This window comes from Streptomyces sp. JLSY215 (assembly GCF_059682825.1).
The window spans coordinates 5611569-5667936 of record NZ_CM185022.1 but is presented as its reverse complement, the minus strand read 5'-3'; the positions used below and the strand labels follow the sequence as shown (position 1 = coordinate 5667936).

Here is a 56368-nt window from a genome sequence, read left to right as displayed (position 1 = left end):
GCTGCGCGCGATACGGGAGAGCAGCGCGCTGGTGCCGTCCCTGCTGCCGGTGGGCGACGGCCTGCTCTGCGCGGTCAAGCGCGGCTGACCGGCCTGCGGGCGGGCGTCGGCGGCAACGAAACGGCCCCGGCAGGCGGCGCGCCGTAGCTGCGCGCCGCCTGCCGGGGCCGGGGTACTCGGCTGGGGGTACCGGGGTCAGCCCCGGGAAAACCGCAGCGGTTGTTCCGCCCTTGTCAGACGGTGACCTTCTCCAGCGCCTCACCCAGGGCCTTGGCCTCGTCCGGGGTCAGCTCCACGACGAGTCGCCCGCCGCCTTCGAGCGGAACGCGCATGACGATGCCCCGCCCCTCCTTGGTCACCTCGAGCGGGCCGTCACCCGTCCGCGGCTTCATGGCCGCCATGCTCGTTCCCCTTCCTGAAACCAGCTCATCGTCAGCCGACGGCCTCAATAGGCGCGTGTCACCGGCATCGAACACATTGCTTCCAGGCCATTATCCCGCATCGAACGACCCGATGACCAACATCGGGGAGCATCCCTTCTGCAACGCGCTCTGCCAAAACCACCCAATTCGGGGAGGGGGCTGCGATACTGCGCCACTTGCCGACGCCCGACGCGCCCGAGTTGTTTGATGTACGTCACATGCCGACGGCCGATGATCTCCGGCATTCTGAGCGCTGGGCTGCCACTGCCGGGCAGTCCGAGCCGCGACGGAGGGGACCCCCACTATGGCCGACACCGTGCTCTACGACGTGACCGACGGACTCGCGACGATCACCCTCAACCGCCCCGACGCGATGAACGCGATGAACACGGAGGCGAAGGTCGCGCTGCGGGACGCCCTCCAGGAGGCCGCCGCCGACCCGGCCGTCCGGGCCGTGCTGCTGACCGCCACGGGGCGCGCCTTCTGCGTCGGGCAGGACCTCAAGGAACACATCGGGCTGCTGGCCGAGGACCGGGCGAAGGGCTCGGGCAGCACCATGAACACCGTGCGCGAGCACTACAACCCGATTGTGACGGCGCTGACGGAGATGCCGAAGCCGGTGGTCGCGGGCGTCAACGGGGTCGCGGCGGGCGCGGGCGCCGGCTTCGCGCTGGCCGCCGACTACCGGGTCGTCGCCGATACGGCGTCCTTCAACACCTCTTTCGCGGGGGTGGCGCTGACCGCCGACTCCGGGATGTCCTGGACGCTGCCCCGGCTGATCGGCCATGGCCGGGCCGCCGATCTGCTGCTCTTCCCGCGCAATGTGAGCGCGCAGGAGGCCTACGACCTGGGCATCGCCAACAAGGTCGTCCCGGCGGCCGAGCTGGCAGAGGAGGCGGCGGCGGTCGCCCGGCGGCTGGCGCAGGGGCCGACCGCCGCGTATGCCGCGATCAAGGAGTCGCTGGCCTACGGGGCCGGGCACTCGCTCGCCGAGACCCTCGGCAAGGAGGACGAGCTCCAGGTGCGGGCGGGGGCGTCCGAGGACCACCTCATCGCGGTCGAGGCGTTCGTGAAGAAGGAGAAGCCGGTCTTCCTGGGGCGCTGAACGCGCCCGCCCGGCCCGGGGCCGGGCGGGCTGCCCGGCTCAGCCGGCCGCCGCCTCCACCTTCTGCCGGACATGGCAGTCCGCCAGATGGTCGTTGACCAGACCGCACGCCTGCATCATGGCGTACGCGGTCGTCGGGCCGACGAAGCGGAAGCCGCGCTTCTTGAGGTCCTTGGCGAGCGCCGTCGACTCCGGGGTCACCGGCTGCAGATCGCTGACGGTGCGCGGCACCGGGCGGCCGGCCCGGTCGGGGGCGTAGGACCAGATGAGGGCGTCGAGCTCGCCGGGGGCCAGCCCCGCGGCGACCTTGGCGTTGTTGACCGTCGCGGCGATCTTGAGGCGGTTGCGGATGATGCCGGGGTCGGCCAGCAGCCGCTCGGTGTCCGCGTCGGTGAACCGCGCGACCGCCGCGATCCTGAAGTCGGCGAACGCGGCCCGGAACCCGGGGCGGCGGCGCAGGATCGTGATCCAGGACAGCCCGGACTGGAACGCCTCCAGGCTCATCCGCTCGAAGAGCGCGTCGTCCCCATGGACCGGCAGGCCCCATTCGGTGTCGTGGTACTCGCGGTAGTCGGCCATCTTCTCCGACTCCATCCCCCACGGACAGCGCGGGACGCCGTCCGGAGCCGTCACCACGCCGCTCATGCCGATACCTCGCTCCGCTCGGCCCCGCATTCGCGGAGCGCGCACCTCTGCACGATTCGCTCGCTGCGCTCGCTCATGCCCGGCCCTCGCCTTCTTCGTCGTCGGAGTCCGCAGCGGCGTCCGGGGCCCCGCCGCCGGCCCGGGTGCCCTGCGCGTCCTTCGCGGGGCCGGCTCCGGTGTCCCGTATCAGCCCGGCTCCGCCCATCGCGGCGGCGTGCGCCCCGGCCAGCGCCGCCTCCAGCTCGGCGATCCGGGCGTCCCGCTCGGCCAGCTCGGCGCCGAGCCGGTCCAGGGCGTCGTCGACGTCGTCCATCCGGTATCCGCGGACGGTCACCGGGAAGCGGACGGCCTCCACATCGGCGCGCGCGAGGGGGCGGTCCGCGGGCAGCGGATCGGACAGCCGGTCGGGCTCGGCGTCGCGCAGGCCGCCTCCCGCATCGGCGTCGCCCCCGCCCACGACGACGAGGGTGACCGCGGCCACCACCACGACCATCGCGATCAGCAAGAACCAGAACACGACCAACTCCCCGGACTTGTGCCTGCACTGATCGTGCCATGCGGGTCTGACAGTTAGGGTCGCTCCCGGACCACGGAGAGGGAGTACGGGAATGCTGCGGCTGGGAAATCGCGAGTTCGGTGCGCATGAGCCGGTGATCATGGCCATCGTCAACAGGACCCCGGACTCCTTCTACGACCAGGGGGCCACGTTCCGCGACGAGCCCGCGCTCGCCCGGGTGGAGCAGGCGGTGGCCGACGGCGCCGCGATCATCGACATCGGCGGCGTCAAGGCAGGTCCCGGCGAGGAGGTGAGCGCCGAGGAGGAGGCGCGCCGTACGGTCGGGTTCGTGGCCGAGGTGCGCAAGCGCTTCCCCGACGTGGTGATCAGCGTCGACACCTGGCGGCACGAGGTCGCCGAGGCGGTCTGCGAGGCCGGTGCGGATCTGCTCAACGACGCCTGGGGCGGCGTGGATCCGGCGCTCGCCGAGGTCGCGGCGCGTTACCGCGTCGGCCTGGTGTGCACCCACGCGGGCGGCGCCGAGCCGCGTACCCGCCCGCACCGGGTGACGTACGACGATGTGATGGCCGACATCCTGCGGGTGACGCTGGGGCTGGCGGAGCGGGCCGTGGAGCTGGGCGTACCGCGCGACGGGATCCTGATCGATCCCGGGCACGACTTCGGCAAGAACACCCGGCACAGCCTCGAGGCGACCCGCCGTCTGGGCGAGATGACGGAGACCGGCTGGCCGGTGCTGGTCTCGCTCTCCAACAAGGACTTCGTCGGCGAGACCCTCGACAAGCCGGTCAAGGAGCGGGTGCTGGGCACCCTGGCGACCACCGCCGTCTCGGCCTGGCTGGGTGCCCAGGTCTACCGGGTCCATGAGGTCGCCGAGACCCGGCAGGTGCTGGACATGGTGGCCTCCCTCGCGGGCCACCGGCCCCCGGCGGTCGCCCGTCGGGGGCTGGCGTAGCGCACGGGGCCCCGCGCGTCCGGGGCCCAGGGGGTGCCTCCCCCTAGATCCCGGCCTCCTTGGTCACGAGCGCGATGGCCTCGTCCACGTCGTCGCTGACGTGGAAGAGCTCCAGGTCCTGCGCGGAGGCCTTGCCCTGGGCGATGAGGGTGCCGCGCAGCCAGTCGATCAGCCCGCTCCAGTAGGCCGACCCGAACAGCACGATCGGGAAGCGGGTGACCTTGCGCGTCTGGACGAGGGTGAGCGCCTCGAAGAGCTCGTCCAGGGTGCCCAGCCCGCCGGGGAGCACCACGAACCCGCGGGCGTACTTCACGAAGCACGTCTTGCGGACGAAGAAGTAGCGGAAGTCGACGCCGAGGTTCACGTACGGGTTCATGCCCTGCTCGAAGGGCAGCTCGATCCCGAGGCCCACGGAGACGCCGCCGGCCTCGCTGGCGCCCTTGTTGGCGGCCTCCATGGCGCCGGGCCCGCCGCCGGTGATCACCGCGAAACCGGCCTTCACCAGGGCCGCGCCGATGCGCACCGCGGCGTCGTACTCGGCGGAGTCCTGGGGCGTCCGGGCGGAGCCGAAGACGCTGACGGCCGGGCCCAGCTCGGCCAGCGCGCCGAAGCCCTCCACGAACTCCGACTGGATGCGCATCACACGCCAGGGGTCGGTGTGCACCCACTCGGAGGGCCCTTCGGAGTCCAGCAGCCGCTGGTCCGTCGTGCCCGGCTGCACCTGGTCGTGGCGGCGCAGTACGGGACCCAGCCGCTGCTCCTCGGGGGTCGGTGCTCCCTCGGGGTTGGCCATGACGTGCTCCCTCCGCTGACAGATCGTTGCCGCTTCAGCGTAGATCCACGGACGTGACGCGAAGGGGAATTCGGCTCGTATACGGGCCGGCGGCGGGCTGTCGGGGGTGGCTCTAGCTGGTCAGCCAGCTGCGCAGCCGCTCCTCGCAGTGCAGGATCCGCTCGACCTCGACCCGCTCGTCCTTCTTGTGCGCGAGCAGGGGGGCGCCGGGGCCGTAGTTGACGGCGGGGACGCCGAGCGCGCTGAAGCGGGAGACGTCGGTCCAGCCGAACTTGGGCATCGCACTGCCGCCGACGGCCTCCATGAAGGCCTTGGCCGCCGGGTGGGACAGACCGGGCAGCGCCCCCGGGGAGTGGTCGTCGACGAGGAACTCGTCCACCGGGCAGTCCGCGAAGACCTCCCGGACGTGGGCCAGCGCCTGCTCGGGGGTGCGGTCGGGCGCGTAGCGGAAGTTGACGGTGACCGTGCAGGCGTCGGGGATGACGTTGTTGGCGACGCCGCCCTCGATGCGGACGGCGTTGAGGCCCTCGCGGTATTCGAGGCCGTCGATGACCGGGCGGCGGGGTTCGTACGCGGCGAGCTTGTCCAGGATGGGCGCGGCGGCGTGGACGGCGTTGGCGCCCATCCAGCTGCGCGCGGAGTGGGCGCGCTCACCGGTGGTGCGCAGCAGCACGCGCAGGGTGCCCTGGCAGCCGCCCTCCACCTGGCCGTCGGAGGGCTCCAGGAGGACGGCGAAGTCGCCCACGAGCCAGTCGGGGTGGGCTTCGGCGACCTTGCCCAGGCCGTTGAGGTGGGCGGCGACCTCTTCCTGGTCGTAGAAGACGAAGGTCAGGTCGCGGTTGGGCTCCGGGACGGTGGCGGCCATCCGCAGCTGGACGGCGACCCCGGACTTCATGTCGCAGGTGCCGCAGCCCCACAGGACGCCGTTCTCGTCGAGCCGGGAGGGGACATTGTCGGCGATCGGCACGGTGTCGAGGTGTCCGGCGAGCACCACCCGCTCGGCGCGGCCCAGGTTCGTGCGGGCCACGACGTTGTTACCGTACCGGTCGACGGTCAGGTGCTCCAGGCCGCGCAGGGCGTGCTCGACGGCGTCGGCGAGGTCCTTCTCGTCGCCGCTGACCGACGGGAAGTCGACGAGCTGCGCGGTGAGCCGGGCGGCGTCGAGCGAGAGGTCGAGGGCCGGGCGGTGTGCGGAGTGCTCCATGGGGCCGACCCTATCGGGAGCACTCCAGTACGGTGGGGCCGTGTCCGCCCAGCCCAAAGCCCTCGTCCCCCGTAAGCGCCGCTGGCGTATCGCCTCGGCCGTCGCCGTACTGATCGGGCTGGTCGTCTATCTGGTCGTGCAGTACGTCACGGGCGGTCCCGGTGCGCCGCAGTGCGTGGTGCAGGCCGAGGGCGACGACAAGCCGTACGAGCTGACCCCCGAGCAGGCGGCGAACGCCGCGACGATCGCGGCGGTGGCGTCCTCGCGGGGGCTGCCGGAGCGGGCGGTGACGATCGCGCTGGCGACCGCCATGCAGGAGTCGGGGCTGCGCAACATCGACTTCGGCGACCGGGACTCGGTCGGTCTCTTCCAGCAGCGGCCGTCGCAGGACTGGGGCACGGTCAAGCAGATCATGGACCCGGTCTATTCGGCCGGGGAGTTCTACACGCATCTGGCGAAGGTGCCCGGCTACTCCCGGCTGCCGCTGACCGCCGCCGCGCAGAAGGTGCAGCGCAGCGGCTATCCGCAGGCGTACGCGAAGCACGAGGCGAACGCCGCGCGGCTCACCGGGGCGCTGACCGGCCGCGATCATGCGGCGCTGGTGTGCAGCCAGAGCCGCCCGGTGGACGGGAAGACCGGCGGCGTCGCGAAGGTGCGGGAGAAGCTGGTGCGGGAGTTCGGGCCCGAGGTGCTGCCGCGGACGGACGGCGCCGGGGGCCGGTCGGCGGCCGGTGTGCGCAGCATGACGGTGCCGGTGCAGCGGGACGGGGCGCCGGCCGGCGACGACCCCGTGCGGCGCGGCTGGGAGCTGGCCGCCTGGGCGATGGCGCACTCCGCGGAGCTGCGTATCGAACAGATCTCTTATGCCGGGCGTATGTGGTCGGCGGCCGATTCGGGGAAGGGCTGGCAGAAGCGGCCGGAGGCTTCCGGTGCGGGCGCCGACGGCGTTCGCCTCGTCACCGCGCAATAGTCCGCCGGGTCACCCGAAAGAGGAGTGGCCGCCAATTCCCTTCGATGAAGCGGGAGTTGTTCGGCCGGGCGTCGCCCGTGACGGCAATTTCCTTGTGGCGCAAGGGCCGTGACGTTTCCGCATGCCCGCGAGCGGTGGACGGATTGCCCCTCTTCGTCCGCGGCCGATTATGTGACGCGTTACCAACTCTTTACCTGCGTTCACCGCAACCTTCCAGGGCCTGACGCGGTAGTCACTGCGTCCGCCCGGCGGACATGGCACATCTGTCAGAAGTACCAGTCCCTCTCCGTAAAAGGAGCACCATGTCCCTCCCCGTTTCGCGTCGGATCGCCCGAGCCGCCCTGCTCGTTGCCGCAGGTGCCGCTCCCGTGGTGGCGGCGGCCGGCTCCGCCGAGGCCGCGACCCTGCCCAAGGCACCCGACATGGGCGGACTGACCACCCTGGACTCCGCGAGCGCCGGCCAGGTCCTGGACAGCACGGCGAAGACCGGCGTCGGCCTGGTCAGCGAGGTCGGCAAGCAGACCGCCACGAACCTCGCCCCGTCGCTGGTCAAGGCCGCCACCCCGGTGGCCGCCAAGGCCGTGCCGCTCGCGCAGTCCAGCGCCCAGAAGGCCAAGGGTGTCGCCCGCGGGGTCGCCAAGAAGGGCGTCGCGGCCGACACGCTGGCCCCCGAAGCGGCCCGCGGTGCGCTCGCCCACACGCACGGCCTGATCGGTGGCATGCCGATCGGCGGCTGACGCCTTCGCGCCACGCGCCGGGGCCCGGGGAGAGTGGATCTCCCCGGGCCCCGGCGCGTTGTCGTCCTCGGGCGCGCCTCACTCCGCCAGGCGGCGCACCGCGGCGTCCACCCGCTCGTCGGTGGCGGTGAAGGCGATCCGTACGAACCGCTCGCCCGCGGGCCCGTAGAACTCGCCGGGGGCCACCAGGATGCCGCGCTTGGCGAGGTCGCCGACGGTGTCCCAGCAGGGCTCGTCGCGGGTCGCCCAGAGGTAGAGCGAGGCCTCGCTGTGCTCGATACGGAATCCGGCCGCCTCGAAGGCGGTGCGCAGCGCGGCGCGGCGGCGGGCGTAGCGCGCACGCTGCTCGGTGACGTGGACGGTGTCGCCCAGCGCGGCGACGGTGGCGGCCTGGACGGGCGCGGCGACCATCATGCCGCCGTGCTTGCGGATCTGCAGCAGCTCGCCCAGGACGGCGGCGTCACCGGCCAGGAAGGCCGCGCGGTAGCCCGCCAGGTTGGAGCGCTTGGAGAGGGAGTGGACGGCGACGATGCCGTCGTAGGAGCCGCCGCAGATGTCCGGGTGCAGCACGGAGACCGGGTCGGCCTCCCAGCCCAGCTCCAGGTAGCACTCGTCGCTGAAGATCAGCACGCCGTGTTCGCGGGCCCAGGCGACGGTGCGCCGCAGCTCGTCGGCGGTCAGGACGCGGCCGGTGGGGTTGGAGGGGGAGTTGAGCCAGAGCAGCTTCAGCCCGGCCGGGTCCAGGTCGGTCGGCTCGTCGTAGGCGACGGGCTCGGCGCCGGCCAGCCGGGCGCCGACCTCGTACGTCGGGTAGGCCAGGCGCGGGTAGGCGACCTTGTCGCCGGCGCCCAGGCCCAGCTGGGTCGGCAGCCAGGCCACCAGCTCCTTCGAGCCGACGACCGGCAGCACATTGGTGTGCTCCAGGCCGCGGGCGCCCAGGCGCTCGGCGGCCCAGCCGGTGAGCGCGTCACGCAGCGCGGCCGTGCCCCACACCGTCGGATAGCCGTGGCTGTTCGCCGCGTCGGTCAGGGCCTGCTGGATCACCGCGGGCACGGGGTCGACCGGGGTGCCGACCGACAGGTCGACGATGCCGTCGGCGTGCGCGGCGGCGGTGGTCTTGTACGGCTCCAGCCGGTCCCAGGGGAAGACAGGGAGGCGGGATGAGACTGCGCCCACTATCGGTGCTCACTTTCTCGGGCGGGGTGACGCGGGCCGCGGCGTGAAACGCCTCGGTCCCGTACGGCATCAGGGCCGTACGGGACCGGGCGGCGCCGTGCGACCGCTGTCGACCTCGGAGGCGGGAGGGAGCGGACGGGCGCCCTCCCGGTCCCCCGGGGGTGTTACTGGTTCTGCGGCGGCAGCTCTGCGATGAAGGGGTGGTCGCGCTCGATCAGGCCGAGCTTGCTGGCGCCACCGGGCGAACCGAGCTCGTCGAAGAACTCCACATTCGCCTTGTAGTAGTCCTTCCACTCTTCCGGAGTGTCGTCCTCGTAGAAAATCGCCTCGACGGGGCACACCGGCTCACACGCACCACAGTCGACACATTCGTCCGGGTGGATGTACAAGGACCGGGAACCCTCGTAGATGCAGTCGACGGGGCACTCCTCGATGCATGCCTTGTCCTTGACGTCGACACAAGGCTGCGCGATGACGTAGGTCACGCTGTCGTTCCTCCTCAGTAGGGCCGGCGGTCCGATAGGCAGTACCGCCGCTGGGCGCGCGGGAGCGCGGCGTCGTCGATGCCCGCCACCTAGTATCTCCGTTCCCGGGCAGGAGACGAACAAGAGGGGCGGGAAGAGCGATGGAATTCATGGCCGGCGGTCGCGCGGAAGTCCGGATCACCCTTGCTGACGTGGGGAAAAGGGTATCCGTTCGGCGTCTGACCGGAGGCGGTCAGGGGGAGGCCGCGTTCACGGACGCGGTCGGCGTTCTCACATCCTGGGATGCCGGTGTGCTGAGCATCACACGGCGCAACGGCGAGACGGTGCGGATCGACGAGGCGTCGCTGGTGGCGGGCAAGGTCGTGCCCGCGGCTCCGGCGCGGCGGAAGGTTCCGGCCGCCTCCGTCCGCGAGCTCCAGACCGTGGCGGCCCGCGGCTGGCCCGCCCTGGAGACGGAGGCTCTCGGGGAGTGGACGCTGCGCGCATCCGGCGGCTTCACCCGGCGGGCCAACTCCGTCCTGCCCCTCGGCGACCCCGGTCTCCCCCTGGACGCGGCGCTGGAGCGGATCGGCCGGTGGTACGGGGCGCGCGGGCTGCCGCCGGTGATCGTGGTCCCCACCGGGCGGGCGGACGGTGCCGACGCGCTCGCCGCGGAGCTGGACCGGCGCGACTGGGCCGCCGAGCGGCACACCCGATTCCGGATCTCCGCGCTGGCGCCGCTCGCCGACACTCCCGCCGCGGAGGCCGCCTCCCGCGTCGCCCTGTCCCGGGAGCCGGGCGCGCAGTGGCTGGCCCTCTACAACCGCACCGGGGACAGCGGCGGGCCCTCCGCGGACGCGCTGAAGGTGTTGACCGGCGGGCCCTCGGTGTGGTTCGCGACGGTGCCGGCGGCGGACGGCGGCACGGCGGCGATCGGCCGGGTCGTGATCGACGGCCGCTGGGCGGGCTTCGCGGCCATAGAGGTGGCCGCGGCGCACCGGCGCCAGGGGCTGGCGACGCAGGTGATGGCGGCGCTCGCCGAACGGGCTCTCCAGGAGGGCGCCTCGGCCGCGTATCTCCAGGTCGAGGCGGACAACGACGAGGCCGGTGCGCTCTACGACCGGCTCGGGTTCACCGACCACCACGGCTACCACTACCGGCGCGCCCTGCCCGGCGCCGCGGGCTGAACGGGTATCCCTGCCATGGCCAAGGAACCGGAGGCGGACGGCGCCCGCGCCGCGCGGCGGCAGCAGTTCGCCGAGGCCGCCCGTGCCCAGAGGCCCGACCTCGCCCTGCTGTGCCTGCTGATCGCCGCGGAGGCCGACCCGGCGCTGGACGAGGCGGGCATCGACGAGGCCCAGATCGAACTGGACCGGCTGGCCGGACTGCTCCCCTATTCCCCTTCGGGCGGCCCCGGCGCCTGGGCCCGTAATCTCGCCGAGCTGCTCGGCACCCGGTGCGGCTTCGGCGGCTCGCCCGCCGATTACCGGCGGCTGGAATCGTCGCTGCTGCACGAGGTGCTGCGGCGCCGCCGGGGCCTGCCGATCCTGCTGTCGGTGGTGTGGACGGAGGTCGCGCGGCGGGCCGGGGCGCCGGTGTACGGGGTGGCGCTGCCGGGGCATTTCGTCGTCGGCTTCGGCGACCCCTACGGGGCGCATGTGCTGGTGGACCCGTTCACGGGCGGGCGGCCGCTCGGCGAGGCGGACGCGGCGCTGTTGGTACGGGGTGCCACCGGCGAGGAGCTGACCGAGCGGATGCTCACGCCCGCCGATCCGCTGGAGATCGTGCTGCGGATCCTCAACAACATCCGGGCCTGGGCGCAGGCCCGCCCCGAGCACAGCGCCGTACAGCTGTGGGCGCTGGACCTGTCGCTGCTGCTGCCCAGCCATCCGGCGCGGCTGCGCCATGAGCGGGCCCAACTGCTCGTCCAGCGCGGGGAGTTCACGGCGGGGGCGGAGGAGCTGGAGGAGTACGCCCGGGTGGTGGAAGCGCTCGATCCGGCGGCGGCGACCGCGCTCCGACGGCAGGCCGCGGCGGCCCGCGCGATGCTCAACTGACGCCTCGGACGGGTGCATCGAGCCGCCGGACGCCGCCTAGGCCGCCCTGGCCTGGCGTCGGTAGCCGCCCGGGGCCAGGCCGTACTCCCGCTTGAAGGCCTTGGCGAAGGCGAACTCCGAGCCGTATCCGGTGCGGGTGGCGACCGTCGACAGCGGGGCGTCGGACTCGCGCAGCAGACGGGCGGCGGTCGTCATGCGCCAGCGGGTCAGATAGGCCATCGGCGGTTCGCCCACCAGCGAGGTGAAGCGCCGGGCGAAGGCGGCGCGGGAGAGCCCGGCCCGTTCGGCCAGCGCCTCGACCGTCCACTGGACCGAGGGGTCGTCGTGCAGGGCCGTCAGGGCGGGCGCCACCGCCGGGTCACCCAGGGCCGCCGCCCAGCCCCGGGCGGCGGCCGGGGGCTGATCGTCCAGCCAGGCCCGCAGGATGTAGAGGAGCAGCGAGTCGATCAGGCTGGGGACGATGCCGTCCGAGCCGATGCGGGGGTTCTCCAGCTCGGAGCCGAGGAGCTGGACGGCGGCGCTCAGCTCCGGATGGCGGCCGTGCCGCGTCGGCAGGTGGATCACCTCGGGCAGCTGGCGCACCAGGGGGTGCGGGCAGCCCTGGTCCAGGTGGTAGTTGCCGCAGAGCAGGCTGGTCTCGGGGCCCTCGCCGCCGATGGTGACGGAGCCGATCGGGGATCCCCCGTGGAACTCCTCGTCCGTGGGCTCCTCGGCCGGGGTGGAGGGGTGGTCGGCGAGGATGTGGCTCTGCCCGTCGCGCAGGAAGACCACGTCGCCGGGGCTCAGCGGGATCGGCTCCGGATGCGGTGACGCATCGCTGAGGGGGATCAGCCAGCAGGTCCCGTACAGCACGACATGGAAGCCGGCGCCGGCGACCGGCGGCAGCCGCAGGCCCCAGGGGGCGCGGCCGTTGGTCCGTACGGACGCCGGGTGTCCCGTGCGCATCGAGGCCAGCGCCTCGCTGAGGATGTCCATCCGGCCTCGCCTCCCTGGTGCGGCCCGTCGGGGTCAGACCGTCAGGACAATCTTGCCCTGTACGTGCCCCGAGGCGATCCGCTCATGTGCCTTGCCGGCCTCCTCCAGCGGGAACGTCTCCTCGACGTACGGGCGGATCAGGCCCGCGTCGATCAGCTCGGTGATCGCTTCGAGCGCGGCGTAGTCCGGCTCGACCGAGATGCCGGCGAAGCGCCGTCCGGCCGCCTCGACGCGCGCGGCGAGCTCCGGGTTGCCGTGTTCCAGGATGCTGATGAGCACGCCGCCGGGGCGCAGCACCCCGAGCGAGAGATCGCCCTGGGCCATGGAGTCGAGGACCACGTCGACGTCCTTGACGGTCTCGGTGAAGTCGGTGGTGCGGTAGTCGATGACCTCGTCGGCGCCGAGGCCGCGGACGAAGTCGTGCCGGGCCGCGCTGGCGATGGCGATCACATGGGCGCCGCGGGCCTTCGCGATCTGCACCGCGAAGTGGCCGACGCCGCCGGCCGCCCGCTGGATCAGGACCCGGTCGCCCTCCTTGACGCCCGCCGCCTGCACCAGGCCCTGCCAGGCCGTGAGCGCCGCGAGGGGGACGGCGGCGGCGTGCACGTGGTCGAGCGAGGCGGGCTTACGGGCCACCTGGCGGGAGGGGACGGCGACGTACTCGGCGTAGCCGTTGGCGGCGCGGGGGAAGAACGGCATCCCGTACACCTCGTCGCCGACCGCGAATCTGGCGCCGGGGCCGGCCTCCTCGACCACCCCGGAGATGTCCCAGCCCACGCCGAACGGCGGCTCGCCGAGCAGCGGGAGGGCGCCGGACCTGACGGCCACGTCCACCGGGTTGACGGCGCTGGCGTGGACCTTGACGAGGACCTCGCCGGACAGCGGCTTCGGCCGCTCGGTCTCCACGACCTCGAGGACCTCGGGGCCGCCGAAGGACTTCTGGATCACTGCACGCACGGTAACTCTCCCTGGGTTTCGTCCGGTTGCTGTCCGGCTCGGTGGGCTGCTCGGTGAGCTGCTTGATGTCTTCAACCCTAGGGAGATCGAATGAGCCGCAGAATAGCCTTCCGTCTCGGCTACATGTCCCAGCGTCTTGCAGAGGGGCACTCTCGGCCATACGTGTCCTGCCATACGCGTCCTACAGGCCTCTCAGGCACCTCGGGCCTGTTGGACCCCTCGGGCCTATTGGACCCCTCAGGCCCTTAGACCCCCGGTCTCAGGCCGATGCCTGCCCGGTGCGGGACACGATCAGCGCCGTGGCATCGTCCTTGAGATCGCCGCCGGTGAAGTCCTCCAGGTCGGCGCGCAGCGTGCGGGCCAGTTCCGCGGGGGACAGCCGGGTCCAGGCGGCCAGCCGCTCACGCAGGGGGTAGAAGGCACCGTCCGCGCCGCGGGCCTCGGTCACCCCGTCGGTGCACAGCACGACCCAGTCGTCGTGCCGGGGGCGGACGCGCACGCTGCGGCGCGGCTCGCCGCCCAGCGTGCCCAGGCCCAGCGGCAGCCCGCCCTCGCCGTCGCTGCGCTCGTACACCAGCCCGTCGCGCACCAGGTAGTACGGGATATGGCCGCAGGAGAGCACCCGGCCCTCGTCCGGCCCGCGCACCTCCATCAGCAGCGCCGTCACGAAACGCTCGTCGGTGCCCTGCTCGGCGGAGCGGGTGTTGTAGCGGGTCAGCGCCTGTTCCATGCGCCCGGCGACGGACTCCAGCGAGTCCTGGTACTGGGCGGCCTCCCGGAACGAGGCGAGCACCTCCAGGCCCGCGCCGATGGCCGGCATGCCCTTGCCCTGGACGTCGCCGATCATCAGCCGCAGCCCGTGCCGGGTGTCGACGGCCTCGAAGATGTCGCCGCCGACGCGGGCACCCTCCTGGGCGGAGACATAGAAGCCGTGCGCCTCGACGGACCCGGCGCGCAGCGGCAGCTCGCGCAGGACGGCGCGCTGCACCGTGTCGGCGACCAGGCTTGTACGGGCGTGCAGCGCCTCGCGCTCCAGCCTCGTGCGGCACAGCACCAGTGCGAAGACGGCCACCAGGACCGCGCCGAAGACCCCGACGACCCGGCTGGCCGGGGCCCAGTCGGGCACGGTCAGGATGTCGACGTACGTCAGGCACCCGACGTAGACCGCCGCCACCACCACCGTCCAGCGGTACGAGCAGCGGAGCGCGGCCACCAGCGGGGCGATGCCCATGAACGAGGAGATGTGCAGCTCCGGGCCGGTCGTCGCGTCCACTGCCACGACGACCGCGATGGCGAGGATCAGCAGGAGGGCGGCCCGGCGGCCGCTCTCCGGTGGGCGGGTGTGGGGCATAACAGTTCAAGACTGCGGGACGGGGGGCGGCGGTGCACAGGGACGAAGGTCCTCAGGGGCCGCGGGGCTACAGCCAGCCCTTGTCGCGGGCCGTGCGGACCGCCTCGGCGCGGTTGCGGGCGCCGGTCTTCTGGATGGCGAGGGAGAGGTAGTTACGGACCGTGCCCTGGGAGAGGCACAGGGCGGCGGCCATCTCGGCGTTGGTGGCGACGTCGGCCATCCGCAGCACCTCGCGCTCCCGGTCGGTCAGCGGGCTGGCGCCGTCGGCGAGCGCGGCCGCGGCCAGGGCCGGGTCGATGACCCGCTCGCCGCGCAGTACGCGTCGTACGGCGTCCGCGAGCCGGGCCGCCGGGGCGTCCTTGACCAGGAAGGCGTCGGCCCCGGACTCCATGGCGCGGCGCAGATAGCCGGGGCGGCCGAAGGTGGTGAGGATGACGATCCGGACGGCGGGGAACTCCGCCCGCAGCGCGGCCGCGGCGTCCAGGCCGCTGCTGCCGGGCATCTCGATGTCCAGCAGGGCGACGTCCACCGCATGGGCGCGGGCCGCCGGGAGTACCTCGTCGCCACGGGCCGCCTGGGCGACGACCTCCAGATCCGGTTCGAGGGACAGCAGGGCGGCCAGCGCCTCGCGGACCATCGACTGGTCCTCGGCGAGGAGAAGTCGTACGGATGTCGGGGGCCGCTCGCCGTCCGGGTCAGTCATGCACCCAGGGTAACGAGCGCATTCGGGGGCCGGTACCGTCCCGGCGTTGACGGAGGGGAGAGCCGTCACGGTGAATCCGGCGGCCTGCGCGGGTGAATACGGGAGCGGGCCGGGGGTCAGGCTTGGCGGGCGGTGGCTCGCCCGATAGCAAGACTGCGGCTTATCAAACGTGAGGGGCAGGACCGCACCGTGAAGAATTCGGCACGCATCAACCATCTGCTCGCAGGCGCCTGCGGGGTGCTCCTGGCGCTGGGCGGCGCGACGCCCGCACTGGCGTGGGACGGGTTCGACGGGGGGTCGGCCAATGGCGACACCTGGGTCGAGATGAACTCCATCCTCCTCTGCAAGCATCGGGCGAGGGTCTGCATCAACGGGCCGGTGAAGAGCGGCAACGTCAAGAACGGCGAGAACATCTACATCGGCGGCTCCGCGAACAACAGCGGCAGCCCCACCATCACCACCGGCGCGTCCGACGCCGGCAACACCGGCAACGGGAACGAGTCGGGCAGCGAGAACAACATGCAGAACCACTGAGCGGGCCTCCGGTGCCCCCTCGGGGGCACCGGGCGTACGAACGCCCCCGGCCCGGGAGATCCCGGGCCGGGGGCGTTTCTGGGCCGGATCCGCGGCGGGATCCCGTCGCCTGTGGTCAGCGCCGGAAGTGGCCGAGGCCGCCGAGGAGCCGCTGGAGGTTGTTGTCGCTGCCCGCGGTGTTGCCCGATGCGGAATTGCCGCTGTTGTTGGAACCGTTCGTGCTGGTGAGATTTCCGCTGTTGTTCGGATTCCCTCTGTTGATGAAATTGCCGCTGTGCCAGCTGTTTCCGCTGCGCACGGGCCCGTTGATGCACGGATGCGGCGATTTGAGCTGCGGCGACTTGTAGTTGAAGTCGGCGAGACGGTTGTCGCACATGGTGTTGGAGACCATGCCCGTCACATCAGCGAGGTCGGCACCCACCGCGGCCTCCAACAGGGACGGCTCGGTCTGGGCACGGGCAGTTCCGGAACCGAGCAGCATGATGCCGCACGCCCCGATCACGCTGCCCGCCTGCACAAGTCTTCTCACGGCGCTCCTCGCCTCGGTCCTCGCGTGTCAGACATATCGTGCTGTCGATGTCCGGGCGCCACGCCGTCGAACCGCAGGAACTCAAACCCTCGATGGGGAATTTCAGCCATGTGGCCCAACGACTCCGGCGGCCGTGCCGGTGGTGCCGCCGCCGGATGGCGCCGGGCCGCCGAGGGGGACGTAGGCCCGCAGGGCGAAGCCGCGGCCCCGTGGTGCGGGGCCGGTCTCCAGGCGGCCGTCGGCGAGCGCGAGGCGTTCGCGCAGGCCGCTGAGGCCGTTGCCGTCGTGCAGGGCGCGGGGCGGGCCCGCGCCGTCGTCGAGCACCGACAGACACAGATAGCGCCGCTCGTCGGATTCCCACTCCTCGGTGAGCAGCAGCTCGCAGTGGCGGGCGCCGCTGTGCCGTACGACATTGGTGGCCGCCTCGCGCAGCGCCCAGGCCAGCGCCCCCTCCTCATCGATGGCGAGGCCGTGCTGCTCGGCCTCCAGGGCCGGGTCGACGGTGACCTCGACACCGGCCGTGCGCAGCGCCGCGCGCACCCCGGCCAGCTCGACGGCGAGCCGCGGCCGGCGGTATCCGGTGACCGCCTCGCGGACGTCGACCAGCGCCTGCCGGCTGACCCGCTCGATGTCGGCGACCTGCTGGGCGGCCTCCTCCGGGGAGGCGGGCAGCATCCGTCCGGCCAGCTCGCTCTTGAGCGTGATCAGGGAGAGGGAGTGGCCGAGCAGGTCGTGCAGATCGCGGGCCAGGCGCAGTCGCTCGTCGTTGGCGGCGAGGCGGGCGACCTCCTCGCGGGCGGCGCGGAGTTCGGCCGTCGTACGGATCAGATGCTGCACCCCGACCATGGCGAAGCCGCTCAGCAGGCAGGGCAGGGCATAGGCGAAGAGGTAGATCCGCACGTTTTCGTAGCGCATCCCGATGACGACGAGCGCGGCGGTCAGCGCCGGGATGGCCCACCGCGACAGGGAGAAGGGCAGCGTCACCGCGGCGGCGACGCAGACGAAGGTGAACAGCACCAGCCAGTTGGAGCCGAGCGTGGAGGACAGGAACCCGGCGAGCACCGCCAGGAAGGCCACCAGCCAGCGCACCAGGTGTCCGTGCGTCGGCAGATGGATCATGTGCCGGAAGACCAGGGCGTAGTAGACGCCCACGAAGACGAGGAGCCCGCTCCAGCCCAGCGCCTCGTGGGACGCGGACATCGTGCCGTCGAGCAGCTGCCCCACGGGACCGGCCAGGTAGAGGAACCAGATGGCGATCCAGATGGACTTGGTCAGCCGCTGCCTGCGGTTGCGGGGGGCCATCCCGATCATGACCGGGTTCCGCCCGGCCTCCGGCGCGTTCATGCCTTGCGGGTGTCCTTCCGGTAGAGCCAGGCCGCGCCACCGGCGAAGACCAGCAGATAGCCGGCCAGGATGGCCACGTCCTTCAGATGCGGCGCGCCTCCGGCCTCGACCGCGGTGCCGAGTGCGGCGTAGGCATGCGTCGGCAGCCACTCCGCGATGTTCTGGACCCACTCCGGCAGGATCGTCAGCGGCATCCACAGGCCGCCGAGGAACGCCAGGCCGAAGTAGATGAGCATCGCGATCGGGCGGACCGCGTCACCGGTGGCCATATAGCCGATGGCGACGCCCAGGGCGGCGAAGACGAAGCTGCCGAGCCAGGTGCCGCCCGCGATGGCTATCCACTGCCAGGCCTCGAGCCGGACGCCCTTGACCGCGGCGGCGACGATCATGACCAGCACGATCGAGGGGAGGCTGACGGTCGCCGCGGCGCCCATCTTGGCGGCGACATATCCACGGCCGGGCAGGGCCGTCAGCCGCAGCTGGCGCACCCACCCCTTCTCGCGCTCCTTGGCGATGCGCTCGCTGTTGCCCAGCAGAACGGCCGTCATGGCACCGAATGCTGCCATGGACACCATGAAATAGAGGCCCATGTCCAGCTTCATACCGGGGATCGGCTTGCTGTCCGCACCGCCCGCGATGATCAGATACAGCGCCGGCGGATAGATCACCGAGAAGAACATGAACTTCCCGTTGCGCAGCGCGCGGACGATCTCGAGCTTGATCAGGGTGGTCATCGGGCCGCCTCCTCGGCGGTGGCGGGGGTCGCGTCGGATGCCGTGGTGATGGCGATGAAGGCCTGCTCCAGGCCGAGGCCGGAGACCTCGAGATTGCGGGGGTAGAGGCCGAGGCCGTAGAGCGCATGCACGGTCGCGTCGGCGTCCTGGGACTGGATGCGGACCGTACGCCCCGAGCCCGCGGCGGAGCCGGCGTCGGACACGGACAGGGAGGTCAGGAACGGCAGGCCCGACAGTGCATCGTGGTCGATCGGCCCCTCCAGGTCGAAGGTGATCCGGCGGGCGCCGGCCCGCGCCTTGATCTCGGCGGCCGTGCCGTCGGCCAGCACCCGGCCCCGGTGCAGCACTATGACCCGGTCGGCGATCTCGTCGGCCTCTTCGAGGTAGTGGGTGGCGAAGAGGACCGTACGGCCCTCCTGGGCCTGCCGGCGCATCGCGCCCCAGAAGGTCTGCCGGGAGGAGACGTCCATGCCGGTGGTCGGCTCGTCCAGAACGATCAGGTCGTTGGCGCCGGCGGTGGCGAGGGCGAAGCGCACCCGCTGCTCCTGGCCGCCGGAGAGCTTGTCGACGAGGCGGTCGGCGATGTCCGTGATGCCGGCGGTGGCCAGGATCTGGTCGACGGGATGGCCATGGGGATGCAGATCGCGGGCCAGCCTCACCAGCTCCTTGACCTTCACCCCCTCCATCAGGCCGCCGCTCTGCAGCATCGCGCCGACCTTGCCCTGCGCTATCGCGCGCTGCGGGGTCGTCCCGAACAGCGAGAGGCTGCCGGAGTCGGGGCTGCGCAGCCCCAGGAGCAGGTCGAGGGTGGAGGACTTGCCGGCGCCGTTCGGCCCCAGGAGGGCGACGGTCTCGCCCGGGTACAGCTCCAGGTCCAGATCGGCCACCGCGCGCACCGCGCCGTAGCTTTTGCTCACTCCCCGGAAGCTGACCACGGGCGCCGGGCCCGCGGCCTGCGCGGTGCCGGCTGTGGAGGTGGCTGTCGTCGTCATGCCATTGAGCTTCCGGCATCCGCGGGCCGACCGGCAGTGTCGTGTGTAGGGACTCTGTCATGACATCTGTCATGGGTGAGGCCCCCTAGGGGATTCCCTGAGGAATCCCCCGAGGGGGCCTCCACCTGCACTTCTGCCACCGTCACAGGACGCCCGTCATAGGACGCCCGTCACGGAACGCCCGTCACCGCGCCACCGTCACGGGGCGTCGGCGCCGATCGTCTGGACCCGCTCGGCGGGCGTGCGCCCCTGCAGCGCCTTGCCCACCGCGCTCGCCACCATGTTGACGGTGACCGGCTTCTTGGCGCCGCTGCCGGTGGTGACCGTCACGCCGTTGAACAGGTCGCCGTAGAGCTGCCGGAGGGCCGGCAGGTCGTACTTCAGCGTCAGCTTGCCCTGGGGGTCGGGCGCGATCGAAAGGAACTTCGGGATCGACTTCTGCGGGCTGAAGGCGACCGAGTGCGTCGCGTCCGTACGGACCGTCACCAGGCCGGACATCGCGGGCTCGGCGTAGAGCTTCATCGCCTCGTCCACCGCGGCCTTGCTGACCTTCGGCTGCTGGGTGGTGGCGGCCAGCGCGACGGGGGTGTCGGTGCCGGTCGAGGCGCGTTCGCGGTACGCGTCGGAGATCTTGGTCTTGGACGCGGCGGTGTCGACCGACTTGTACGGGGCTCCGTAGTGCGGCACGGCCTTGCCGTTCTCGAAGGTGATCCCGCCGTCCTTGGCGCCGCCCGCGGACCCCGCCACGCTCTGCAGCGCGACCCCGAGCTTCTCCTGGTCGACGATCATCGTCGGGCTGGCGACACGGGTGCCGCCGAACAGCGAGCCGATGACGGAGACGGGGTTGTAGTCCCGTCCGGCGGCATTGCGGACCGTGGCCTGCAGGTCGATGTCCAGACCGGCCTGTGCGGGCTGGAGCGTGACGGGCCGGCCGCCGACGGTGAGCTTGAGCGGCGCGGTCCGCCGGTCCCCCAGCTCCTTCTCCAGCTGCTTGACGGCGTCGTCCTTCGTCATGCCGCCGATGTCGACGCCGAGCGCGGTGGTGCCGTTGGGCACATCGGCGTGGTCGAGCAGCAGACCGGCGCCGTAGGCGACACCGACCAGGGCCACCAGGCCGACGCCCGCCAGGACGATCTTGTTGCGGCCCTTCTTGGCGGGCTTGATCGGCTCGGGGATCTTGCGGCGCGGCGGCGTCGCGGCGCTCTCCCCGGCGTCGGCCGGGCCGGACGCGAACGGAGACGGGGCCGACGGGCCGTCGGAGGTCGCCGGAATGCCGCTGACCAGCGTGTCGCCGGAGACCCTCGCTCCGGGCGCACCGTCACCGGCGCCGACGGCCCCGGGGATGCCGCCCTTGCGGCCGCTCTTCTTCGCTGCGCCGGGCGCCGTGGCGGCCGCGCTGCCGGGCAGTCCGCCCGAGATGCCGCCGGTGACGCCGATGCCGCTGCCGGGGCCCGCCAGCGGGGGCGCCGCGGGCTGCGGGGTCAGCTCGGCGGTGTCGTCGGGCCGGGCGGGCGCCCCGGCCTCGGGGTCGCGGAAGCCGGGCGGCAGGCCCAGCGCGCTGTCGCCGCGCGCCGGTCCGGTCGTCGGGCCGGCCGGGGGCGCGGGGGTGCCGGCCGCGCCGGCCATCGGGGAATCGAAGGGGCTGTGCTCACGTGCGGGCGTGGCGGGCCCGTCGAACGGTGAGCCCCCGCCGTGCGCGGCGCCGTCGAACGGCGAGCCGCCGAACGGCGCACCGCCCTGCGGCACCCCGGTGTCGAACGGCGAAGCGCCGCCCGGAGCGGCCTGGCCGTCGGAGAAGTAGGGCAGATCGGGGCGCTGCGGGGGGTTCGCGCCCGAGGGTCCGCGCGGCGGCGTCGTGCCGGAGGGCACGGACGGCGCCGGATGCGACCCGGTGCTCGACGATCCGCCGCCGGCGCCGGAGCCCGGCTTGCGCGGCGCGAACCAGTCGCTCGTCTTGTCGCCGGGGCCGCCCGCGGGCGCGGCGTCCGCCGCCGGGGCCTCGGGCCGCGGGGTGTTCGCCGTACGCTCGGCGCCGCGTTCGGCACCGGGCGCGCCCCGGGACCCGGCGGGGCCGCCGGGTGCGGCCGATGCGTTCATGCCGGACTCCTCACCGACAGGCTTGCGCACGACGACCGGCGGGATGGGGCGGGACCCCGGAATGTTGATCTTGATCCGCGTCGTCAGTGTGGTCTCGGTCTTCGGCTCCTGCGGCTGGGCCGCGGCCTCGTCGGCGTCTCCCCCGGGCGAGCCGTACGGCTGCGTGCCCGAGGGGTACGCGGCTCCGCCACGGCTCTGGGGGCCGGAGGACGAACTGTCAGATTCACGACTCAAAGCAGGTTCTCCCGGTTGGCTCCGCCGCTCGTCAGAGATCCCCGGCCTCAGACCGGGAGGTGCCCCCAGGGCGGCGCGGCGGCGCGCACCACCATACTGTCCGCCGCCGACGGACACCCGAAGAGCGTACGAACACCGCCGGCACGGGCGAACCCCCGGCACCCGAATCGTTCACCGGGGACCGCGCGGCATCCGTCCTGGTATGGACCACGTCATCCGCCAACTGGGCCGTGCGGTACGCCCGTAGCCCGCCGCAGCGCGACGGTGGCACAGATCACAGCCAGAAGGCTGCCGCCCCCCAGGAAGAGCGACGAACTGACGCCGGCGCCGAACAGGAAGTCCCCCTCGGGCCGGACGTTGCCGAGCAGCAGGACCAGGGTCACCAGCCAGCCCGCGCCCGGGATCAGGGCGCCGGCCAGGGTGCCGGTCGCGGTGACCCCGCCGTAGAAGAGCCCGCCGACCCCGGCCAGCGCCAGCAGCAACCCGCCCGGGAACCACGCCGCTTGGACGAGGGTCCCGGCGAGTGCGACCAGCACGCCCGCGACCAGCAACAGCACGTATATGCCGATACGGCCGGGCGTCACCGGCGCGGACATTCCGTTGGCGGGGCGCGGCGGCACGGTGCGCGCGGCGGAGCTGTTGCCGGCGCCGGCCCGTGACCGGCGGGCGCCGTCGGCCCCGTTGGCGCCCTTCGCCCCGTTGGTCCCGTTGGCGCCGTTGCCTGCGCCGCCGCCCTTTCCGTTGCTCATTCCGCGGCCTCCTCGATCCGGACGCTCTCGCCGTTGTCCGCGCCGACGGCGAGGCCCGCGAAGAGATCGTCCTCGCGCTCGCCCTCCGGGACACCCGGTTCGCCGTGCACCAGCTGATAATGCTCGCTGCCGAACAGCGGCTGCCCCAAGTCGTTGGAGAGCGCGAAGAACGGCCCGTCGACCGCGATCTGGGTGTAGTGGGCGCGCATCGCCTCGGCCTTGGCGGCCGCGTGGACCGGGCCGCCGGCGATGGACGCCGTGACATCCGCGTCCGGCACCACGCCCGGGACGTCGTCCACGGAGGCGATCCCGGGGAAGCTGACGCCGGCCGCCGTCAGCCGTGCGAAGCCCTCCTCGACGTCCGAGCGGGCGTTGCAGTTCCAGTAGATCTTCCCGATCGCGTACGCCGGGCCCAGATCGGGCCGGAATTCCGCCTGCCCGGCAAGCTCCGCGCCCCGCATCGCGACGCGGTGCGCCTGGATGTGGTCGGGGTGGCCGTATCCGCCATTCGGGTCATATGCCACGAGGACCTGTGGGCGGATCTCGCGGATGACGGCCACCAGATGGGCGGCGGCCTCGTCGAGATCGGCCTGCCAGAAGGCGTGGGGCCGGTCGTTCTGGGGCGCGCCCATCATTCCGGAGTCGCGGTAGCGGCCGGCGCCGCCGAGGAAGCGGTGGTCGGTGACGCCGAGGGCGGCCATGGCGGCGGCCAGCTCGCCGACGCGGTGCGCGCCGAGGGTGTCGTCGCGGTCGGGTGCGAGATGGGCGAGCTCGGCCGGGATGACCTCGCCCTCTTCTCCGAGTGTGCAGGTCACCAGCGTGACCAGCGCGCCCTCGGCGGCGTACTTGGCCATGGTCACGCCATTGTTGATCGACTCGTCGTCCGGGTGCGCGTGCACCAGCAGCAGGCGGCGAGCAGGGAGGTCACTGCGAGGGGCGGTGGTGGGCGACGGGCGGGAGGTCATGCGGACAGCCTACGAGCCGTCCGCCCCGCCGTCGGTAGGCGATCCCGGTCGCCGTCCATACGCCCGATCGGGGTACGGACGCCCGGCGCCCCCCTGCGCGCGGACACGGGGCGGCCCCACGGCGAGATGCCGGGACGCCGCCCTCCGGAACGCCGCGCGCCGGGACGCGACGCGTCAGAACTTGATGTTGCCGAGCATGCTGGCGACGTTCGTCGTCAGTTGCTTGACCGTCGGGGCGATGGACGAGCTGGCCAGATAGAAGCCCAGCAGCATGCAGACAAACGCATGCGCAGCCTTCAGCCCGGACTTCTTGACAAGCAAGAAGACGATGATCGCCAGCAGCACCACCGCCGAAATCGAGAGTGCCACGGCGGCTCACCTCCAAGTACGCACGGAAGGGACAGAGTTGATGGCACACGGACCGCCTCGACGACCCGCACACCGGGTATGCCATGGGCTCTTTACCCCGTACCCACGACGCGCAAGGGATCATAACTTTCCGTCCGAGCGCATAAGTCGGTGCACGGGAGCAGAGGAGGGGCGCACGCAATCTTCGCGAGTGCGACCACCACGCGTCCACGCCCCTCTAGGCTCGGCGCATGACGACCGGACAGCCTTCCTTTCCCCGGCAGTACGCCCGTACGCAGCGCTTCACACTCGGCGCCCCGCGCGGCTACTCCCTCTCGCCCGACGGCGCCCGCGTCGTCTTCCTCCGCTCCCCCGGCGGCACCGACCGGGCGCAGCGGCTGTGGGTCCTCGACCTGGACGAGGGACGGGAGTTCACGGCCGCCGACCCCGGGACGCTGCTGGCCGGGGCGGACGAGGAACTCACCGCGCAGGAGCGGGCGCGCCGCGAGCGCAGCCGGGAGGGCTCGGCGGGCATCGTCGACTATGCGGTGGACGCCGCGGTGGAGTTGGCGGCGTTCGCCCTCTCCGGCCGGCTCTTCGTCTGCGAGCTGCGGGCCGGCACCACGCGTGAACTCCCGGCCCAGGGACCGGTGGTGGACCCGCGGCCGTCACCGGACGGCCGGCATGTGGCCTATGTGACGGAGGGCCGGCTGCGGGTGATCGCGGCGGACGGCGCGGAGAACGGCAAGGACCTGGTGCTCGCCGAACCGGACGGCAGCGAGGTCACCTGGGGGCTGGCGGAGTTCATCGCCGCCGAGGAGATGGGCCGCCATCGGGGCTACTGGTGGTCCCCGCAGAGCGACCAGGTGCTGGCCGCCCGGGTCGACAACTCCCCGGTGCGGCGCTGGTGGATCGCCGACCCCGCGCATCCGGACCGCGAGCCCGCCCGCGTCGCCTACCCCGCGGCGGGTACCCCCAACGCCGTGGTCACGCTGGCGCTGCTCGGCCTGGACGGCTCCCGTACGGACGTGACCTGGGACCATGAGCGCTACCCGTATCTGGCGCGGGTCCACTGGTCGGCGGCCGGTCCCCCGCTGCTGCTGGTGCAGTCCCGCGATCAGCGCGACCAGCGCTATCTGGCCGTCGACACCGCGACCGGCGCGACCCGCACGGTGCACGAGGACGACGACGAGGCATGGGTCGAGCCGTTCCCCGGGACGCCCGCCTGGACGCCGGACGGCCGCCTCGTACGGATCGCGGACGAGGGCGGGGCGCGCAAGCTGTTCGTGGGGGACCGCCCGCTGACCGGCGCGCCGCTGCACGTCCGCGCCGTACTGGACATCGGCGAGGACGATGTCCTCTTCTCCGCGAGCGGCACGGACATGAAGGACATCGGTGTCTTCCGTGCCTGGTTCCGCGGCAGCGGCGACCAGGGCGGCTGGGAGCGGATCGGCGAGCGGCCGGGGCCGACGGTGTCCTCCGCGGTGCGCGGCGGGGCGGTGATGGTGCTCTCGCAGGCGTCACCGGAGCGGCCCGGCGCCCAGGTCGAGGTGGTCCGGCTCGACGCGGACGGCGGCGAGAAGACGCTCGCCTCGATCGCGTCGTACGCCGAGCGGCCGGTGCTCTCCGCCCGCCCCCGCTTCACGACGGCCGGCGACCGGGAGATCCCGTGCGCGGTGGTGCTGCCCAGCGGCTACCAGGACGGCGACGGCCCGCTGCCGGTGCTGCTCGACCCGTACGGCGGTCCGCACGGCCAGCGGGTCGTCGCCGCGCACAACGCCTATCTGACGTCCCAGTGGTTCGCCGACCAGGGGTTCGCGGTGCTGGTCGCGGACGGCCGGGGCACCCCGGGGCGCTCGCCCGGCTGGGAGAAGGCGGTGTCCAGGAACCTCGCCTCGGTCGTTCTGGAGGACCAGGTCGACGCGCTCCAGGCATTGGCCGGATCCTTTCCCTTCGACCTGGGGCGGGTTGCGATCCGGGGCTGGTCGTTCGGCGGCTATCTGGCGGGGCTCGCCGCGCTGCGCCGCCCGGATGTCTTCCATGCCGCGGTGGTGGGCGCGCCGGTCACCGATCTGCGGCTGTACGACACCCACTATCAGGAGCGGTACCTGGGGCACCCGGAGGAGGAGCCCGCGGTCTACGCCGAGAATTCGCTGGTCACGGACGAGGGGCTGTCGGGGGCGGTGGAGCCGCACCGGCCGCTGCTGATCGTGCACGGGCTGGCGGACGACAATGTGGTGGTGGCGCACTCGCTGCGGCTGTCGGCCGCACTGCTCGCGGCGGGCCGCCCGCACGAGGTGCTGCCGCTGTCCGGCGTGACCCATATGACCCCCCAGGAGCAGGTGGCCGAAAATCTGCTGCTCCTCGAAGTGGACTTCCTCAAGAGGTCGCTGGGGATGGAGTGACGGGGCGGCGGGCCCCCGGGGACTTACCAGCCGGGCGGGAGCGTGGACGGCGGGGGCGGGGCGTGCGGCGGCCGCTCCTCGCCCGGGGAGGCGCCGTACGCCGCAGCGACCGCGTCCCGGCTCTCGTCCCGCACCCCGGGCCAGGCCGCCACGACGACCGCGGCCAGCCCGGCCGCGGCCACCCACAGCGCGGTGCCGAGCTCCAGCTGGGCCGCACCGGGCAGCACCGGGAAGCGGTCCAGCTGCCCGGTGCGGCCGGCGAAGGCGAGCGCCGCGGCCGCCTGGGCGAACAGCAGCGCCCCGGCCGCCACGGCCGCGGGCCGGGACCAGGACGCCCGCCGGAGCGCGGCGGCGGCGCCCGTCAGGGCCAGCAGCGCGAGCGCCGCCGCCTGCCAGTGCACCGGGGGCTGCAGCAGCGCCCGGAAGACGGAGGCATCGCCCAGCAGCCCCTTGCGGTACGTGCCCCAGTCGAGCCGCAGCCACCAGTGGACCTCCCAGGCGGCGACGGCCAGCCCGGCGGTGCCCAGGAGGGCGCCGAGCGTGCCGGCCGGTCCCCGGCGCGGCCGGCCGGGCGCGCCGCCGGACTCCTCGTACGGCAGACGGTGGACCACGCCGTACGCCGTCCGCGTCACACCGCGCAGGTCCCGGTCCGCGCTCCGGTCCGGCCGGCGGCCCGCCGCGACCGCGACGACGAGCACCACGGCCAGCGCGATCTGGGTGCCGGCGGTCAGCTGGGCCCGCCCGGTGAGCCCGCTCTCCAGGCCCTGCAGCCAGTCCGCGCCCAGGACCCACAGCAGCGGGAGCCGCATCAGTGCCGTGGCCGTCGCGAGGGCGAGCAGCGCGCCCGTGGCCACCGAGGCGGCGGCGCGCAGCGCGGCGACCGCGGCGGTGAGCGCGCCGAGCACCAGCAGCGGATCGAGGGCGGAGGTGGCCCAGGCGGTGAACTCCGCGGGCCGGCGGGCGTCGCCCAGCCACGTCCACCACAGGTCGGCGGGCCGCTGGGCGATCCCGAGGTCCCGGACGATCCAGGCGACGCTCAGCAGCGCCAGCAGCAGACAGGCGAGCGCGCCGATGCCGCGCGCGCCGCCGCCGAGACCGCTCTTCTCATGGGTGGACACGGCCCGCCCCCGTCCGCGTCGATGCGCCTCGCCGTCCTCGGCGCCCGCCGGTGCGAGGGCGCCCACCGCAGGTGTACTCCACGCGGCGGAGCGGGACAACACATACGCCTGTGCCGAGGTGGCGGCGACCGGCGGAACGGCGACCGGCCGGGGGGCCGTCTGACGGTCCCCGGCCGGTCCACGGCACCCGCACGGCCGTACGTTGTTCATCATTCCGCGTCCGTATATCGGTGCTGCGACGGTGAAGTTGCCGTTTTGTTAAAGAAGTTCGGAGCGATATGTCTCGCATGCCGTACATGGCCACGCACTGTCAAGCACGTGTATGCGTCAATCTGCGTAATCTTCGCTCAAGAAGCGGACGACCTGCACACCAGCACACCGCATACCCTTGACTCCGCCATAAATCACTTGCGAAAGTCGCGCTCATCCAGACGGCGCGCATCTGCGCCGCATCATGTTCCAAAAGAACTCGGCGCGGGGGCACTTCGCGATGACTAGTCCATCCCAGACCGCGGTGACCAAGACCGATATCCCGGGTCCGGGCGCCGACGGTGTGCGTTCCAAGAAAGGCCGTAAGGACGGTTCGCTGACGGGCCGCTCGCCGGGCCAGCTGATGTGGGCGCGCTTCAAGCGCGACCGGACCGGCATCATCAGCGCCTGCATCGTGCTGTTCTTTTTCGCGATCGGAGCGCTGGCCCCGGTCATTTCCAAGATCTACGGCAAGGACCCCTGGACCCAGTACGGTCTGGACACCCCGGGCCTGATGATCAACCAGTATCCCGCCGGCCCCAATGGCGGCATCTCCTCGGACTTCTGGTTCGGCATCGAACCGAGCCTGGGCCGCGATGTGTTCATGCAGCTGCTCTACGGCATCCGCAACACCCTGGGGCTGGCGGTGGCCATCACCCTGGTCTCGGTGCTCACCGCGATCGTGCTGGGCGTCGCCGCCGGCTACTTCGGCGGCCGCACCGACTACTTCATCGGCCGGTTCATCGACCTGCTGATGGCCTTCCCCAACCAGCTGTTCTACGTCGCCTTCGTCCCGGTCGTGAGCGCCATCTTCGTCGCCCCCGCGGACGAGATGCCTTTCTGGCTGCGCGTGACGATCATCGTTCTCGTGATGTGGTTCCTGGGTTGGATGAGTTTGGCCCGGCTGCTGCGTGGACAGGTCCTCTCCCTGCGCGAGCGGGAATACATCGAGGCCGCCCGGATCAGCGGCGCCTCTCCCTGGCGGATCATCCGGCGTGAACTGATCCCGAATGTGATGACGCCGATCCTGGTGCAGACGACCTACATGCTGCCGAACTTCGTGACCTCCATCGCGGGGCTCTCCTTCCTCGGTGTCGGTCTCGTCGAGCCGACCCCGGACTGGGGCCGGATGTTCGCGAATGCGGCCGACTATTACCGGAACGACATCACCTATTTGTTCTTCCCCGGCCTTGCGATGGTCCTTTTCATCGTCGCGTTCAACCTGCTCGGGGACTCGGTCCGGGACGCCTTCGACCCCAAGAGGGCTCGGTAATTCCGTTTCACGGGGGTGCTGCCACCCCAGCACCGCATCAGTCAGGCAGCAGCAACGGATCTACGACAGGCAGGTGCATTCATCACCATGAGCAATGTCCGTATGCGCAGAGCGCAGGCCGCGATCGTCGCGCTGACCGCCGGGGCGCTGGCCCTGACCGCGTGCAGCGCCGGCGCCAAGCAGGGCGCGTCCGACGACGACGCCCGCCGGAACGCCGAGAAGCAGCGCGCCCAGATCACCTTCGGTGACGCGGCCGCGTCCAAGGGACCGGCCGAGCCGGTGCCCGGTGCCACCCCGGGCGGCACCATCACGGTCTACCAGCGTGACACCTACGCCCACCTGGACCCGGCGCAGCAGTACGTCTCCGACATGGGCACCCTCTCGACGCTGCTCACCCGCCGGCTGACGACGTACCACCTGGACAACAACGGCAAGTACACCGTCGTCGGTGACCTCGCCACGGACAGCGGCCAGAAGTCCGACGGCGGCAAGACCTGGACGTACAAGCTCAAGGACGGCATCAAGTTCGAGGACGGCAAGCCGATCACCTCGGCCGACATCCGCCACAGCGTCGAGCGGACGTTCGCCAACTTCATCTCCAGCGGCCCGACGTACCTCCAGCGCTGGCTGGCGGACTCGAGTTCGACGAGCGGCTACCGCAAGCTCCTCCCCGGCGGCCCCTACGGCGGGAAGCACCTGCCCGCGAGCGTCCTGGACACGCCGGACGACAAGACCATCGTCTTCCACTTCAAGAAGCCGGTCGGTGACCTGCCCTACGCCCTGGCGATGACGGGCTACGGCGCGGTCGAGAAGGCCAAGGACACCAAGGAGAAGTACGACAGGGCCCCGGTCTCCTCGGGCCCGTACAAGATCCAGCCCGGGTCGTTCAAGAACGGCAAGGGCATCACGCTGGTCAAGAACACCAACTGGGACCCGAAGACCGACATCTCGCGGCACCAGTACGTCGACAAGTTCGACATCCAGTTCAGCGTGTCCTTCCCCCAGTCCACCCAGCGCCTGATGGCCGACAACGCGGACAACCAGACCGCGGTCAGCTTCAACAACCAGGTGGACGCCGCCAGCATGCTGCAGGTCGCCAACGACCCGAAGATCAAGGCCCGTTCGACCTCCGGCTACCAGCCCTACGTCGGCGTGATGAACTTCAACATGCGGCGCCTGAAGGACAAGAAGGTCCGCGAGGCCATCGCCTACGCGATGCCGACCAAGGCCATCCTCGACCAGTACGGCACCCCGGGCGGCGGTGAGCTCGCCGGCAGCTACATCAGCCCGACGCTGACCGGCTTCAAGGGGATCGACCCCTACGGCAAGCTCAAGAAGCCGATGGGCGACATCGAGAAGGCCAAGAAGCTCCTGAAGGAAGCCGGCAAGACCGGCATGAAGCTGACCTACGCCCACAACACGGCGACCGAGCCCCTGAAGTACTCCGTCAAGGTGGTCGACAACCTCAAGAAGGCCGGCTTCGACGTCCAGAACAAGGAACTGCCGCCGGACACCTACTACGACATCATCGGCAAGACGGACAACAAGTTCGACGTCTACCCCTCGGCGTGGGGCGCGGACTGGCCGAGCTCGCTGACGGTGCTGCCCCCCGTGTACGACGGCCGGCAGATCCAGGACGGCGGCACCAACTACTCGCTGTACAACAGCCCGGAAACCAACAAGGAGATCGACCGGATCTCCCAGGAGACCGACCAGAAGAAGGCCGCGGAGGAGTGGTTCGCGCTCGGCGAGAAGATCCTCAAGAACGACCTCCCGCAGATCCCGACCTTCTACTACAAGCAGATCCAGCTGCACGGTTCCAAGGTCGGCGGTGTCGTGAACAACGACATCATCTCCTCCGTCGACCCGACCAAGATGTACGTCAAGAAGTAACCGCGCACCCCTGACGGTTACCCCGGCGCCGGTGTGCCTGCCCCAGAGGGCGGGCACACCGCGCCCGCCCCCACCCTCCACACTTCCGCCGCCCCACGAGAGCTGCGATCTGCCATGCTTCGATTCCTCGTCCGCCGGTCTCTCGGCGCGATCGTGATCTTGCTGCTCATCAGCGCCTTCACGTTCTTCCTCTTCTTCGCCGCCCCAAGGGATCCCGCGCTGCTGGCCTGCGGACGGAACTGCGGCCCCGACGCACTCGCGATCATCCACAAGAACCTGGGGCTCGACCAGCCGGTCCCGGTGCAGTACTGGCACTTCATGTCCGGCATCATCACCGGCCGCGACTTCGCCCAAGGGCCGTGCCCCGCACCGTGCTTCGGCTACTCCTTCGCCACCGGCGACGCGGTGTGGAACACCATCGTCGACCGCTTCCCGATCACCATGTCGCTGACCATCGGCGCCGCCGCGGTCTTCCTGTTCGTGGGACTGGCCACCGGCCTGCTCGCCGCCTGGAAGCAGGGCTCGGTGCTCGACAAGGTCTTCAGCTCCGTCTCGCTGGTGCTCAGCTCGATGCAGATCTACTTCATCGGCCCGATCGTGCTGGCGTTGCTCGTCTACAACACCAATCTGCTGGGACAGCCGAAATACGTGCCCATCACGGAGAATCCCGTGGGCTGGTTCATGGGCCTGCTGATCCCGTGGTGCGTCCTGTCGATCATCTTCACCGCGCAGTACACCCGTATGGCGCGCTCCGCGATGATCGAGCAGCTGCAGGAGGAACACGTCCGGATGGCGCGCGCCAAGGGGATGTCCGCCGCGACGGTCTTCTTCCGCTACGCCTGGCGGGGTTCGCTGATCCCCATCGTCACCATCTTCGGCATCGACCTGGGCTCGCTCTTCGGCGGCGCCATGATCACCGAGGTGACGTTCTCGCTGCCGGGTCTGGGCACCCTGTCGATGGAGTCGGTGCTCCGGACCGATCTGCCCACGGTCATGGGCGTGATGCTGTTCGCGGCCACGTTCATCGTCCTGTTCAACATCATCGTGGACGCGACGTACGCCCTCATCGACCCGCGCGTGCGCCTGTCCTAGGAGAGTCTGAAGTGACCACATCCCTCACGAAGACCGAGGACGCGCCGGTCCCGACCGGATCGGACCCCTTCCTCTCCGTCCGCGACCTGCATGTGCGGTTCTCCACCGAGGACGGCATCGTCAAGGCGGTCGACGGCCTCTCCTTCGACCTCGAACGCGGCCAGACGCTGGGCATCGTCGGCGAGTCCGGCTCCGGCAAGTCCGTCACCAACCTCGCCGTCCTGGGCCTGCACAACCCCAAGTCGACGGATATCTCGGGCGACATCACGCTGGACGGCCAGGCGTTGACGGGAGCCAGGGAGAAGACCCTGGAAAAGCTCCGCGGCAACAAGATGGCCATGATCTTCCAGGACGCGCTGACCGCGCTCTCGCCGTACTACACGGTGGGCCGGCAGATCGCGGAGCCGTTCATCAAGCACACCGGCGCGAGCAAGCGCGAGGGCCGGCAGCGGGCGATCGAAATGCTGACCAAGGTCGGCATTCCGCAGCCGAATCTGCGCGTCGACGACTATCCGCACCAGTTCTCCGGCGGTATGCGCCAGCGCGCCATGATCGCCATGGCGCTGGTCTGCAACCCCGAACTGCTGATCGCGGACGAGCCGACCACCGCGCTGGACGTCACCGTGCAGGCGCAGATCCTGGACCTGCTCAAGGACCTCCAGCAGGAGTTCGGCTCCGCGATCATCCTGATCACCCATGACCTGGGCGTGGTCGCCAACACCGCGGACGACCTGCTGGTGATGTACGCCGGGCGGGCGGTGGAGCGCGGCTCGGTCAGGGACATCCTCACCCGGCCCCAGCACCCCTACACCTGGGGCCTGCTGAGCTCGATGCCGCGGCTGTCCTCGGACGTCAACGAGGCGCTGCACCCGATCCCCGGCGCCCCGCCGAGCCTGCTCAATCCGCCCACCGGCTGCGCCTTCCACCCGCGCTGCGGCTTCGTCGACCAGGTCGACGGTACGCAGTGCGCCGAGGACCGGCCGTCGCTGGCGCTCGGCCGCGCCGCCGCCTGCCATCTGAGCGCCGAGCAGAAGCAGACCTTCTTCACCGAGCAGATCAAGCCCCGGCTGGGCTAGGGAGCCATCACCATGACCGACAACGTCACTCTCCCCACGCCCCGCGATACGGCGCCCGCCCTGGGCGAGCCGCTGCTCACCGCCGAGGGGCTGACCAAGCACTTCCCGATCTACGGCGGCTTCCCGTTCAAGCGGCGGGTCGGCGCGGTCCAGGCCGTCGACGGCCTGGACCTGACCGTGCACGCCGGCGAGAGCTTCGGCCTGGTCGGCGAGTCGGGCTGCGGAAAGTCCACCACCGGGCGGCTGCTGACCCGTCTGATGGAGCCGACCTCCGGCACGATCACGTACGCGGGCCGGGACATCACGCGCGCCACCCGCAAGGAGCTGGCGCCGGTCCGCTCCGAGATCCAGATGATCTTCCAGGACCCGTATGCCTCGCTGAACCCGCGGCAGACGGTCGGCACCATCATCGGCGGCCCGATGGAGATCAACGGGATCAATCCGCCCGGCGGCCGGGAGAAGCGGATCCGCGAGCTCCTGGAGACCGTGGGTCTCAACCCGGAGCACTACAACCGCTTCCCGCACGAGTTCTCCGGCGGCCAGCGCCAGCGCATCGGCGTCGCCCGCGCGCTGGCCCTGGAACCGAAGCTGATCGTCGCCGACGAGCCGGTCTCGGCCCTCGACGTCTCGATCCAGGCGCAGGTCGTCAACCTGCTCCAGAAGCTCCAGCGCGAGCTGGGCATCGCGTTCCTCTTCATCGCCCATGACCTGGCGATCGTGCGGCACTTCAGCGAGCGGGTCGCGGTGATGTACCTCGGCAAGATCGTCGAGGTGGGCACCCGTGACGAGATCTACCACCGCCCGCGCCACCCGTACACCCACGCGCTGCTCTCCGCCGTCCCGGAGGCCACGCTGGTGGACGACGAGAGCGAGGCCCGCGAGCGGATCCGCCTCGCCGGTGATGTCCCCTCCCCCGTCAACCCGCCGTCCGGCTGCCGCTTCCGCACCCGCTGCTGGAAGGCCCAGGAGAAGTGCGCGACGGAGCAGCCGCCGCTGGTCCAGATCTCCGGGAACGCGGCCGGGCATCTGACGGCCTGCCACTTCCCGGAGGAGCCGACGACCGCGGCGCGGGGCGAGGACATCGTCCTGGACCCGGCGCTGGCGGCCATCGAGGAGGCGGCCGCGGAGGGTCCGGCCGGCGCCGACGAGAAGGGCACGACCGGCAAGAGCCTGTAACGACCCGTCGTACGTGGGGGTGTCCGGCCGCGCGGGCCGGGCACCCCCGCGTCGTCAGTCGCTCGGCACGACGTGCCGCTCCTCGGCGAAATGGCAGGCCGACGCGTGTTTCGCCGGGCCTTCCTGGTCGCGGAATTCCGCGGGTACCTCCAGCGGCGGGACGACCTCCGCGCACAGCGCCTGCGCCTTCCAGCACCGCGTACGGAAGCGGCAGCCGGAGGGCGGATCGGCGGGCGAGGGGACGTCGCCGGCCAGCAGAATGCGTTCGCGGCGCTCCCGGGCGTCCGGGTCCGGTACGGGCACGGCGGACAGCAGCGCCTGGGTGTACGGGTGCGTGGGGTGCTCGTAGATCTGCTCGTCGGTGCCGGTCTCGGCGAGGCGGCCCAGGTACATCACCGCGACCCGGTCGGAGATGTGCCGGACGACGGACAGATCGTGCGCGATGAAGACGTAGGAGAGGTCGAACTCGTCCTGCAACTGGTCCAGCAGATTGACCACTTGGGCCTGGACGGAGACGTCCAGCGCGGAGACCGGCTCGTCCGCGACGATGATCTCCGGCCGCAGCGCCAGCCCCCGCGCGATCCCGATGCGCTGCCGCTGCCCGCCGGAGAACTGATGCGGATAGCGGTTGATGTATTCCGGGTTGAGCCCCACCACGTCCAGGAGTTCCTGGACCTTCTTGCGGCGGTCCCCCTTGGGCGCCACCTCGGGGTGGATCTCGTACGGCTCGCCGACGATGTCCCCGACCGTCATCCGGGGGTTCAGGGAGGTGTAGGGGTCCTGGAAGACCATCTGGATGTTGCGCCGTACGGCCTTCATCGCGCGCCCGGACAGCGTGGTGATGTCCTGCCCCTGATAGCGGATGTGGCCGGACGTCGGCCGCTCCAGCCCCACCAGCATCTTGGCGAGCGTGGACTTCCCGCAGCCCGATTCGCCGACGATGCCGAGCGTCTCGCCCTTGCGGAGATCGAACGAGACCCCGTCGACGGCCTTCACCGCGCCGATCTGCTTCTTGACGAGCACGCCCCGGGTGAGCGGGTAGTGCTTGACCAGGTCGCGGATCTCCAGGATCGGCTCGCCGAGCGCCGCCCGCGCCCCAGGGCCGTCACCGTGCGCCATTGAGGGTCTCCTTCCAGAAATGGCAGGCGCTGGCCCGGCCGGGGCCCGCGTCGTACAGCGGCGGCAGGTCCGTCAGGCAGATGTCCTGGGCGAGCGGGCAGCGCGGGTTGAACGGGCAGCCGGGCGGGATGGCGGTGAGATTGGGCGGCAGGCCCTTGATCGCGTACAGCTCCCGGCCCTTGCGGTCGAGGCGCGGGATGGATTCCAGCAGGCCGCGGGTGTAGGGGTGGGCGGGCGCCTTGTAGAGCTGGTGGACGGGGGCGGTCTCGACGATCCGCCCCGCGTACATCACCGCGATGGTGTCGGCGACATCCGCGACCACGCCCAGGTCGTGGGTGATCAGAATGAGCCCCATGTGGTACTCGCGCCGCAGCTCCGCGAGCAGATCCATCACCTGCGCCTGGACGGTGACGTCGAGGGCCGTGGTCGGCTCGTCGGCGATGATCAGGTCGGGGGCGAGTGCCAGCGCCATCGCGATCATGATGCGCTGGCGCATCCCGCCGGAGAACTGGTGCGGATAGTCCCCCACACGCGCTCTGGCCGCGGGGATCCCCACCCGCTCCATCAGCTCGACGGCCCGCTCCCGCGCCTCCTTGCGGGACATCCCCTGGTGGACCCGGAACATCTCCCCGAGCTGCACCCCGACGCTCAGCACCGGGTTCAGGGAGGACAGCGCGTCCTGGAAGATCATCGCCATCTTCGCGCCGCGGACCTTGCGCCGCTCCTCCTTGTTCAGCCGGAGCAGATCGCGCCCCTGGAAGAGGACCTCGCCGCCGGTCACGAACCCCGGTGGTGAGTCGAGAATGCCCATCACGGCCTGCGCGGTGACGGACTTGCCGGAGCCGGACTCCCCGAGCACCGCCAGCGTCTGCCCGGCCGCCACGCGGTAGCTCACGCCGTTGACGGCCTGGGCGATGCCGTCCCGGGTACGGAACTCCACGCGCAGATCGCGTACGTCGAGCAGAACGTCGGCGTCGGGCGGCGGGGGCGCGTCCTCCGACGGGGTCGCGTCGTCCGACGGGGCCGCGTCATCGCTCGGGTTGGTCATCCGCCCGCTCCTCAGCGCAACTTGGGGTCGAGGGCGTCGCGCACCGCGTCGCCGAGCATGATGAACGCCAGCACCGTGATGCTCAGCGCCCCCGCGGGCCACAGCAGCATGTGCGGCGCATTGCGGATGTAGGTCGAGGCCGCGGAGATGTCGATGCCCCAGGAGACGGTCGGCGGCTTCAGGCCGGCGCCCAGGTAGGACAGGGTCGCCTCCAGGGCGATGTACGTCCCCAGCGCGATGGTGGCGACGACGATGACCGGAGCGACGGCGTTCGGGGCGATGTGCCGCAGCAGCAGCCGTCCGTTGCCGGCGCCCAGCGCACGGGCCGCCTGGACGTAGTCGTTCTGTTTGGCGGTGACGACGGCGCCACGGGCGATACGGGAGATCTGCGGCCAGCCCAGCAGCACGATGAAGCCGACCACCGGCCAGACGGTGCTGCTGGTGATGACGGAGAGGAAGACCAGGCCTCCCAGGATCACCGGGATGCCGAAGAAGATGTCCGCGAGCCGCGACAGCAGGGTGTCCCACCAGCGGCCGAAGAACCCGGCCAGCCCGCCCAGCAGGCTGCCCAGCAGGGCGGCGCCCGCGGTGGCGCAGACGCCGACGGTGATGGAGGCGCGGGCGCCGTAGACCACCCGGGTGTAGACGTCCCGGCCCTGGGTGTCGAAGCCGAAGGGATGGCCGGGCTGGGCGCCCTGCTGCGCCTTGGCGAGATCGCCGCGGTAGGGGTTCTGGGTGGCGATCAGCTGCGGCCAGATCGCGATGATCACCAGAAAGACGATGACCAGCGCGGAGATCACGAAGATGGGGTTGCGGCGCAGATCGTGCCAGGCGTCGCTCCACAGGCTGCGCGGTTTGCCGGTGGGCGCACCGCCCGGGGGGCCGGCCCCCGGGACCCGCTCCAGCGACTCGGCCTCGCCGATGGCCAGCGCGGCGGAGCCGCCGTCACCGTGGCCGATGGCTTCCTTCGGAGCGTAGGCGCCATAAGGCTCGTAGGGCTCAGGCATAGCGGATCCTCGGGTCGAGGACGGCGTACAGCAGGTCGACGAGGAGATTGGCGATCAGAAAGACCAGCACGAGAATCGTGACGAACCCGACCACCGTCGGCGAATTCTGCCGCAGGATTCCCTGGTAGAGCTGGAATCCCACGCCATGGATATTGAAGATGCGCTCGGTGACGATGGCGCCGCCCATCAGCGCACCGATGTCCGTGCCGATGAAGGTGACGACGGGGATCAGCGAATTGCGCAGCAGATGGCGGGTGATGACCCGGTGTCCGGGCAGGCCCTTGGCGACGGCGGTACGGACATAGTCCGCGCGGGCGTTCTCCGCGATCGACGTACGGGTCAGCCGGGTGACATACGCGAGCGACACCAGCGCCAGCACCAGCCCCGGCAGCAGGAGTTCATTGAGCGGCGCGTCGGTGGAGACGGTCGGCGCCGCCCACCCCCACTGCACGCCGAACAGGAACTGCAGCACATAGCCGCTGACGAAGGTGGGGATGGACACCACGACCAGGGTGAGCAGCAGCACGGAGGTGTCCACGCTGCGGCCGCGCCGCAGCCCGCTGAACACTCCCAGCACGACGCCCGCGATCATCTCGATGACAATGGCGACGAGCGTCAGCCGCAACGTGACGGGAAAGGCGTCCGCCATCAGCTCGGTCACCGACTGGCCATTGAAGGCGGTGCCGAAATTCCCCTGGAAGATCTGCCCCATGTAGTGCAGATATTGCTTCCACAGCGGCTGGTCGAGATAGAGATCGGCACGGATCTGCGCGGCGGTGGCCGGGTCCGGCGCCCGGTCACCGAACAGTGCGGCAACCGGGTCGCCGAGCGCGTACACCATGAAGAAGATCAGGAAGGTGCTGCCGATGAACACCGGGATCATCTGGAGCAGCCGCCGGATCACATAGCGTCCCATGAGCGGGGCCCGGTGGGCCTCACACCACCTTGATCTCGTTGAACACCGGCACGCTGAACGGATTCAGCGACACATGGGTGATGCGCTCGGAATAGCCGCCGCTGCCGTTCTGGTACCACAGCGGAATGGCCGGCATCTGCTGGGCGAGGATCCGCTCCGCGTCCTGGAATTTGGCGACCGCCTTGCCGGTGTCGGTCTGCGCGTTCGCCTCGTCCACCAGATTGTCGAAGTCGGCGTTGCTGAAATGTCCGTCGTTGGACGCCGCATCCGTGTAGTACAGCGGCTGCAGGAAGTTCTGGATCAGCGGATAGTCCATCTGCCAGCCGGCCCGGAACGGCCCGGTCATCTGCTTCGCCGAGATCTTGTTGCGGAAGTCCGCGAAGGTACCGACCGGGGCGCCGACGCACGCCTTGTCGCTGCCCAGCGCGTTGTTGATGCTGTTGCAGATCGCGTCGATCCAGTCCTTGTGCGACCCGGTGTCGGCGTTGTAGGCGATCGTCATCTTCCCGCCGGGCAGCCCGCCGCCCTCTTCGATCAGCTTCTTCGCCTGCGCCGCGTCGAATTCACAGGCGGGCCCGCACAGGCCGCCCTTGAATCCGCCCTTCTCCCCCAGCACGGGCGAGGTCCAGTCCGTGGCGGGCGTCCGGGTCTTCTGGAAGATCTCGTTCGTGATCTGGTCGCGGTCGATGGCCATCGAGATGCCCTGCCGCAGCTTCGTCTTCTTCCCCTCGCCGCCCCAGTCCTTGTCGTACATGGGGAAGGTGAGGGTCTGGATGATCCCGGCCGGCTGATTGATGTACCGGTTTCCGAGATCCCTCTTGACGTTCTTGAGCTGCGCGGCCGGAATATCGTCGACGAGATCCAGATTCCCCGCCTGAAGGTCGGTGTACGCGGTGTTGTTGTCGGTGTACACCCGCAGATCGATACCGCCGTTCTGCGCCGGGTCCGGTCCCGGGTACTTGCCCCACTTGCGCATCTTCAGCACGGAGCCCTTGGTGTACGAGTCGACCGTGTAGGGGCCGTTGCCGACCGGCCGCTTCAGGTAGGCGGCGTGGTCCTTGTAGAAGGCCGCCGGCAGCGGCATGAAGGCCGTGTAGCCGAGGGTGTCGGGCCAGCTGGAGAACTTCTGGTTCAGCTTGACGGTGAAGGTCTTGTCGTCCTTCACCACCAGCCCGGACAGCGTTTTGGCGGTCGGCGTGCCACTGCTCGGATGCACCTTGTCGAAGCCGTCGATGTACTGGAAGAACGAGGCGTTCTTCTGCTTGTTGGTGAGCAGCGCACCGTAATTCCAGGCATCCACGAAGGACTTGGCGGTGACCGGCTCCCCATTGCTGAAGGTCCAGCCGCCCTTCAGCTTCACGGTGAAATTCTGCGAGTCCGGCGTCTCGATCGATTCCGCGATGACGTTCTCGGCGGCACCGGTCTTGGGGTTGTAGCGCTTGAGCCCCCGGAAGAGCATCTCCATGACCTTGCCGCCCTGCACCTCATTGGTGTTCGCGGGCTCCAGCGGATTCTGCGGATCCCCCCAGGACGAGCTGACCACCCCGGCGCTGTCCGAGCCGCCACCCCCGCCCCCACAGGCCGTGGCCGCGAGGGCGACGGCGACGGCGCATACGGCCCACTTCGCGCGCGTGGCTCCACGCATGGGGTGCTGCCTCCTCAGGTTTCCCTACACGCTTTGGCCACATAAGAGCGCAAAAGGAGTCATAATGCACCCAGCGCTGACCGTTCGCGCTGCGAAAACCCGAGAAAACCCTCGTATGCCCGATCGGGGCCGGGTGAGCGCCGCCCGTAATGGACCCTCCCTGCCACCGCCTTCGCGGCCGCGGCCGTCGGTCCGTACGGGGTCGCCTCAGGGCCGCTTGACGCCCCCGCTCCCGCTGACCATGATTTCCAGGGAATCGATCGGGGGAAAATGAGCGACGGTGACGGGACGGATCCCGCATCCATCAACAACGGCGCGTGCTTTCGGGTGAAGATCGCCGATTCGCTCCGGGCCGGTTCCCTGCGGGCCGGTCCACTCCGGGACGTTGCCCCAAGAGGGCATTGCCGACGGGGATATGACCCCCGGTTTCCCGCGCCACGAGGCCGCGAATCGCCGGCCAGGCACCTCATGAAGCACCGCCCCGCATCGAGGCGCGCCCCGCGATGAGTCACCCGGACAGCGGCCGCCGGGGCCGCAAGGACCTCGTCGGGTCGATCACCAGCGCCGCGATACTGCTGCCGTCGAACCTGGTCACCTGCTACCTGCTCTTCGCCGCGGTCGTCACCGCGCCCGACGGCCCCTGGGACGAGGCCGATGCGGCGGACACCGTGCAGGTGGTGTCGCTGCTGTCCGGCGCGCTGGCCATCGCCGTCACGCTGCTGACGCTGTTCATCCTGGCGACCCAATGGCTGCGCAGCCGCTGGTGGCTCGCGGTACCGGGGCTGATGCTGCTCGGCTCCGTCATCCGCTGGATTTTCCCCTCGGCGTAGCCGACGCGCCGGCGGACAGCGTCCGCAGGACCCGCACGAAGCTGTCCCGTTCCGCGGCCGGGAACTGCGCCAGGAGCTCCTCCTCGCCCCGCTGGATGTCCGCCTGAACGGCGTCCCGCAGCCGGCGCCCCGCCGCGGTGATCGACAGCAGCCGCACCCGCCGGTCCCCGGGGTCGGGCCGGCGCACGATCAGGCCCCGCGCGTCCAGATCGTCGAGGACGGCGATGATCCGGGTCTTGTCCGCCCCGATGGCCTCGGCCAGCGCCGCCTGGGAGCGGATCGGGGTCTCGTCGAGCCGCAGCAGCACGGCATACGCCCACATGGCCAGCCCGTGCGCGTCCAGGACCGGCTGCTCGGCGGCCATCAGCGCGCGGCCCAAGGGAACGATCATCGCCGCCAGATCGGGACGGGCGGCCCGCCTTCCGGTCCTCTCCGGCCCCCCGGTTGCCGCCTCCTCGTCACCCGCGCGCTCACCCATGCCAAGAAAATACCCCTTGACACATCGTAAGCTCTCGCACATCGTAAGCGCATGCACACGAATCCGGAAGACCGTCCCGTCACCTCCGGCCCCTCCGCGGACCGGCAACGCTTCACGCTCCTGCGGGAGATGAACGCCCGCGCCGTACAGGACAGCGTGACCGTCGTACGGCAGACGACGCCTGACGATCTGTCGCGGCCCACGCCCTGCTCGGCCTGGAACCTGGCGGATCTGCTCGCCCATATGACCGTCCAGCACCGGGGGTTCGCGGCGGCCGCCCGCGGGGACGGCCAGGACCTGGCGCACTGGGCGGCCGGCCCGCTCGCCGGGGACCCGGTGGCGGAGTACGCCGACGCGGCCGGCGATGTCATCGCCGCCTTCGCCGAGGTCGACTCCCCCGACCGCCTCTTCGCCCTCCCCGAGTTCACCGCCGCCCGGACCTTCCCGGCCACCCTCGCGATCGACTTCCACCTCGTCGACTACGTCGTCCACGGCTGGGACGTCGCCCGGACACTGGGCCTGCCCTTCGCCCCGGACCCGGCGCTGCTGCGGGCCGCGCTGCCCGTCGCGCGGGCCGTCCCCACCGATGACGTCTACCGGCTGGCGCCGGGGAGCGCCTTTCGCCCGGGGCTCCCGGCGGGCGACGACGCGAGCCTGCTGGACCAGATCCTCACGGCCCTGGGACGCGCACCGTCCTGGGCCGCCCCGGCACCGTGCTGAGGTCCGCCTGGACGCCCGGTCCGGCCGCCGCCCACGACGGCCCGGCGCTGGTCAGCGTCACCGACTTCACGCTCGCACGGATCACCGACCTGCCGGGCGTCCACCGCGCGGCCCGCCGCCTCGCCGCCGGCTGGCCGGACCTCGAAGGGGCGGTCGGCATGTGGCTGTGGGCGGCCCCGGCCGCCCGCCGCTGCGGGGCGGTCGCCGTCTGGCGCGACGAGGCGGCGCTGCACGGCTTCGTCGGGTGGCCGCCGCATGTCGACGTCATGCGGCGCTATCGGGGCCGCGGATCCCTGACCTCGGCCACCTGGACGGCGGCCCGCTGCGATCCCCGCGAGATCTGGGCCCGCGCGCGGCCCGCCCTCCGGCCGTCGGCCGCGGCGGCGCGCCGGCGCTGAGGCGGCCCGCCCGTCCCGCGCCCGCCGTAGGCGGCGGCCCCGCCCCCGCGGAACGCCGGGGCGGGGCCGGGTGCGGCGGTGCGCGGGTGGGCCTTCGCGGTCAGGCGACGTCCTTGCGCGTGACCGCCAGGTACCCGACGAGGCCGAGGATGCCGATCAGCCAGTAGAGGCTGACCGGGCCGGTGCCCATGCCCAGCCCGCCGTGGCCGGCCGGGGCCGCCATCCAGTCGGCGATCGAGGCGCCGAGCGGCCGGGTGACGACATACGCGCACCAGAAGGCCGGAACGGCGCCCAGGCCCAGCTTCCAGTGCCCCAGCACCGGAAGGGCCATCGCGGCGGCGAACATGCCGATCGAACCGAGATATCCCAGCCCCATGGTTCCGGCGGTCATATCGCCCGCCGCCGTGCCGAGCGCAAATGTCGCGAGCACCGTGGCCCAGTAAAACCCTTCCCGGCGCCGGGTGTGAATGCTGTGAATGGACAGCGTTTTCTCACTCGCGTACCAGAGGCAGAAAATCACGGCCAGCGCGGCCAGGAACACCGGCGTCGAGGTGAGGTAGGGAATTCCCAGACCGACGTGGACCACATCGGCGGCCATGGTGCCGAACACGCTCACCATGACGATCGCGGTCCAGTACACCCAGGCCACATAGCGGCGGACGCGGAACTGCACCACCAGGGTGACCAGCAGTGCCACGCCGGCGAGGCCGACGGCGGTCATGGGGTCGAGCAGATGGGCCAGATAGTCCGAAAGGGTTTCTCCCATTCCCGTGGTCAGCAATTTGATGAGCCAGAAGTAGACCGTTACTTCCGGGACCTTGCTCAGTGCATTTCGCCATGGGCCCATTGCGGCCCGGTCTTGCTGGAGTTGGCCTGTCGTCATGGTCGGCAAGGATGGCACACCGCATTCGCCAGCAGATCATCCCCCATGCCCTGGCGGAAAAGGTAAGAGCGGGGTGTGAGTTCCCGCGGTAATGGGTGTGAATTCCGGTGGCGCGAATGGCGAATCGAGGGGGATTTACCGCACTCATGCGAAAGGGGCGCCCCCCGAAGGGGACGCCCCATCACACAGCGGTGACGGCTCAGCCGTGCTTGGCGCGCGAGGCGCTGCGGCCGCGCTCCTTCTGGTCCAGGACGACCTTGCGGATGCGGACGGCCTCCGGGGTCACCTCGACGCACTCGTCGTCGCGGCAGAACTCCAGGGACTGCTCCAGGGAGAGCTTCCGCGGCGGGACGATCGCCTCGAACGAGTCGGCCGACGAGGACCGCATGTTCGTGAGCTTCTTCTCCTTGGTGATGTTCACGTCCATGTCGTCGGAGCGGGAGTTCTCGCCGACGATCATGCCCTCGTACACCTCGGTGCCGGGGTCGGTGAACAGCACACCGCGCTCCTGGAGGTTCGTCATCGCGAAGGCGGTGACGGCACCGGCGCGGTCGGCGACCAGCGAACCGTTGTTACGGGTCGTCAGGGTGCCGAACCACGGCTCGTGGCCCTCGTGGATGGAGTGGGCGATACCCGTACCGCGGGTGTTCGTCAGGAACTCCGTGCGGAAGCCGATCAGGCCACGGGACGGCACGACGAACTCCATGCGGACCCAGCCGGAGCCGTGGTTCGACATGTTGTCCATCCGGCCCTTGCGGACGCCCATGAGCTGCGTGACGGCGCCCATGTGCTCCTCGGGCACGTCGATCGTCATGCGCTCGACGGGCTCGTACGTCTTGCCGTCGACCTGCTTGGTGACCACCTGCGGCTTGCCGATGGTCATCTCGAAGCCTTCGCGGCGCATGGTCTCGACGAGGATCGCCAGCGCCAGCTCGCCGCGGCCCTGGACCTCCCAGGCGTCGGGGCGCTCGGTGTCCAGGACGCGGAGCGAGACGTTACCGATCAGCTCGCGGTCCAGACGGTCCTTGACCTGGCGGGCGGTGACCTTGCGGTCCTTTATCGCCGCCTTGGCGTCCGCGCCCTTGCCCGTGCCGCCGCGGCCGACCAGCGGGGAGGTGTTGGTGCCGATGGTCATCGAGATGGCCGGCTCGTCCACCGTGATGAGGGGCAGCGCGATCGGGTTCTCCGGGTCGGCGAGGGTCTCGCCGATCATGATGTCGGGGATACCCGCCACGGCGCAGATGTCACCGGGGCCCGCCTTCTCGGCCGGCTTGCGGGTGAGCGCCTCGGTCATCATCAGCTCGCTGATGCGGACGTTCTGGATCGTGCCGTCACGCTTGATCCAGGCGACGGACTGGCCCTTCTTCAGCTCGCCCTGCTCGACGCGGAGCAGCGCGATACGGCCGAGGAAGTTGTCCGCGTCCAGGTTGGTGACATGCGCCTGGAGGGGGGCCGACTCGTCGTACTCGGGGGCCGGGATGTGCGACAGCAGGGTGTTGAAGAACGGCTCGAGGTTCGTGCTGTCGGCGGGGACGGTGCCGTCCTCCGGCTTCGTCAGCGAGGCGACGCCGTCACGGGCGCAGGCGTAGACGATCGGGAACTCGATCTGCTCCTCGTCCGCGTCCAGGTCCAGGAACAGGTCGTAGGTCTCGTTGACGACCTCGTCGATCCGGGAGTCGGGGCGGTCCGTCTTGTTGATGCACAGGATGACCGGCATCCGGGCCGCGAGGGCCTTGCGCAGCACGAAACGGGTCTGCGGGAGGGGGCCCTCGGAGGCGTCCACCAGCAGGACGACCGCGTCCACCATCGACAGGCCGCGCTCGACCTCACCACCGAAGTCGGCGTGGCCGGGGGTGTCGATGATGTTGATGGTGATCGGGTCCCCGCCGTCCTTGGGGTGGTACTTGACGGCGGTGTTCTTCGCCAGGATCGTGATGCCCTTCTCACGCTCCAGGTCGTTCGAGTCCATCATCCGGTCGTCGAGCTTCTCGGCAGCGTGCTCGGCGAAGGCGCCGGCCTGCTTGAGCATGGCGTCGACGAGGGTCGTCTTGCCGTGGTCGACGTGGGCGACGATGGCTACGTTACGAATGTCGTGACGGGTGGGCATACTGGCGGCGCTTCTCCCGGATCGTGGGTGGCGGCACGTACGGTCCGGTACGTGTGCCTCTCGGCCGGGCTTGCATACGCCACGACCTCACCCCATGGTACGGGGCTGCGGCGACTTCGGCCGCCACAGCCCGTACGCACACCCTCTGACCTGCGGTTTCTTACCCGTTGTTAGCCCTCGGTCGGCTCTGGCTCCACCCTTACTTCGTGTAGCCGATGTCCTGGAAGCGGGGCGAGGCGAATCCGAACGCGCCGACATTGGCGAGCGACTTCTTCGTGGCCACCAGTTCGGGGCGCTGATAGAGCGGAATGGAGCCGGCCGCGGCCCAGATCCGGGCGTCGGCCTGCGCCATGAGATTGCCGGCCGCTTCCTCGTCCAGCTCGGAGGTGGCCTGGTCGAAGAGCTGGTCGATGTGGTCGGTGCCGACCCTGGTGTAGTTCTGCTCGACGGTGAGGGAGCCGTCGGCCGCGGGCTCGGGCTTGGCGTAGATCGGGCGGGCGTCGGTCGCGGGGTAGGCGGTGCCCGGCCAGGAGTAGAGCGCCAGGTCGTAGTCGCCGGCGGCGATGTGGTCCTGGAAGTAGCCGGCGTCGGCGACCCGCTGGACGGAGGTCTGGATGCCGATCTTGCCGAGCATCGCCGAGATGTGCTCCCCCACCGTGCGCAGCTGCTCCGAACCCGCGCCGTCGGGGAGGACGAAGCGCAGGGTCAGCGGCTTGCCGTCCTTGCGCATGGCGGGTGCCGTCACCGGCTTCACCTTCCGCCGCGGCGCGCCCTTGGCCTCGGGGTCCTCGTCCGCGGCGACCTGGGCGGCGGCCACCGGGTGCGTCCGCTCCTCCTCGGCCCGCGCCTCGCGCGCCTGCTCGGCGCTCGGCGGGTGTGCCTCGCCGGTCGCCACGTCCTGTCCGGTCTCGACCCGTTCGGCATCGCCCATCGCCTGTGCCGCGCGCAGCTGGTACTCCCGGGAGGTCTCGGTGGCGCTGCCGTCGGCCTCCTCCCGGGCCGCGGCCTCCGCCTTGTAGAAGGCGGCGCTCTGCCGCAGCAGCGCGGACTGCTGGACCTCGGAGCCCACCGCGCCCGCGGCGGACAGCGGTGCCTCGGCGGCCGCGGGCCGGACGTCGGCCCCGGGGCCCCGGCCGTCGCTCCGGGCGCCCGCGGCGGCGCGGCCCGGCCGCTCCGGGTTGCGGCCGTCCGTGGAGCCCCCCTTCTTGCGGGTCGACTCGGCGGCGGCGCCCGAGGCGCTGGGCGCGGCCCCGCCGGGCTTCCGGCCGGCCTGTTCGGTGGCCCCGCCCGGCTTCCAGCCCGCGTCCGCGAGCAGCGCCTTGGCGGCGCCGGTGTCCGGCCCGCCGATCGCGTCGCTGTGGTCCTCGTACCCGTCCTGCCCGGCCATCAGCAGATGACTGCCGAGCGGCTTCGCGGGCAGGCTGAGCGGCTTGAGGACGGTGTCGGCGAGCGCCTGCCGGTCGATGGCGCGGGCCACCGCGCGGCGGACCCGTTCATCGGTGAGCGGGCCGGTGCTGCCGTTGAGGGCGAGCTGGGTGTAGGCGGGTTCGAGGGCCTTGCGGACGGTGTAGCCGCGGAGCGTGGCGGGGGCCGCGGGCTTGGCGTCCGTACCGGCCTTGGGTGCGGAGCCCGCCGGATGGCCGGCGGAGGCGACCTTCTTGGCGGCACCCTGGTCGATCTCGGCGACGTCGACGGCCCCGGCGGCCAGGGCGGCGGCCCGTTTGTCCCGCGGCAGCTCCGTGAAGACGATGCGGTCGAGCTTGGCGCGGGCGCCCCACCACTTGGGGTTGCGGACCAGGGTGACGCGGTCGCTGTCCTTCTCCCACTCGCCCACCATGAACGGCCCGGCCGCGACCCCCAGCCGTTCGCGGGTCCCGTCGTTGAAGGCGTCGGCGTCGCCCATCACGCTCTGCGGATACAGCGGCGTGAACAGGGACCGCCAGTCGGCGTACGGCCTGCTGAAGGTGACCTTGACCTCGTGCTTGTGCGATCCCGGGGCGACCTTGGAGATCCGGTCGTACCCGGCGTTACGGGCCGTCCAGAACGCGTTGTCCTTGCCGCGCAGCGCCTTCCACTGGGCGATGAAGTCCTGCGCGCCGATCTTGCGGCCGTCGCTCCACCGCGCCTTGGGGTTGATCTTGTAGGTGACGACCTGCTTCGGTTCGCGGGCGGTGATGTCGGCGGCGTCCAGGTAGTCGGCGTTGCGCTGCGGTCTGCCGCGGCTGTCGAGGGTGAACAAGGCGGGCAGCACCGCGCCGGTGATCCGCGCGGTGGTGGCGTCGGCGTCGGCCTGGAAGGCATTGAGGGTGCCGGGCATGGTGTCAACGGCCCAGCGGATCGTGCCGCCGTCCTTCAGCCGTTCCCGGGCGGCCGGGGCGATGTCCTGGGAAGCGGCCGACGCGTCGGAGTCCTCGCCACTGCATCCGGCCAGGACGGGCAGCGGAAGCAGCACCCCCGCCGCGATCAGCGCGGCACAGCGGCGCCTGCGGCACGCTGAGCTGACTTGGTCGGTCATGGCAGTTACCTCCGAGGCTCGCCCGCGCCGCGCCAACACGTTCGGCCGACTTTGCGGCTCATCACATCTATGGCTCCCCCACTGAAGGCGACCCGCCGCGGTGCGGCGACACGACACGTCGACCGCCCCGGCAAGGTCACCCGGGCGGCCCAATACCGGGCCCCGAAGACCGCCGAAACGCCCCCCGAACAGCGGCGCGCGGTCGGCCCGTACGCGCCGCCCCCGCACCTCCGTTCGACCCCCGTCGCGGCGCATGTTTGCCGAAACGCACCGGTTCGAGTCGTAATCGCGCCGGACCCCTTCCCAACGCCTACTGTGACGCGCGACACTCGCGGGCGCATGAGATCGCCCACCACCACGCCTTCGGAGGTGAGGGCACGTTATGTCCCTTCAGGACGAAATGACGGCGGTTGAAAGCAACCTGGCGGAGCTGATCCGGTCCGTATCGCGGCTGGAGAAGCAGGTCGGGACCGGGCTGGACATGCGCCGGGTGCTGAGCGACACCCACCATCTGCGCGAGAGCCTCGGCCTGTTGAAGGAGAGCGCCACGGGCGCGCAGCCGGCCCGCTCCGGCGCCGCCGACGACGAGATGGTGCAGGTCTCCGACGCCCCCTACGACTCCGCGCTGTGGACGGACGCCGAGGACGAGGGGCTCGGCGCCAAGGACCGGCACGCGCCTTAGGAGGAGACCCGGAGGACACCCGGAGGAAGCCCCTGGTGGAGGCCCCTTAGAGGGGATCCCTTAAGGGGTGCCCTCGCCCCACTCAGATCCCTACCCCGATCCCGCCCCGATCCCGCCCCGACGGAGCATCCCTCACCGGGCACACCCCACGGAGGGATCTTCCCGGAGCGCCCTTCACGGAGACCGACGTTGGCCACTGGCATCGAACCCTCACCGCAAGCGGGCGCGACCGGCGTGCATGCCGCCTCGCGTGCCGCCATTCCCGCCCGCCATCTGCGGACCGACCGCTGGTGGCTGGCCCCGGCCTGCACCGCCGCCGGGCTGCTCGCCTTCATCGTCTACTCGACATGGCGGGCCTTCGCGAACGCGGACTACTACCACGCGCCCTATGTCTCGCCGTTTTACTCGCCGTGCCTGGCGCAGAACTGCCACACCATGCGGGGCGGCCCCAACTGGGAGATCTTCGGCTCCTGGTGGGGCCTGTCGCCCGCCCTGCTGATCCTGATCTTCCCGCTGGGCTTCCGGCTGACCTGCTACTACTACCGCAAGGCCTACTACCGCGGCTTCTGGGCCTCGCCGCCGGCCTGCGCGGTCGCCGAACCGCACAAGAAGTACACCGGCGAGACCCGCTTCCCGCTGATCCTGCAGAACATCCACCGCTACTTCTTCTATTTCGCGGTGCTGGTGGCCTGCGTCCTGACGTACGACACCGCGCTGACCTTCCGCGACGAGCACTACGCCTGGGGCCATATGGGCCTGGGCACCCTGGTCTTCCTGGCGAACATCGGGCTGATCTGGGCGTACACCCTCTCGTGCCACTCCTGCCGGCACATCGTCGGCGGCCGGCTGCGGCACTTCTCCAAGCACCCGGTGCGCTACCGGCTGTGGGGCTGGGTCGGCAAGCTCAACGAGCGCCACATGCTGCTCGCCTGGTCGTCGCTGATCAGCGTCGCGGTCGCGGATCTGTACGTCTATCTGCTGGCCACCGGGGCCTTCGCCGACCCGCGCTTCTTCTGAGAGAGCTGTTCCCCATTCACCGCAGGAATTCATCGAAGGAAAGGTGTGCCCGCTGATGGCGCATGTGGACCGGCAGGCATGGGACGTGGTCGTGGTGGGCGCAGGCGGCGCCGGGCTGCGCGCCGCGATCGAGGCCCGCGAGGCGGGGATGCGGACGGCCGTGATCTGCAAGTCCCTCTTCGGCAAGGCCCATACGGTGATGGCCGAGGGCGGCATCGCCGCCAGCATGGGCAACGCCAACGAGCACGACAACTGGCAGGTGCACTTCCGCGACACCATGCGCGGCGGGAAGTTCCTCAACCACTGGCGGATGGCCGAGCTGCACGCCCGGGAGGCCCCCGACCGGGTGTGGGAGCTGGAGACCTGGGGCGCGCTCTTCGACCGCACCGCCGACGGCCGGATCTCGCAGCGCAACTTCGGCGGCCATGAATACCCGCGGCTCGCGCACGTCGGGGACCGTACGGGCCTGGAGCTGATCCGCACCCTCCAGCAGAAGATCGTCTCGCTGCAGCAGGAGGACGAGCGGGAGTTCGGCTCCTACGACGCCCGGCTGAAGGTCTTCCAGGAATGCACGGTCACCCGCGTCCTCAAGGAGGGCGAACGCGTCGCGGGCACCTTCTGCTACGAGCGCGAGTCCGGCCGCTTCTTCGTCCTGGAGGCCCCCGCCGTGGTGCTGGCCACCGGCGGGATCGGCAAGTCCTTCAAGGTGACCTCGAACTCCTGGGAGTACACGGGCGACGGGCATGCGCTGGCGCTGCTGGCCGGGGCGCCGCTGATCAACATGGAGTTCGTGCAGTTCCATCCGACCGGGATGGTCTGGCCGCCGTCGGTGAAGGGGATCCTCGTCACCGAATCCGTCCGCGGCGACGGCGGGGTGCTGCGCAACAGCGACGGCAAGCGCTTCATGTTCGACTACATCCCGGACGTCTTCAAGGAGAAGTACGCCCAGTCCGAGGAAGAGGGCGACCGCTGGTACGAGGACCCCGACAACAACCGCCGCCCGCCCGAGCTGCTGCCCCGCGACGAGGTCGCCCGCGCCATCAACGCCGAGGTCAAGGCGGGCCGCGGCTCCCCGCACGGCGGGGTCTTCCTGGACGTCTCCACCCGGATGCCGGCCGAGGTGATCAAACGGCGGCTGCCGTCCATGCACCACCAGTTCAAGGAGCTGGCGGATGTGGACATCACGGCCGAGCCGATGGAGGTCGGACCGACCTGTCACTACGTGATGGGCGGGGTGGAGGTGGACCCGGACACCGCGGCGGCCACCGGCGTGCCCGGTCTGTTCGCGGCCGGTGAGGTGGCCGGCGGGATGCACGGCTCCAACCGGCTGGGCGGCAATTCGCTGTCCGACCTGCTGGTCTTCGGCCGCCGGGCCGGGCTGCACGCCGCCGAGTACGCCGCGTCCGTCATCGGGCGGCCGGTCCCCGATGAGCTCGGGATCGACGCGGCCGAGGCGGAGGCGCTGCGCCCGTTCAGCGCCGAGGACGAAGAGCGGGACACCGGGAGCGGTGCGGCGCCGGGCACCGCCCCGGCCGAGAATCCGTACACCCTGCACCAGGAGCTCCAGCAGTCGATGAACGACCTGGTCGGCATCATCCGCCGGGAGGGCGAGATGGCCGAGGCGCTGCAGCGGCTGGCGGGCCTGCGGGCGCGGGCCCGGCGGGCCGGGGTGGAGGGGCACCGGCAGTACAACCCCGGCTGGCATCTCGCGATCGATCTGCGGAACATGCTGCTGGTCAGCGAGTGTGTGGCGCGGGCCGCGCTGGAGCGCGAGGAGAGCCGCGGCGGGCACACGCGCGACGACCATCCGGTGATGGTCCGCAGCTGGCGCAACATCAATCTGGTCTGTGAGCTGGCCGATTACCGGAGCGCCGGGGCGGAGACGGACCCGGGGCTGGGCCAGATCCGGCTGTCCCGCCGCGAGACCCCGCCGATCCGCCCCGATCTCCTCGAACTCTTCGAGAAGGAGGAGCTGGTGAAGTATCTGACGGACGAGGAGCTGAGCCGGTGAGCGCGCAGCAGACGAACGGGCAGCGGACGGAAGTTCAGCAGGCGAACGGGCCGGGGCCCGACGGCCGGCCGTCCAACGGGCAGTCCGGCGCGTACCAGGCGCACTTCCGGGTGTGGCGGGGCGACACGGACGGCGGCGCCCTGGAGGACTTCCGGGTCGAGGTGCACGAGGGCGAGGTGGTGCTGGACATCATCCACCGCCTGCAGGCGACCCAGGTCTCCGATCTCGCGGTGCGCTGGAACTGCAAGGCGGGCAAATGCGGTTCGTGCAGCGCGGAGATCAATGGCCGGCCGCGGCTGCTGTGCATGACGCGGATGTCGGTGTTCGACCGTACGGAGACGATCACGGTCACCCCGATGCGGGCCTTCCCGGTCATCCGCGACCTGGTCACCGACGTCTCGTTCAACTACGCCAAGGCACGCGAGGTCCCCGCGTTCGTCCCGCCGCCGGATCTGGGGCCCGGCGAGTACCGCATGCAGCAGGAGGACGTGAACCGCTCGCAGGAGTTCCGCAAGTGCATCGAGTGCTTCCTGTGCCAGGACACCTGCCATGTGGTGCGTGACCACGAAGAGAACAAGTCCGCCTTCGCCGGCCCGCGCTTCCTGATGCGGATCGCCGAGCTGGACATGCATCCGCTGGACGCCGCCTCGGAGTCCGGGCTGGACCGCAAGCGCACCGCGCAGGACGAGCACGGCCTGGGCTACTGCAACATCACCAAGTGCTGCACGGAGGTCTGCCCGGAAAACATCAAGATCACCGACAACGCGCTCATTCCGCTCAAGGAGCGCGCGGCGGACCGTAAGTACGACCCGCTGGTGTGGCTCGGGAACAAGATCCGGCGGCGTGGCGAATGACCGGCAACCATGCGATGAGTGCGCGAAAGCCCCGCACCGGGCGGCCGCGAACACCCCTAAGTCATCATTCCTCATGAGTTTCTGACGACACGTCACTTGGCTGGAAGGCATCTCACGGCGCCGGCTCGCCACCGCGATATAAGAACGGAATGAACTTTCCGAAAACGAGCCGGCGCAGGGTTCTGGCAGGTATCGGCAGCGTCCCCCTGGCGGCCGCCGCCGGTATGCCCACGACATACCGGGAGCGGCCGCGGAGACCAGGGACCCCGGAGGAGATAAGCGGCGAGCGGCGGACGACCGTCCTGCACGGCGCGGACCTGGTGCTCACCATGGATCCCGAGGTGGGCAAGGGCACGCTGGGCACGCTCGAAGGCGGCACCGACGTCCTGATGGAGGACGGCAGGATCGCCGCCGTCGGCAAGGAGCTCCAGGTGCCGCGCGGCGCCCGGGTGGTGGACGCGAGCGGGCAGATCGTCCTCCCCGGCTTCGTCGACCTGCACAACCACCTGTGGCAGTCCAGCATCCGCGGCGGCTGCTCGACGCAGGACCTCTACGGCTGGCTGGCCGACTGCAACCGCGCCACCCTGCCCAAGATCGACGCCCAGGACATGTACCGCTTCGTCCACCTGGCCGCCCTCGACGCCCTCCAGGCGGGCGTCACCACCCTCGTCGACTGGGTCCATCCGATCCCGTACGACACCAGCGAGCGCTATATCCGCGCACTGGACGACGCGGGGCTGCGGTTCGTCTACGCCTCGACGCAGGGCGCGGCCGACATCCCCCTCATCCCGAAGATCAAGAAGGACTTCCTCGACCCGCTGCCGCTGGCCTCCGCCCAGGTGTCGGTGCATGCGGGGATGTCCGCGCTCAAGGAACTGCGGCAGTTCCACGAGGTGGCCCGGGACCTCGGCGTGATGCTCAACTCCCATGTCCTCGAACACCGCGACGACCGCAAGGACGACCCGATCCGCTCGCTGCGCGAGATCGGCGCCTTCGGTCCGGACCTGCTGATGAACCACGCGATCCACCTCACCGACGAGGAGATCGCGCTGACCGGCGAACGGGACGTCCGCGTCGCGCACTGCCCGCTCAGCAATATGCGACTGGCGTCCGGCATCATCCCGCTGCCGGCGATGCACCGGCACGGCGTCCGGGCCGGGCTAGGCCACGACGGCGGGACCAATGACACCTCCGACATGTTCAACGTGATGAAGGCGGCCGTCGGGCTGCAGCGGGCCCGCCACGAGGACGCCGGGATCCATCCGACGATCCCGGCGGTGCTGCGGATGGCGACGCTGGGCGGCGCGGAGTGCATCGGGATGGCCGACCGGGTCGGCTCGCTGACCCCCGGCAAGCGCGCCGATGTCCTCGTCCTGGACCCCGGCACGCTCAACTTCGCCCCGCGCTTCGACTGGACCAGCCAGATCGTGCTCAACGGCCAGCCGCCGAACGTGAGTTACGTCTTCGTCGACGGCTATCTGCGCAAGGCGCACGGCGAGCTGGTGCACGTCGACACCGAGAAGGCCGTACGGGAGGCGGAGCTGGCCGCGGATCACGTGCGGGAGGCCTGAGGTGTGGCATGGCGTGGGGGAGGCCGTACGGGCGCCTGGTGCAGGCGCCTTGTACAGGCCATCCCGTACGGGTCTCCCCCTAGGGGATGGGTGGGCCCCCTGTACCCAAGGGTAGGCGGGGGCCACTCGTCACGGCAGGGCCTGTGGACAGGCTCGGCGAGGCCGGCGGACGGGCTCGCCAGAGGCCGGTGGATGGGCTCGGCAGAGGCCTCAGAACAGGCTCAGCAGGGCCTCCGTCGGGTCCGTCGTCGTCGACTCGCCGTCGGGCAGGGCGAGTTCGAACCAGACGGTTTTGCCGCGCGGGGTGCGGCGGCTGCCCCAGCCGGCGCTGAGCAGGCCGACCAGCTGGAGGCCGCGGCCGCCCTCGTCGGTGTCCCGGGCGCGGCGGCGGCGCGGCTGGGCGAGGTCGGCGTCCCACACCTCGCACACCAGGGTGCGGTCCAGCAGCAGCCGCAGCCGGATCTCGCCGTGGCCGTGCCGTAGCGCATTGGTCACCAGCTCGCTGACCAGCAGCTCCGTCGTGTCGACCAGCTCTTGCAGGCCCCAGTCCGTCAGCTGGTCGCGGGCCAGCTCACGGGCGCGGGCCACCGAACGGGCCTCCGGCGCCAGGCTCCAGTCGCCCACCGCGTCCTTGGGCAGGCCGTGCACCCGGGCCATCAGCAGCGCGATGTCGTCCTCGCCGTGCGAGGTGTCCAGGGCGCTCAGGACGTGGTCGCAGACGTCCTCCAGCGGGCGGTCGGCGTCCGAGAGGGCCTGCCGGAAGGCCCGCAGCCCCTCCTCCAGGGGATGGTCGCGGGACTCCACCAGGCCGTCGGTGTAGAGCGCGAGCAGCGCACCGTCCGGCAGATCGACCTCGATCTCCTCGAAGGGCTCACCGCCGACGCCCAGCGGCATCCCGGGCGGCACGTCGAGCAGCAGCGCATCCTCGCCCTCCTCGACCAGCACCGGCGGCAGATGCCCGGCGTTGGCGAACGTGCAGCGCCGGGTGACCGGGTCGTAGACGGCGTAGACGCAGGTGGCGAGGTAGACCTCGGAGAGATCGGCGGTGTGGGCCAGGGCGCGGTGCTCGGGCACCTTCGCGGCCGCGCCGGTCAGGCTGCGCGGTGCGCGTGCGCCGGCGCGGCCTTCGCCGCTGCCGCCGCCGAGCCCGCGGGCGATCTCGTCCAGTGCGGACAGCACCTCGGCGGGCTCCAGGTCCAGCAGCGCCAGCGTCCGTACGGCGGTGCGGAGTTCACCCATCGCGACGGCAGCGCGCAGGCCGCGGCCCATCACATCGCCGACGACCAGCGCGGTGCGGTGGCCGGGGAGTTCGATGACGTCGAACCAGTCGCCGCCGACCTCGGTGGCGGTGGTGCCGGGCAGATAGCGGCAGGCGATGTCGAGGCCGGCCGCCTCCGGGTCGCCCGGTGGGAGCAGGCTGCGCTGGAGGATCAGGGCGCGTTCGTGCTCGCGGCGGTAGAGGCGGGCGTTGTCGATGCAGACCGCGGCGCGCGCGGCCAGCTCGACGGCGAGGGCCGTATCGCGTTCGCCGAACGGTTCGCTGCCCTTGGTGCGGGAGAACTGCACCAGCCCGACGACGGTGTCCCGGGCGACCATCGGAACGGCGAGCGTGGAGTGCACCACCGCGCCGAGCTCCTGGCGTTCGTCGCCCTCCCGGCCGGGGATGATCTGCGCCTGGCCGGTGCGCAGGGCGCCCGCGCAGGGCGAGTTGAACGGGTAGCGGTGGACGGCGCCGACCGCCACCGGGCCGGCGGCGTTCTCGGGGACGCAGCAGGTGGACGTGGCCAGCGGGGCGTCGGAGACGGCGCTGGCGAAGGCCACCCGGCGCAGCTCCGCGCTGCCGTCGCTCATCCCCGGCGGGGCCTCGTCGCCGGCCAGCAGGCCCTGGTAGAGGTCCACCGACGCCAGATCGCAGAACTGCGGGACGGCGACGTCCAGGAGGGTGCGGGCGGTGGTCTCCAGGTCGAGCGAATTGCCTATCCGGGCGCCCGCTTCGTTCAGGAGCGCGAGGTTGCGGCGGGCGTTGGCGGCCTCCCGTTCGGCGCGGCGGCGGCCGGTGACGTCGGCGGCGAGGGCGGCGACGCCGATGGGGCGGCCGCTGGCGCCGTGCAGCCGGTAGAGCGAGACCGACCAGCGGCGGCGGTCCTCCTCGCCCGGCACCGAGCCGACCAGCTGCATCTCGGTGACCGGCTCGCCGGTGTCCAGGACGCGGCGCAGCGCGACGGTCATCCGCTCGGCCTCGGGGCGCGGCAGGAAGTCGTGCGGGGTACAGCCGCGGTACTTGCCGGCCGGGCCGCCGAAGACCGTGGCGAAGCGTTCGTTGACCCGCAGCAGCTTCAGGTCCGTGCCGAACAGGGTGAAGCCCATGGGAGATTGACCGAAAACGGCCTGCGAGGCGGCGAGGTCGGTCTCGATGCCGCGCAGTGCCCGGACATCGACGACCAGACAGACCGCGGCGCGTTCGCCGCTCTCCGTCCGGGACGGCATCACATAGATCTCGGCGAGCCCGTCGGTGTCGCCGCCCGGCTCCCTGCGGTAGGGGACCAGGCCGGTCCACTCGCGGCCGTCGAGGATCTCGGACACCTTGCGGCGGCCGGTGGCGTGCAGCTCGCGGGGGACGAACGCCTCCACGGGGTCCTTGCCCACGGCGTAACGGGCCGGGATGCCGAGCATCTCGGCGGCGCGCTCGCTCCACTGGTCGATGCATCCGTCGGGCCCCAGCGAGAAGGAG

General features: G+C 71.1%; 52 protein-coding genes (2 of these 52 only partly in view). 22 read left to right on the top strand and 30 right to left on the bottom strand.

Going from position 1 to position 56368, the window contains the following annotated elements; genetic code table 11:
- A protein-coding gene (locus AC5677_RS25485) for an O-methyltransferase (protein ID WP_497190250.1) crosses the window boundary here: on the top strand, positions 1-88 show its final stretch. It extends 596 nt beyond the left edge of the window; only the last 88 of its 684 coding nucleotides appear in the window; its start codon lies off the left edge, out of view; it ends in the stop codon at positions 86-88.
- 145 nt (positions 89-233) lie between these two features.
- Here AC5677_RS25485 and AC5677_RS25480 read toward each other — a convergent pair whose 3' ends face one another.
- Complete coding sequence (locus AC5677_RS25480) at positions 234-401, bottom strand: DUF3117 domain-containing protein (RefSeq protein ID WP_003985072.1); 168 nt, start codon at positions 399-401, stop codon at positions 234-236.
- 325 nt (positions 402-726) lie between these two features.
- On the opposite strand from AC5677_RS25480, the gene chcB reads away from it, so the two are divergent.
- On the top strand, positions 727-1527 hold the full coding sequence (chcB, locus tag AC5677_RS25475; RefSeq protein WP_497190249.1) for a 2-cyclohexenylcarbonyl CoA isomerase: 801 nt from the start codon (positions 727-729) through the stop codon (positions 1525-1527).
- A gap of 39 nt (positions 1528-1566) precedes the next feature.
- Here chcB and AC5677_RS25470 read toward each other — a convergent pair whose 3' ends face one another.
- Complete coding sequence (locus tag AC5677_RS25470) at positions 1567-2172, bottom strand: DNA-3-methyladenine glycosylase I (protein ID WP_497190248.1); 606 nt, start codon at positions 2170-2172, stop codon at positions 1567-1569.
- A 73-nt stretch (positions 2173-2245) separates the two neighbouring features.
- Positions 2246-2689, bottom strand: a complete 444-nt coding sequence (locus tag AC5677_RS25465) for a DivIVA domain-containing protein (RefSeq protein ID WP_497190247.1) — start codon at positions 2687-2689, stop codon at positions 2246-2248.
- Between the two features lie 91 nt (positions 2690-2780).
- Here AC5677_RS25465 and folP point away from each other — a divergent pair, with 91 nt between their 5' ends.
- Positions 2781-3641, top strand: a complete 861-nt coding sequence (gene folP, locus AC5677_RS25460; protein WP_497190246.1) for a dihydropteroate synthase — start codon at positions 2781-2783, stop codon at positions 3639-3641.
- A gap of 43 nt (positions 3642-3684) precedes the next feature.
- Here the strand turns inward: folP and AC5677_RS25455 are convergent, their stop codons facing one another.
- Positions 3685-4434 carry an LOG family protein gene (locus AC5677_RS25455; protein ID WP_497190245.1) on the bottom strand — a complete coding sequence of 250 codons (750 nt, stop codon included), beginning with the start codon at positions 4432-4434 and terminating at the stop codon, positions 3685-3687.
- Between the two features lie 112 nt (positions 4435-4546).
- On the bottom strand, positions 4547-5638 hold the full coding sequence (gene dapE / locus AC5677_RS25450; protein WP_497190244.1) for a succinyl-diaminopimelate desuccinylase: 1092 nt from the start codon (positions 5636-5638) through the stop codon (positions 4547-4549).
- Between the two features lie 40 nt (positions 5639-5678).
- On the opposite strand from dapE, the gene AC5677_RS25445 reads away from it, so the two are divergent.
- Positions 5679-6608 carry a VldE C-terminal domain-containing protein gene (locus AC5677_RS25445; protein ID WP_497190243.1) on the top strand — a complete coding sequence of 310 codons (930 nt, stop codon included), beginning with the start codon at positions 5679-5681 and terminating at the stop codon, positions 6606-6608.
- A gap of 302 nt (positions 6609-6910) precedes the next feature.
- Entirely contained in the window at positions 6911-7345 is a 435-nt protein-coding gene (locus AC5677_RS25440; protein ID WP_497190242.1) for an ATP-binding protein, read from the top strand.
- Between the two features lie 78 nt (positions 7346-7423).
- Here AC5677_RS25440 and dapC read toward each other — a convergent pair whose 3' ends face one another.
- Positions 7424-8521, bottom strand: coding sequence for a succinyldiaminopimelate transaminase (gene dapC / locus AC5677_RS25435; protein ID WP_497190241.1), 1098 nt, complete (start codon positions 8519-8521; stop codon positions 7424-7426).
- 164 nt (positions 8522-8685) lie between these two features.
- Complete coding sequence (fdxA, locus tag AC5677_RS25430; RefSeq protein ID WP_033319951.1) at positions 8686-9006, bottom strand: ferredoxin; 321 nt, start codon at positions 9004-9006, stop codon at positions 8686-8688.
- Between the two features lie 140 nt (positions 9007-9146).
- Between fdxA and AC5677_RS25425 the strand changes: the two genes are divergently transcribed.
- Together AC5677_RS25425 and AC5677_RS25420 are read left to right on the top strand one after the other, a co-directional pair.
- Positions 9147-10172, top strand: a complete 1026-nt coding sequence (locus AC5677_RS25425) for a GNAT family N-acetyltransferase (RefSeq protein WP_497190240.1) — start codon at positions 9147-9149, stop codon at positions 10170-10172.
- Positions 10173-10187: 15 nt separating this feature from the next.
- Entirely contained in the window at positions 10188-11042 is an 855-nt protein-coding gene (locus tag AC5677_RS25420; protein ID WP_497190239.1) for a transglutaminase-like domain-containing protein, read from the top strand.
- Between the two features lie 36 nt (positions 11043-11078).
- Here the strand turns inward: AC5677_RS25420 and AC5677_RS25415 are convergent, their stop codons facing one another.
- From AC5677_RS25415 to AC5677_RS25400, 4 genes are all read right to left on the bottom strand, one after another.
- Entirely contained in the window at positions 11079-12017 is a 939-nt protein-coding gene (locus AC5677_RS25415) for an AraC family transcriptional regulator (RefSeq protein WP_497190238.1), read from the bottom strand.
- 33 nt (positions 12018-12050) lie between these two features.
- Positions 12051-12974, bottom strand: a complete 924-nt coding sequence (locus AC5677_RS25410; protein WP_497190237.1) for an NADP-dependent oxidoreductase — start codon at positions 12972-12974, stop codon at positions 12051-12053.
- 259 nt (positions 12975-13233) lie between these two features.
- On the bottom strand, positions 13234-14325 hold the full coding sequence (locus tag AC5677_RS25405; RefSeq protein ID WP_497190236.1) for a PP2C family protein-serine/threonine phosphatase: 1092 nt from the start codon (positions 14323-14325) through the stop codon (positions 13234-13236).
- A 67-nt stretch (positions 14326-14392) separates the two neighbouring features.
- Positions 14393-15028 carry a response regulator transcription factor gene (locus AC5677_RS25400; protein WP_497190235.1) on the bottom strand — a complete coding sequence of 212 codons (636 nt, stop codon included), beginning with the start codon at positions 15026-15028 and terminating at the stop codon, positions 14393-14395.
- 189 nt (positions 15029-15217) lie between these two features.
- Between AC5677_RS25400 and AC5677_RS25395 the strand changes: the two genes are divergently transcribed.
- Positions 15218-15562 (top strand): hypothetical protein, encoded by a 345-nt coding sequence (locus AC5677_RS25395; RefSeq protein ID WP_497190234.1) that lies wholly within the window; start codon positions 15218-15220, stop codon positions 15560-15562.
- 115 nt (positions 15563-15677) lie between these two features.
- On the opposite strand, the gene AC5677_RS25390 is transcribed toward AC5677_RS25395, so the two are convergent.
- The 8 genes from AC5677_RS25390 to AC5677_RS25355 form a co-directional block, all read right to left on the bottom strand.
- Positions 15678-16079, bottom strand: coding sequence for a hypothetical protein (locus tag AC5677_RS25390; protein ID WP_497196752.1), 402 nt, complete (start codon positions 16077-16079; stop codon positions 15678-15680).
- 114 nt (positions 16080-16193) lie between these two features.
- The gene (locus AC5677_RS25385; protein WP_497190233.1) at positions 16194-17435 is read right to left on the bottom strand and encodes a sensor histidine kinase; all 1242 of its coding nucleotides are present in this window, start codon (positions 17433-17435) and stop codon (positions 16194-16196) included.
- Positions 17432-18169: an ABC transporter permease gene (locus AC5677_RS25380; protein ID WP_497190232.1), complete on the bottom strand. Its 738-nt coding sequence runs from the start codon at positions 18167-18169 to the stop codon at positions 17432-17434. The genes AC5677_RS25385 and AC5677_RS25380 overlap by 4 nt, the downstream gene beginning before the upstream one ends.
- A complete protein-coding gene (locus AC5677_RS25375; protein ID WP_497190231.1) occupies positions 18166-19161 on the bottom strand; it encodes an ABC transporter ATP-binding protein in 996 nt (331 codons plus the stop codon). Before AC5677_RS25375 ends, AC5677_RS25380 begins: the two co-directional genes overlap by 4 nt.
- A 198-nt stretch (positions 19162-19359) precedes the next feature.
- Positions 19360-21492 carry a hypothetical protein gene (locus tag AC5677_RS25370; RefSeq protein WP_497190230.1) on the bottom strand — a complete coding sequence of 711 codons (2133 nt, stop codon included), beginning with the start codon at positions 21490-21492 and terminating at the stop codon, positions 19360-19362.
- 212 nt (positions 21493-21704) lie between these two features.
- The gene (locus tag AC5677_RS25365) at positions 21705-22241 is read right to left on the bottom strand and encodes a DUF6113 family protein (RefSeq protein ID WP_497190229.1); all 537 of its coding nucleotides are present in this window, start codon (positions 22239-22241) and stop codon (positions 21705-21707) included.
- Entirely contained in the window at positions 22238-23206 is a 969-nt protein-coding gene (mshB, locus tag AC5677_RS25360) for an N-acetyl-1-D-myo-inositol-2-amino-2-deoxy-alpha-D-glucopyranoside deacetylase (RefSeq protein ID WP_497190228.1), read from the bottom strand. Before mshB ends, AC5677_RS25365 begins: the two co-directional genes overlap by 4 nt.
- A 174-nt stretch (positions 23207-23380) precedes the next feature.
- Positions 23381-23575 carry a hypothetical protein gene (locus AC5677_RS25355; RefSeq protein WP_046926170.1) on the bottom strand — a complete coding sequence of 65 codons (195 nt, stop codon included), beginning with the start codon at positions 23573-23575 and terminating at the stop codon, positions 23381-23383.
- A gap of 230 nt (positions 23576-23805) precedes the next feature.
- Between AC5677_RS25355 and AC5677_RS25350 the strand changes: the two genes are divergently transcribed.
- A complete protein-coding gene (locus AC5677_RS25350; RefSeq protein WP_497190227.1) occupies positions 23806-25959 on the top strand; it encodes a S9 family peptidase in 2154 nt (717 codons plus the stop codon).
- A 23-nt stretch (positions 25960-25982) separates the two neighbouring features.
- Here AC5677_RS25350 and AC5677_RS25345 read toward each other — a convergent pair whose 3' ends face one another.
- The gene (locus AC5677_RS25345) at positions 25983-27143 is read right to left on the bottom strand and encodes a hypothetical protein (RefSeq protein WP_497190226.1); all 1161 of its coding nucleotides are present in this window, start codon (positions 27141-27143) and stop codon (positions 25983-25985) included.
- Between the two features lie 424 nt (positions 27144-27567).
- On the opposite strand from AC5677_RS25345, the gene AC5677_RS25340 reads away from it, so the two are divergent.
- The 5 genes from AC5677_RS25340 (at position 27568) to AC5677_RS25320 (ending at position 33836) form a co-directional block, all read left to right on the top strand.
- Entirely contained in the window at positions 27568-28599 is a 1032-nt protein-coding gene (locus AC5677_RS25340; RefSeq protein WP_497190225.1) for an ABC transporter permease, read from the top strand.
- 87 nt (positions 28600-28686) lie between these two features.
- The gene (locus AC5677_RS25335) at positions 28687-30492 is read left to right on the top strand and encodes an ABC transporter substrate-binding protein (protein WP_497190224.1); all 1806 of its coding nucleotides are present in this window, start codon (positions 28687-28689) and stop codon (positions 30490-30492) included.
- A 114-nt stretch (positions 30493-30606) separates the two neighbouring features.
- A complete protein-coding gene (locus AC5677_RS25330) occupies positions 30607-31584 on the top strand; it encodes an ABC transporter permease (RefSeq protein ID WP_497190223.1) in 978 nt (325 codons plus the stop codon).
- 11 nt (positions 31585-31595) lie between these two features.
- On the top strand, positions 31596-32660 hold the full coding sequence (locus AC5677_RS25325; RefSeq protein WP_497190222.1) for an ABC transporter ATP-binding protein: 1065 nt from the start codon (positions 31596-31598) through the stop codon (positions 32658-32660).
- 12 nt (positions 32661-32672) lie between these two features.
- Positions 32673-33836, top strand: a complete 1164-nt coding sequence (locus AC5677_RS25320) for an ABC transporter ATP-binding protein (RefSeq protein ID WP_497190221.1) — start codon at positions 32673-32675, stop codon at positions 33834-33836.
- Positions 33837-33890: 54 nt separating this feature from the next.
- Here the strand turns inward: AC5677_RS25320 and AC5677_RS25315 are convergent, their stop codons facing one another.
- Genes AC5677_RS25315 through AC5677_RS25295 form a run of 5 tightly spaced genes read right to left on the bottom strand, consistent with a single transcriptional unit; the run spans position 33891 to position 39571 of the window.
- A complete protein-coding gene (locus tag AC5677_RS25315; RefSeq protein WP_497190220.1) occupies positions 33891-34955 on the bottom strand; it encodes an ABC transporter ATP-binding protein in 1065 nt (354 codons plus the stop codon).
- Complete coding sequence (locus AC5677_RS25310) at positions 34942-36003, bottom strand: ABC transporter ATP-binding protein (RefSeq protein ID WP_497190219.1); 1062 nt, start codon at positions 36001-36003, stop codon at positions 34942-34944. The genes AC5677_RS25315 and AC5677_RS25310 overlap by 14 nt, the downstream gene beginning before the upstream one ends.
- A gap of 11 nt (positions 36004-36014) precedes the next feature.
- Entirely contained in the window at positions 36015-37010 is a 996-nt protein-coding gene (locus AC5677_RS25305; protein WP_497190218.1) for an ABC transporter permease, read from the bottom strand.
- Positions 37003-37926 (bottom strand): ABC transporter permease, encoded by a 924-nt coding sequence (locus AC5677_RS25300; RefSeq protein ID WP_497190217.1) that lies wholly within the window; start codon positions 37924-37926, stop codon positions 37003-37005. Before AC5677_RS25300 ends, AC5677_RS25305 begins: the two co-directional genes overlap by 8 nt.
- Before the next feature lie 19 nt (positions 37927-37945).
- Positions 37946-39571 (bottom strand): peptide ABC transporter substrate-binding protein, encoded by a 1626-nt coding sequence (locus AC5677_RS25295; RefSeq protein ID WP_497190216.1) that lies wholly within the window; start codon positions 39569-39571, stop codon positions 37946-37948.
- A 503-nt stretch (positions 39572-40074) separates the two neighbouring features.
- Here AC5677_RS25295 and AC5677_RS25290 point away from each other — a divergent pair.
- A complete protein-coding gene (locus tag AC5677_RS25290; RefSeq protein ID WP_497190215.1) occupies positions 40075-40401 on the top strand; it encodes a hypothetical protein in 327 nt (108 codons plus the stop codon).
- Here the strand turns inward: AC5677_RS25290 and AC5677_RS25285 are convergent.
- Positions 40373-40879, bottom strand: coding sequence for a MarR family winged helix-turn-helix transcriptional regulator (locus tag AC5677_RS25285; protein ID WP_497190214.1), 507 nt, complete (start codon positions 40877-40879; stop codon positions 40373-40375). The genes AC5677_RS25290 and AC5677_RS25285 overlap by 29 nt on opposite strands.
- Before the next feature lie 51 nt (positions 40880-40930).
- Here AC5677_RS25285 and AC5677_RS25280 point away from each other — a divergent pair, with 51 nt between their 5' ends.
- Both AC5677_RS25280 and AC5677_RS25275 read left to right on the top strand, forming a co-directional pair.
- Positions 40931-41599: a TIGR03086 family metal-binding protein gene (locus tag AC5677_RS25280; RefSeq protein WP_497190213.1), complete on the top strand. Its 669-nt coding sequence runs from the start codon at positions 40931-40933 to the stop codon at positions 41597-41599.
- Positions 41593-41997, top strand: a complete 405-nt coding sequence (locus AC5677_RS25275) for a hypothetical protein (RefSeq protein WP_497190212.1) — start codon at positions 41593-41595, stop codon at positions 41995-41997. The genes AC5677_RS25280 and AC5677_RS25275 overlap by 7 nt, the downstream gene beginning before the upstream one ends.
- Before the next feature lie 100 nt (positions 41998-42097).
- Here AC5677_RS25275 and AC5677_RS25270 read toward each other — a convergent pair whose 3' ends face one another.
- From AC5677_RS25270 to AC5677_RS25260, 3 genes are all read right to left on the bottom strand, one after another.
- A complete protein-coding gene (locus AC5677_RS25270; RefSeq protein WP_497196751.1) occupies positions 42098-42880 on the bottom strand; it encodes a COG4705 family protein in 783 nt (260 codons plus the stop codon).
- Between the two features lie 199 nt (positions 42881-43079).
- Entirely contained in the window at positions 43080-44987 is a 1908-nt protein-coding gene (gene typA, locus AC5677_RS25265; protein ID WP_497190211.1) for a translational GTPase TypA, read from the bottom strand.
- Between the two features lie 199 nt (positions 44988-45186).
- Positions 45187-47502, bottom strand: a complete 2316-nt coding sequence (locus tag AC5677_RS25260) for an ABC transporter family substrate-binding protein (protein WP_497190210.1) — start codon at positions 47500-47502, stop codon at positions 45187-45189.
- Between the two features lie 382 nt (positions 47503-47884).
- Between AC5677_RS25260 and AC5677_RS25255 the strand changes: the two genes are divergently transcribed.
- The 5 genes from AC5677_RS25255 (at position 47885) to AC5677_RS25235 (ending at position 53637) form a co-directional block, all read left to right on the top strand.
- Positions 47885-48184 (top strand): Rv0250c family protein, encoded by a 300-nt coding sequence (locus AC5677_RS25255; protein ID WP_497190209.1) that lies wholly within the window; start codon positions 47885-47887, stop codon positions 48182-48184.
- A 189-nt stretch (positions 48185-48373) separates the two neighbouring features.
- A complete protein-coding gene (sdhC, locus tag AC5677_RS25250; RefSeq protein ID WP_497190208.1) occupies positions 48374-49201 on the top strand; it encodes a succinate dehydrogenase subunit SdhC in 828 nt (275 codons plus the stop codon).
- Between the two features lie 55 nt (positions 49202-49256).
- A complete protein-coding gene (locus tag AC5677_RS25245; RefSeq protein ID WP_497190207.1) occupies positions 49257-51212 on the top strand; it encodes a fumarate reductase/succinate dehydrogenase flavoprotein subunit in 1956 nt (651 codons plus the stop codon).
- A complete protein-coding gene (locus AC5677_RS25240) occupies positions 51209-52066 on the top strand; it encodes a succinate dehydrogenase/fumarate reductase iron-sulfur subunit (RefSeq protein WP_497190206.1) in 858 nt (285 codons plus the stop codon). The genes AC5677_RS25245 and AC5677_RS25240 overlap by 4 nt, the downstream gene beginning before the upstream one ends.
- Positions 52067-52215: 149 nt before the next feature.
- Positions 52216-53637, top strand: coding sequence for an amidohydrolase family protein (locus tag AC5677_RS25235; protein ID WP_497190205.1), 1422 nt, complete (start codon positions 52216-52218; stop codon positions 53635-53637).
- Between the two features lie 210 nt (positions 53638-53847).
- Here AC5677_RS25235 and AC5677_RS25230 read toward each other — a convergent pair whose 3' ends face one another.
- A protein-coding gene (locus tag AC5677_RS25230) for a SpoIIE family protein phosphatase (protein ID WP_497196750.1) crosses the window boundary here: on the bottom strand, positions 53848-56368 show its 3' portion. The gene runs 158 nt beyond the window's last position; 2521 of the gene's 2679 nt are visible here — the last part of the coding sequence; its start codon lies off the right edge, out of view — the gene reads right to left on this strand; its stop codon occupies positions 53848-53850.

Excerpts from the sequence above, each read along its gene's own strand:
- AC5677_RS25405 (WP_497190236.1), bottom strand. The coding sequence starts at position 14,325 with ATGCCCCACACCCGCCCACCGGAGAGCGGCCGCCGGGCCGCCCTCCTG.
- AC5677_RS25290 (WP_497190215.1), top strand. The coding sequence starts at position 40,075 with ATGAGTCACCCGGACAGCGGCCGCCGGGGCCGCAAGGACCTCGTCGGG.
- AC5677_RS25285 (WP_497190214.1), bottom strand. The coding sequence starts at position 40,879 with ATGGGTGAGCGCGCGGGTGACGAGGAGGCGGCAACCGGGGGGCCGGAG.
- AC5677_RS25320 (WP_497190221.1), top strand. The coding sequence starts at position 32,673 with ATGACCGACAACGTCACTCTCCCCACGCCCCGCGATACGGCGCCCGCC.
- AC5677_RS25455 (WP_497190245.1), bottom strand. The coding sequence starts at position 4,434 with ATGGCCAACCCCGAGGGAGCACCGACCCCCGAGGAGCAGCGGCTGGGT.
- AC5677_RS25245 (WP_497190207.1), top strand. The coding sequence starts at position 49,257 with ATGGCGCATGTGGACCGGCAGGCATGGGACGTGGTCGTGGTGGGCGCA.
- chcB (WP_497190249.1), top strand. The coding sequence starts at position 727 with ATGGCCGACACCGTGCTCTACGACGTGACCGACGGACTCGCGACGATC.
- AC5677_RS25335 (WP_497190224.1), top strand. The coding sequence starts at position 28,687 with ATGAGCAATGTCCGTATGCGCAGAGCGCAGGCCGCGATCGTCGCGCTG.
- AC5677_RS25415 (WP_497190238.1), bottom strand. The coding sequence starts at position 12,017 with ATGGACATCCTCAGCGAGGCGCTGGCCTCGATGCGCACGGGACACCCG.
- AC5677_RS25350 (WP_497190227.1), top strand. The coding sequence starts at position 23,806 with ATGACGACCGGACAGCCTTCCTTTCCCCGGCAGTACGCCCGTACGCAG.
- AC5677_RS25295 (WP_497190216.1), bottom strand. The coding sequence starts at position 39,571 with ATGCGTGGAGCCACGCGCGCGAAGTGGGCCGTATGCGCCGTCGCCGTC.
- AC5677_RS25330 (WP_497190223.1), top strand. The coding sequence starts at position 30,607 with ATGCTTCGATTCCTCGTCCGCCGGTCTCTCGGCGCGATCGTGATCTTG.
- AC5677_RS25315 (WP_497190220.1), bottom strand. The coding sequence starts at position 34,955 with ATGGCGCACGGTGACGGCCCTGGGGCGCGGGCGGCGCTCGGCGAGCCG.
- AC5677_RS25425 (WP_497190240.1), top strand. The coding sequence starts at position 9,147 with ATGGAATTCATGGCCGGCGGTCGCGCGGAAGTCCGGATCACCCTTGCT.
- AC5677_RS25480 (WP_003985072.1), bottom strand. The coding sequence starts at position 401 with ATGGCGGCCATGAAGCCGCGGACGGGTGACGGCCCGCTCGAGGTGACC.
- AC5677_RS25255 (WP_497190209.1), top strand. The coding sequence starts at position 47,885 with ATGTCCCTTCAGGACGAAATGACGGCGGTTGAAAGCAACCTGGCGGAG.
- mshB (WP_497190228.1), bottom strand. The coding sequence starts at position 23,206 with ATGACCTCCCGCCCGTCGCCCACCACCGCCCCTCGCAGTGACCTCCCT.
- AC5677_RS25385 (WP_497190233.1), bottom strand. The coding sequence starts at position 17,435 with ATGAACGCGCCGGAGGCCGGGCGGAACCCGGTCATGATCGGGATGGCC.
- AC5677_RS25300 (WP_497190217.1), bottom strand. The coding sequence starts at position 37,926 with ATGGGACGCTATGTGATCCGGCGGCTGCTCCAGATGATCCCGGTGTTC.
- AC5677_RS25400 (WP_497190235.1), bottom strand. The coding sequence starts at position 15,028 with ATGACTGACCCGGACGGCGAGCGGCCCCCGACATCCGTACGACTTCTC.
- AC5677_RS25310 (WP_497190219.1), bottom strand. The coding sequence starts at position 36,003 with ATGACCAACCCGAGCGATGACGCGGCCCCGTCGGACGACGCGACCCCG.
- AC5677_RS25270 (WP_497196751.1), bottom strand. The coding sequence starts at position 42,880 with ATGACGACAGGCCAACTCCAGCAAGACCGGGCCGCAATGGGCCCATGG.
- AC5677_RS25470 (WP_497190248.1), bottom strand. The coding sequence starts at position 2,172 with ATGAGCGGCGTGGTGACGGCTCCGGACGGCGTCCCGCGCTGTCCGTGG.
- AC5677_RS25380 (WP_497190232.1), bottom strand. The coding sequence starts at position 18,169 with ATGACCACCCTGATCAAGCTCGAGATCGTCCGCGCGCTGCGCAACGGG.
- AC5677_RS25235 (WP_497190205.1), top strand. The coding sequence starts at position 52,216 with ATGAACTTTCCGAAAACGAGCCGGCGCAGGGTTCTGGCAGGTATCGGC.
- dapE (WP_497190244.1), bottom strand. The coding sequence starts at position 5,638 with ATGGAGCACTCCGCACACCGCCCGGCCCTCGACCTCTCGCTCGACGCC.
- AC5677_RS25280 (WP_497190213.1), top strand. The coding sequence starts at position 40,931 with ATGCACACGAATCCGGAAGACCGTCCCGTCACCTCCGGCCCCTCCGCG.
- AC5677_RS25260 (WP_497190210.1), bottom strand. The coding sequence starts at position 47,502 with ATGACCGACCAAGTCAGCTCAGCGTGCCGCAGGCGCCGCTGTGCCGCG.
- AC5677_RS25420 (WP_497190239.1), top strand. The coding sequence starts at position 10,188 with ATGGCCAAGGAACCGGAGGCGGACGGCGCCCGCGCCGCGCGGCGGCAG.
- AC5677_RS25340 (WP_497190225.1), top strand. The coding sequence starts at position 27,568 with ATGACTAGTCCATCCCAGACCGCGGTGACCAAGACCGATATCCCGGGT.
- folP (WP_497190246.1), top strand. The coding sequence starts at position 2,781 with ATGCTGCGGCTGGGAAATCGCGAGTTCGGTGCGCATGAGCCGGTGATC.
- AC5677_RS25365 (WP_497190229.1), bottom strand. The coding sequence starts at position 22,241 with ATGAGCAACGGAAAGGGCGGCGGCGCAGGCAACGGCGCCAACGGGACC.
- AC5677_RS25305 (WP_497190218.1), bottom strand. The coding sequence starts at position 37,010 with ATGCCTGAGCCCTACGAGCCTTATGGCGCCTACGCTCCGAAGGAAGCC.
- AC5677_RS25440 (WP_497190242.1), top strand. The coding sequence starts at position 6,911 with ATGTCCCTCCCCGTTTCGCGTCGGATCGCCCGAGCCGCCCTGCTCGTT.
- typA (WP_497190211.1), bottom strand. The coding sequence starts at position 44,987 with ATGCCCACCCGTCACGACATTCGTAACGTAGCCATCGTCGCCCACGTC.
- AC5677_RS25375 (WP_497190231.1), bottom strand. The coding sequence starts at position 19,161 with ATGACGACGACAGCCACCTCCACAGCCGGCACCGCGCAGGCCGCGGGC.